48 protein-coding genes (1 of these 48 only partly in view) are annotated in these 57,465 nt (G+C 65.7%); 21 read left to right on the forward strand and 27 right to left on the reverse strand.

Annotated features, from left to right (window positions below):
* Positions 1-440 precede the first annotated feature (440 nt).
* From J3U95_RS12160 to J3U95_RS12170, 3 genes are read right to left on the reverse strand one after another with little or no spacing between them, the layout of a single operon-like run.
* Complete coding sequence (locus tag J3U95_RS12160) at positions 441-1,058, reverse strand: FMN-dependent NADH-azoreductase (RefSeq protein ID WP_208278864.1); 618 nt, start codon at positions 1,056-1,058, stop codon at positions 441-443.
* Between the two features lie 26 nt (positions 1,059-1,084).
* Positions 1,085-2,143 carry a hypothetical protein gene (locus tag J3U95_RS12165; protein WP_208278865.1) on the reverse strand — a complete coding sequence of 353 codons (1,059 nt, stop codon included), beginning with the start codon at positions 2,141-2,143 and terminating at the stop codon, positions 1,085-1,087.
* Between the two features lie 11 nt (positions 2,144-2,154).
* Positions 2,155-3,363, reverse strand: a complete 1,209-nt coding sequence (locus J3U95_RS12170) for an NAD(P)/FAD-dependent oxidoreductase (RefSeq protein ID WP_208278866.1) — start codon at positions 3,361-3,363, stop codon at positions 2,155-2,157.
* A gap of 96 nt (positions 3,364-3,459) precedes the next feature.
* Here J3U95_RS12170 and pdxR point away from each other — a divergent pair, with 96 nt between their 5' ends.
* The gene (pdxR, locus tag J3U95_RS12175) at positions 3,460-4,986 is read left to right on the forward strand and encodes a MocR-like pyridoxine biosynthesis transcription factor PdxR (RefSeq protein ID WP_208278867.1); all 1,527 of its coding nucleotides are present in this window, start codon (positions 3,460-3,462) and stop codon (positions 4,984-4,986) included.
* Here pdxR and J3U95_RS12180 read toward each other — a convergent pair.
* From J3U95_RS12180 to J3U95_RS12200, 5 genes are all read right to left on the reverse strand, one after another.
* Positions 4,983-6,446 (reverse strand): glutamate synthase subunit beta, encoded by a 1,464-nt coding sequence (locus tag J3U95_RS12180; RefSeq protein ID WP_208278868.1) that lies wholly within the window; start codon positions 6,444-6,446, stop codon positions 4,983-4,985. The genes pdxR and J3U95_RS12180 overlap by 4 nt on opposite strands.
* Positions 6,447-6,470: 24 nt before the next feature.
* Positions 6,471-11,186 (reverse strand): glutamate synthase-related protein, encoded by a 4,716-nt coding sequence (locus J3U95_RS12185; protein WP_208278869.1) that lies wholly within the window; start codon positions 11,184-11,186, stop codon positions 6,471-6,473.
* Positions 11,187-11,437: 251 nt separating this feature from the next.
* Positions 11,438-12,148 carry a transposase gene (locus J3U95_RS12190; RefSeq protein WP_208278870.1) on the reverse strand — a complete coding sequence of 237 codons (711 nt, stop codon included), beginning with the start codon at positions 12,146-12,148 and terminating at the stop codon, positions 11,438-11,440.
* 212 nt (positions 12,149-12,360) lie between these two features.
* Positions 12,361-13,041: a response regulator transcription factor gene (locus tag J3U95_RS12195; RefSeq protein WP_109345824.1), complete on the reverse strand. Its 681-nt coding sequence runs from the start codon at positions 13,039-13,041 to the stop codon at positions 12,361-12,363.
* A 113-nt stretch (positions 13,042-13,154) separates the two neighbouring features.
* Entirely contained in the window at positions 13,155-14,246 is a 1,092-nt protein-coding gene (locus J3U95_RS12200) for a sensor histidine kinase (RefSeq protein WP_229519808.1), read from the reverse strand.
* A gap of 199 nt (positions 14,247-14,445) precedes the next feature.
* Between J3U95_RS12200 and J3U95_RS12205 the strand changes: the two genes are divergently transcribed.
* Positions 14,446-14,694: a DUF3297 family protein gene (locus J3U95_RS12205; protein ID WP_208278871.1), complete on the forward strand. Its 249-nt coding sequence runs from the start codon at positions 14,446-14,448 to the stop codon at positions 14,692-14,694.
* A 45-nt stretch (positions 14,695-14,739) separates the two neighbouring features.
* Here the strand turns inward: J3U95_RS12205 and J3U95_RS12210 are convergent, their stop codons facing one another.
* Positions 14,740-15,486, reverse strand: a complete 747-nt coding sequence (locus J3U95_RS12210) for a sulfite exporter TauE/SafE family protein (protein WP_208278872.1) — start codon at positions 15,484-15,486, stop codon at positions 14,740-14,742.
* 76 nt (positions 15,487-15,562) lie between these two features.
* Between J3U95_RS12210 and J3U95_RS12215 the strand changes: the two genes are divergently transcribed.
* Positions 15,563-16,477, forward strand: a complete 915-nt coding sequence (locus J3U95_RS12215; RefSeq protein ID WP_229519809.1) for a LysR substrate-binding domain-containing protein — start codon at positions 15,563-15,565, stop codon at positions 16,475-16,477.
* Here J3U95_RS12215 and J3U95_RS12220 read toward each other — a convergent pair.
* On the reverse strand, positions 16,474-19,587 hold the full coding sequence (locus J3U95_RS12220) for a DEAD/DEAH box helicase (protein ID WP_208278873.1): 3,114 nt from the start codon (positions 19,585-19,587) through the stop codon (positions 16,474-16,476). The two genes, J3U95_RS12215 and J3U95_RS12220, sit on opposite strands and share 4 nt — an antisense overlap.
* Before the next feature lie 233 nt (positions 19,588-19,820).
* Between J3U95_RS12220 and J3U95_RS12225 the strand changes: the two genes are divergently transcribed.
* Positions 19,821-22,175 carry a Tex family protein gene (locus J3U95_RS12225; protein ID WP_208278874.1) on the forward strand — a complete coding sequence of 785 codons (2,355 nt, stop codon included), beginning with the start codon at positions 19,821-19,823 and terminating at the stop codon, positions 22,173-22,175.
* 4 nt (positions 22,176-22,179) lie between these two features.
* Positions 22,180-22,641, forward strand: a complete 462-nt coding sequence (locus J3U95_RS12230) for a GNAT family N-acetyltransferase (protein WP_208278875.1) — start codon at positions 22,180-22,182, stop codon at positions 22,639-22,641.
* Here the strand turns inward: J3U95_RS12230 and J3U95_RS12235 are convergent.
* Both J3U95_RS12235 and J3U95_RS12240 read right to left on the reverse strand, forming a co-directional pair.
* Positions 22,622-22,909 (reverse strand): hypothetical protein, encoded by a 288-nt coding sequence (locus J3U95_RS12235; protein WP_109345819.1) that lies wholly within the window; start codon positions 22,907-22,909, stop codon positions 22,622-22,624. The two genes, J3U95_RS12230 and J3U95_RS12235, sit on opposite strands and share 20 nt — an antisense overlap.
* 61 nt (positions 22,910-22,970) lie before the next feature.
* A complete protein-coding gene (locus J3U95_RS12240) occupies positions 22,971-23,282 on the reverse strand; it encodes a hypothetical protein (protein WP_208278876.1) in 312 nt (103 codons plus the stop codon).
* Between the two features lie 131 nt (positions 23,283-23,413).
* Here J3U95_RS12240 and grxD point away from each other — a divergent pair, with 131 nt between their 5' ends.
* Together grxD and J3U95_RS12250 are read left to right on the forward strand one after the other, a co-directional pair.
* Positions 23,414-23,728, forward strand: coding sequence for a Grx4 family monothiol glutaredoxin (gene grxD, locus J3U95_RS12245; protein ID WP_109345817.1), 315 nt, complete (start codon positions 23,414-23,416; stop codon positions 23,726-23,728).
* Positions 23,729-23,732: 4 nt separating this feature from the next.
* Positions 23,733-24,341: a UbiX family flavin prenyltransferase gene (locus J3U95_RS12250; protein WP_208278877.1), complete on the forward strand. Its 609-nt coding sequence runs from the start codon at positions 23,733-23,735 to the stop codon at positions 24,339-24,341.
* Positions 24,342-24,372: 31 nt separating this feature from the next.
* Here the strand turns inward: J3U95_RS12250 and J3U95_RS12255 are convergent, their stop codons facing one another.
* The 3 genes from J3U95_RS12255 to J3U95_RS12265 form a co-directional block, all read right to left on the reverse strand.
* Positions 24,373-24,546, reverse strand: a complete 174-nt coding sequence (locus J3U95_RS12255; protein ID WP_170976722.1) for a hypothetical protein — start codon at positions 24,544-24,546, stop codon at positions 24,373-24,375.
* A gap of 127 nt (positions 24,547-24,673) precedes the next feature.
* On the reverse strand, positions 24,674-25,093 hold the full coding sequence (locus J3U95_RS12260; protein WP_040775023.1) for a hypothetical protein: 420 nt from the start codon (positions 25,091-25,093) through the stop codon (positions 24,674-24,676).
* Positions 25,094-25,369: 276 nt separating this feature from the next.
* Complete coding sequence (locus tag J3U95_RS12265; RefSeq protein WP_208278878.1) at positions 25,370-26,422, reverse strand: MBL fold metallo-hydrolase; 1,053 nt, start codon at positions 26,420-26,422, stop codon at positions 25,370-25,372.
* Between the two features lie 136 nt (positions 26,423-26,558).
* On the opposite strand from J3U95_RS12265, the gene J3U95_RS12270 reads away from it, so the two are divergent.
* From J3U95_RS12270 to J3U95_RS12295, 6 genes are all read left to right on the forward strand, one after another.
* Positions 26,559-26,963, forward strand: a complete 405-nt coding sequence (locus tag J3U95_RS12270) for a MerR family transcriptional regulator (protein WP_109345814.1) — start codon at positions 26,559-26,561, stop codon at positions 26,961-26,963.
* Positions 26,964-27,887: 924 nt separating this feature from the next.
* Positions 27,888-29,072, forward strand: coding sequence for an isovaleryl-CoA dehydrogenase (locus tag J3U95_RS12275; RefSeq protein ID WP_208278879.1), 1,185 nt, complete (start codon positions 27,888-27,890; stop codon positions 29,070-29,072).
* Positions 29,073-29,157: 85 nt separating this feature from the next.
* The gene (locus J3U95_RS12280) at positions 29,158-30,357 is read left to right on the forward strand and encodes an acetyl-CoA C-acyltransferase (RefSeq protein WP_208278880.1); all 1,200 of its coding nucleotides are present in this window, start codon (positions 29,158-29,160) and stop codon (positions 30,355-30,357) included.
* A gap of 89 nt (positions 30,358-30,446) precedes the next feature.
* Complete coding sequence (locus tag J3U95_RS12285; protein ID WP_208278881.1) at positions 30,447-31,115, forward strand: SDR family oxidoreductase; 669 nt, start codon at positions 30,447-30,449, stop codon at positions 31,113-31,115.
* Between the two features lie 34 nt (positions 31,116-31,149).
* Positions 31,150-32,277, forward strand: coding sequence for an acyl-CoA dehydrogenase family protein (locus J3U95_RS12290; RefSeq protein WP_208278882.1), 1,128 nt, complete (start codon positions 31,150-31,152; stop codon positions 32,275-32,277).
* A 10-nt stretch (positions 32,278-32,287) separates the two neighbouring features.
* Positions 32,288-32,836, forward strand: coding sequence for a GNAT family N-acetyltransferase (locus tag J3U95_RS12295; protein ID WP_229519810.1), 549 nt, complete (start codon positions 32,288-32,290; stop codon positions 32,834-32,836).
* Here J3U95_RS12295 and J3U95_RS12300 read toward each other — a convergent pair.
* From J3U95_RS12300 to J3U95_RS12310, 3 genes are all read right to left on the reverse strand, one after another.
* Positions 32,829-33,881: a S66 peptidase family protein gene (locus J3U95_RS12300; protein ID WP_208278884.1), complete on the reverse strand. Its 1,053-nt coding sequence runs from the start codon at positions 33,879-33,881 to the stop codon at positions 32,829-32,831. The genes J3U95_RS12295 and J3U95_RS12300 overlap by 8 nt on opposite strands.
* 83 nt (positions 33,882-33,964) lie before the next feature.
* A complete protein-coding gene (locus J3U95_RS12305) occupies positions 33,965-36,814 on the reverse strand; it encodes a TonB-dependent receptor domain-containing protein (protein ID WP_208278885.1) in 2,850 nt (949 codons plus the stop codon).
* Positions 36,815-37,031: 217 nt separating this feature from the next.
* Complete coding sequence (locus tag J3U95_RS12310) at positions 37,032-38,771, reverse strand: ABC transporter substrate-binding protein (RefSeq protein ID WP_208278886.1); 1,740 nt, start codon at positions 38,769-38,771, stop codon at positions 37,032-37,034.
* A 164-nt stretch (positions 38,772-38,935) separates the two neighbouring features.
* Here J3U95_RS12310 and J3U95_RS12315 point away from each other — a divergent pair, with 164 nt between their 5' ends.
* The 3 genes from J3U95_RS12315 to J3U95_RS12325 all read left to right on the forward strand — a co-directional run bounded on the left by J3U95_RS12315 (position 38,936) and on the right by J3U95_RS12325 (position 42,965).
* The gene (locus J3U95_RS12315; protein WP_208278887.1) at positions 38,936-40,174 is read left to right on the forward strand and encodes a spore maturation protein; all 1,239 of its coding nucleotides are present in this window, start codon (positions 38,936-38,938) and stop codon (positions 40,172-40,174) included.
* Positions 40,175-40,182: 8 nt separating this feature from the next.
* Entirely contained in the window at positions 40,183-41,652 is a 1,470-nt protein-coding gene (gene dacB, locus J3U95_RS12320; RefSeq protein ID WP_208278888.1) for a D-alanyl-D-alanine carboxypeptidase/D-alanyl-D-alanine endopeptidase, read from the forward strand.
* A gap of 179 nt (positions 41,653-41,831) precedes the next feature.
* Entirely contained in the window at positions 41,832-42,965 is a 1,134-nt protein-coding gene (locus J3U95_RS12325) for a GGDEF domain-containing protein (protein WP_208278889.1), read from the forward strand.
* 3 nt (positions 42,966-42,968) lie between these two features.
* On the opposite strand, the gene J3U95_RS12330 is transcribed toward J3U95_RS12325, so the two are convergent.
* The 9 genes from J3U95_RS12330 to J3U95_RS12370 form a co-directional block, all read right to left on the reverse strand.
* Positions 42,969-43,580, reverse strand: coding sequence for a M15 family metallopeptidase (locus J3U95_RS12330; protein ID WP_208278890.1), 612 nt, complete (start codon positions 43,578-43,580; stop codon positions 42,969-42,971).
* A complete protein-coding gene (locus tag J3U95_RS12335; RefSeq protein ID WP_208278891.1) occupies positions 43,581-44,480 on the reverse strand; it encodes a LysR family transcriptional regulator in 900 nt (299 codons plus the stop codon).
* Between the two features lie 87 nt (positions 44,481-44,567).
* Positions 44,568-45,587, reverse strand: a complete 1,020-nt coding sequence (locus tag J3U95_RS12340) for an N-acetylmuramoyl-L-alanine amidase (RefSeq protein ID WP_208278892.1) — start codon at positions 45,585-45,587, stop codon at positions 44,568-44,570.
* A gap of 28 nt (positions 45,588-45,615) precedes the next feature.
* Positions 45,616-46,533: an N-acetylglucosamine kinase gene (locus J3U95_RS12345; RefSeq protein ID WP_208278893.1), complete on the reverse strand. Its 918-nt coding sequence runs from the start codon at positions 46,531-46,533 to the stop codon at positions 45,616-45,618.
* An 18-nt stretch (positions 46,534-46,551) separates the two neighbouring features.
* The gene (locus J3U95_RS12350; RefSeq protein WP_229519811.1) at positions 46,552-48,141 is read right to left on the reverse strand and encodes a glycoside hydrolase family 10-like protein; all 1,590 of its coding nucleotides are present in this window, start codon (positions 48,139-48,141) and stop codon (positions 46,552-46,554) included.
* Between the two features lie 33 nt (positions 48,142-48,174).
* Positions 48,175-49,317: an acyltransferase family protein gene (locus J3U95_RS12355; RefSeq protein WP_208278895.1), complete on the reverse strand. Its 1,143-nt coding sequence runs from the start codon at positions 49,315-49,317 to the stop codon at positions 48,175-48,177.
* 6 nt (positions 49,318-49,323) lie between these two features.
* Positions 49,324-50,589, reverse strand: a complete 1,266-nt coding sequence (locus tag J3U95_RS12360) for an MFS transporter (RefSeq protein ID WP_208278896.1) — start codon at positions 50,587-50,589, stop codon at positions 49,324-49,326.
* A gap of 44 nt (positions 50,590-50,633) precedes the next feature.
* Positions 50,634-51,512, reverse strand: a complete 879-nt coding sequence (murQ, locus tag J3U95_RS12365) for an N-acetylmuramic acid 6-phosphate etherase (protein WP_208278897.1) — start codon at positions 51,510-51,512, stop codon at positions 50,634-50,636.
* A 95-nt stretch (positions 51,513-51,607) separates the two neighbouring features.
* Entirely contained in the window at positions 51,608-52,348 is a 741-nt protein-coding gene (locus tag J3U95_RS12370) for a GntR family transcriptional regulator (RefSeq protein WP_123069294.1), read from the reverse strand.
* A 124-nt stretch (positions 52,349-52,472) separates the two neighbouring features.
* On the opposite strand from J3U95_RS12370, the gene J3U95_RS12375 reads away from it, so the two are divergent.
* The 5 genes from J3U95_RS12375 to J3U95_RS12395 all read left to right on the forward strand — a co-directional run.
* On the forward strand, positions 52,473-53,771 hold the full coding sequence (locus J3U95_RS12375) for a serine hydrolase domain-containing protein (RefSeq protein ID WP_208278898.1): 1,299 nt from the start codon (positions 52,473-52,475) through the stop codon (positions 53,769-53,771).
* Positions 53,772-53,887: 116 nt separating this feature from the next.
* A complete protein-coding gene (locus J3U95_RS12380; protein ID WP_208278899.1) occupies positions 53,888-55,123 on the forward strand; it encodes a D-amino acid dehydrogenase in 1,236 nt (411 codons plus the stop codon).
* Positions 55,124-55,207: 84 nt separating this feature from the next.
* Positions 55,208-55,669: a YchJ family protein gene (locus J3U95_RS12385; RefSeq protein WP_208278900.1), complete on the forward strand. Its 462-nt coding sequence runs from the start codon at positions 55,208-55,210 to the stop codon at positions 55,667-55,669.
* 35 nt (positions 55,670-55,704) lie between these two features.
* Complete coding sequence (locus J3U95_RS12390) at positions 55,705-57,312, forward strand: carboxyl transferase domain-containing protein (protein ID WP_208278901.1); 1,608 nt, start codon at positions 55,705-55,707, stop codon at positions 57,310-57,312.
* A gap of 12 nt (positions 57,313-57,324) precedes the next feature.
* A protein-coding gene (locus J3U95_RS12395; RefSeq protein ID WP_208278902.1) for an enoyl-CoA hydratase/isomerase family protein crosses the window boundary here: on the forward strand, positions 57,325-57,465 show its 5' end (the start). The gene runs 648 nt beyond the window's last position; 141 of the gene's 789 nt are visible here — the first part of the coding sequence; its start codon is at positions 57,325-57,327; its stop codon lies beyond the right edge, outside the window.

Below are 57,465 nucleotides of genomic sequence, written 5' to 3' on the forward strand. Positions count from 1 at the left end.
CGTGCCGCCATCCTCAATCGCTTCACGCGCTTGGGCACGCCCACGACCGTAGCGGTGACCATGCCGTAAATCCGTCTGGGGTTTGGGGTACTACGCGCTCAATTGATTTATGCAACAAAGCCGCTTGAGGGACCCGATTTTACCCCCAGGCGGCGACGTACTATTACAACACTAATAACTAATGAGTCAGCTAATTCCGCTCATAAGCCATTGTTTTTGTTAAGATATGTATGTTTCACAATATTGGCATTCTTGAATTGTATCAATAAGCTGCATCCAAAAAACGCCCGAAGGGGCTGGTTTAAGCCCCTCCTAATTACTGGCCCGGTAAGCCACGCTTTTTGCGCCGCACCATAATCTGGGGCCGATGTGACGAAATAGCAAGTGACAGAATATGCAATACTCTGTCGCCATTTTGTCAACGCAAGCTACAACCCGGATCAGCCGCCGAAATGGCGCGCCACCTCGGCCCAGGCGCGCGCGCGTCCCTCGGCGGCCCGCTCCGCGCCCAGCGCCAGCCCTTCGGCCGAAAACACCGTCACGTCCTTCAGGCCGATCATGGCCAGGATGGCGCGCAGGTAGGGTTCGAGGAAGTCCGGCTGGCGCGCCCGCTCGCCGGTGCGGATGCCCCCGCTGGCCAGCGCCAGGTACACCGGGCGGTCGGACAGGTTGCCGACCTTCCCTTCCGGCGTCGGGCGCATGGTGCGGTTGATGCGCACCACGTGGTCGATCCAGGATTTCAGGGTCGAGGGCACGGTGAGGTTGTGCATCGGGGTGCCGATGACGACGATGTCGGCGCGCACCAGTTCCTCGATCAGGCCGTCGGAGCGCAGCTGGGCGCCGTCGACGCCCGGCTCGTTGGCGGCGCTCGACAGGGCCAGCGCATAGCCGGCGTCGATGTGGGGCAGCGCCGGTTCCTCGTCCACGCCCGCCAGTTCGCGCACCGTGACCGAGGCGCCGGGATGGCGCGCCAGCAGCCGTTCGACGACGTGGTTGGACAGTGCGCGGCTGGCGGCTTGCGGGCCGCGCGGGCTGGCGCTGATGTGCAGGATGTTCATGTGTGCTCCGGGTCAGGATAAAAACGTCAGGCGAAGGACAGGCGCAGGCCGCACATCGCGAGGATGATGGTGGTGGCCAGCAGCGCGGCGAACACGGTGCCGCCCACGAGCACGCGGTCGGCGCTGGCGCGCGGCGCATGGTGCGCCAGCATCACGATGCGCAGGCCGCAGAAGGCATGCGCCACCACGAAGAATACCGCGCCCAGGTAATAGGGCAGCAGGCGGATGCTCCAGGGATCGAGCAGCATGCCGACCGGGGCGCCGACAGCAAAACCCCAGTCGGTGTCGATCCCGAAGTGCACGCGCGCCAGGTACAGCACCGCGTTGACGTGGCTGATCACGGCCCACACCAGGAACACGCCGCCGGCCACCTGGAAGGTGCGCGCCGCATCCATCGGCCGCGCGCTCCAGCGCCAGGCCAGGCGCGCGCCGGTGACGATCATGAAGGCGAACACGCCGATCAGGAGCGGCTCGATCACGGGCGAGCGGTACACGACGCGCAACACCTTCATCACCGCCATGTGGGCATCCGGCCCCGCCAGGCCCACCAGGTGGTTACTGAAGTGGAAGGCCAGGAACAGGATCGCCAGCACGGCGCCGACGCCATGGGCCTTGCGCCAGTTGCCGATCGCGCCCTGGACCGCCTGGCGCCGCGGGGTGCGGCCGGCGGTCGCGATGCGCAGCGCCAGCGCGGCCCACAGCGCCAGCATGAAGCCGATGTCCCAGCCGGGATGGCCGAGCAGCAGCGCGCCGACGCCCACGAAGGTGAACAGCGGCGGCACGGCCACCGCCAGCAGCGCCGTGCGGCGCGCCGCCAGCTCGGCTGCGCTGGGTTCGAGGATGCGGCCGAGGCGCAGCGCGGCGCCGAAGGCGATCGCCGGCATCGCCAGCGCCGCCGCCAGGGCCAGGCCGGCGCCGATCCAGGCGCCTGGGCCGTCGCCGCGCTCGACCTCCCTGGCCGCGGCATGGTACAAGGCCAGCAGCCAGGGATAGATGGCGGCCGCCAGCGGCGCCGCGAACCAGTGCGCCTGCAAGGCGGTCGACGTCGGAATTGCGCCGCGCCGGGTCAGGTCGATGCCGTTCATGCCTCTCCCCTTCACGGAACGATGACGTGGTCGGGACGCGCCAGGGCGAAGGCGGCGTCGCGGTCCGGGGCCGGCGGATAGATCCACTCGGTGTTGATGGCGCGCTTGAGCGCCTTGCCCTCTTCGCGCGTCAGCTTCACCTGGCGATCCCAGCCCTCGGTGTACAGCGCGCCCCAGGGGCCGAGATCCAGGCAGGTCACGTACTTCGGCTGGCTGTAGGCGTGCAGCGGCAATCCCACCAGTTCGGCCACTGCGTTGTAGCCGGCCACCCGGCCCAGGCTCAGCGCGTGCTGGCACGACATCGCTGCCACATTGCCCTCGTCGTCGGTGGCGGCGCGCGCCACGTCGCCGGTGACGTAGACGCCGTCCGCGCCCGGCGCCCGCAGGTAGGGATCGGCGTGGACGCGGCCGAAGCGGTCGACCTCTCCACCCAGCTGCTCGGCCAGCGGGTTGGCGCGCATGCCGGCGGTCCAGATCACGGTGGCGGCGGGGAAGCTGCGGCCGTCGGAGGTGACCACGCCGCCGGCGCCGATCGCGGCCACGCCGGCCGAGGTGATGGTCTCGACGCCGACTTCGCGCAGCGCTTCCTCGATCACCGGACGCGGGCCGGCGCCCAGTTCGGGGCCGACCACCGGCGCGTGTTCCAGCATCAGCACCCGCACCTTTGCGTCCTGGCCCAGGATGGCGCGCAGGCGCTCCGGCATCTCGGTGGCGGTCTCGATGCCGGTGAAGCCGGCGCCGACCACCACCACCGTGTCGCGCGCCTCGCTTTGCGGCCTCGCGGCCAGGCCCTGCAGGTGCCGTTCCAGCCTTTCGGCCTGTTGCAGCTGGTCGACGTTGAAGGCATACTCGGCCAGGCCCGGCACGTTCGGCGTGACGACCTGGCTGCCGGTGGCCAGCACGAAGCGGTCGTACGGCAGCGTGGCCTCGGTCCCGTCGTTCAGCGCCACCGTGACCTGGCGCTCCCCGGCATCGATCTTTTCGATGCGGCCGGCCACGTGGCGCACGCCGACGGCGGTGAACAGCGGGCCCAGCTCGGGCGCCATATTGTCGAGGGTGGCCTCGTACAGGCGCGGACGCATGTGCAGCGCTGCGACTGGCGAGACCACGGTAATCGCGAGTTCGTCGGACTTGCCGGCCACGAAGGCGGCGCGGGCGGCGGCGATGGCGGCCCACAGGCCGGCGAAGCCGCTGCCGGCGATGATGACGTTCTGGATCATGATGTCTCCTGGTTGGGTTGTCGATGGATGGATTGTCGCGGTAGACTGGACTGATGTATTGAGCCAGTCTTCTTTCAAACGATTGATCCACTTCCCATGACAGAGGCTTCTTCGACACGATCGAGCCGCCGCGCGCTGGCGCTCGGCGCGCCGGCGCCCGGCGAGACGCTGCAGCGCTGGCTCTACCGCAGCCTGCGCCAGGCCATCCTCGATGGCCGTCTTGCGGAAGGCGCCCTGCTGCCAGGCACGCGCGCGCTGGCGCGGCAATACACGATGGCGCGCGGCACCGTGCAGCTGGCCTACGACCAGTTGCTGTCCGAGGGCTATCTGCAGGCGCAGCGCGGCAGCGGCACCCGGGTCAGCCGGGTGCTGCCGGACGCCAGCCTGCAGGCCGGGCCGGCCCCGGCGCGGGAACAGGATGCGGCGGCGCCGGGCGTGCAGCCGGACGGCCCCTGGCTGCGCAACGTCGGCGACCAGGTCCCCGCCTTCCCGCTGCGTCCCGGCAGCGGCCTGCCGCCCGCCTTCCACCCGCACCGCTGCGACGTGCGCGGCTTCCCCATCGACCTGTGGCGGCGCCTGCACGGGCGCCACCTGCGCGCGTCGAAACTGGCGATCCTGTCCGAGAACGAAGCGGCCGGCCTGGCGCCGCTGCGCGCCGCGATCGCGCGCCACCTGGACCTGGCGCGCGGGGTGGCGGTCTCGCCCGACCAGATCGTGATCCTGGGCAGCGTGCAGCAGGCGCTCGACATCTGCCTGCGGCTGCTGGTCGCGCCAGGCGAGGCGGTGTGGATGGAAGACCCCGGCTATCCCGGCGCGCGCCAGGCCATGCAGGCCCACGGCGCGCGGGTGGTCGACGTCGCGCTCGACGAGGACGGCATGCGGGTGCACGAGGCATTGGCGCAAGCGCCGGACGCGCGCCTGGCCTATCTGACGCCGGCGCGCCAGGCCCCAATGGGCATGGCGCTGTCGCCGGAACGCCGGCTGGCGCTGCTGCACTGGGCGCGTGAACGCGGCGCCATCGTGTTCGAGGACGACTACGACAGCGAATACCGCTTCGCCGCCAAACCGGTGCCGGCGCTGCGCAGCATGGAAGGGGCGGAATCGCACGTGGTCCTGGCCGGCACCTTCAGCAAGCTGCTGTTCCCGGCGATCCGGCTGGCCTTCGTCGCCCTGCCCTGGCAGCTGGTCGACCCGTTCATCCGCGCCGCCTCGCTGGCCGCGCGCAATGCCAACGCCCTGTCGCAGGCGGTGCTGGCCGACTTCATCGACGACGGCCACTTCGACCGCCACGTGCGGCGCATGCGGCGCGTGTATGCCGGCCGCGCCTCAGCTTTCGAGGAAGCGGCGCAGCGCCATTGGAAGGGCTTGATCGAGGTGCCGCCGGTGACGGCGGGGCTGGATGTGGCGACGCGGCTGTTGGCGCACGAAGAACGCGAGGCCTGGCAGCGCCTGAACGCGGCCGGCCTCACGGCATTTCCACTGGAGCGCTATTGCGCGCAGGCGCGGCTGGCGCCGTCGCTGGTGATGGGCTTCGCCGCCTTCGACGAGGCACAGATCGATGCGGGAGCGAAGGCAGTGGCGGCCGCCTTGCGCGACCGCCACCAGGTCTCATTGCGTGATTAGCGCGGCAGGCTCGAGACGCCCATCAGGAACTCGTCGACCGAACGCGCGCACTGGCGGCCTTCGCGGATTGCCCACACCACCAGCGACTGGCCGCGGCGCATGTCGCCGGCCGCGAACAGCTTCGGATTCGAGGTCTGGTAGGCGTTGTCGCCCTCGGTGGCGGCGCGCACATTGCCGCGCGGGTCCTTCTGCACGCCGAAGGCGTCCAGCACCTGCTGCACCGGCGAGACGAAGCCCATCGCCAGGAACACCAGGTCGGCCTTGAGTTCGAATTCGCTGTCCGGCACTTCCGTCATCTTGCCGTCCTTCCATTCGACGCGGCAGGCGATCAGCTTCTCGACCTTGCCGCCCTTGCCTTCCAGGCGCTTGGTCGCCACCGCCCAGTCGCGCTCGCAGCCTTCCTCGTGCGAGGACGAGGTGCGCAGGCGGGTCGGCCAGTAAGGCCAGACCAGCGGCTTGTTTTCCTGTTCCGGCGGCTGCGGCATCAGTTCGAACTGGGTCACGGAAAGCGCGCCGTGGCGGTTCGAGGTGCCGACGCAGTCCGAACCCGTATCGCCGCCGCCGATCACCACCACGTGCTTGCCGGTGGCCTTGATCTGGTCCTTCAGCTTGTCGCCGGCATTGACCCGGTTCTGCTGCGGCAGGAAGTCCATCGCGAAGTGCACGCCCTTCAGCTGGCGGCCAGGCACCGGCAGGTCGCGTGGCTGCTCGGCGCCGCCAGCCAGGATCACGGCGTCGAAGTCCTTTTCCAGGTCTTCCGGGAAGATCGTGTCGCGCGCCATATTGCTGACCGTGGCCGGGAAGTCCTTGCCGATCAGGACACCGGTGCGGAAGGTCACGCCTTCCGCCTGCATCTGCTCCACGCGACGGTCGATCAGGTCCTTCTCCATCTTGAAGTCGGGGATCCCGTAGCGCAGCAGGCCGCCGATGCGGTCGCTCTTCTCGAACACCGTCACGTCGTGGCCGGCGCGCGCCAGCTGCTGGGCCGCGGCCAGGCCGGCAGGACCCGAGCCGACGATGGCAACCTTCTTGCCGGTCTTGACGCTCGGCGGCTGCGGCACCACCCAGCCGTGTTCCCAGCCGGTGTCGATGATCTTGCGCTCGATCGACTTGATGCCGACCGGGTCGTTGTTGATGCCCAGGGTACAGGCCGATTCGCACGGCGCCGGGCAGATGCGGCCGGTGAACTCGGGGAAGTTATTGGTGGAGTGGAGATTGTCCAGCGCATGGCGGTAGTTGCCATGGAAGACCAGGTCGTTCCAGTCCGGGATCATATTGTTGACCGGGCAGCCCGTATTGCAGAAGGGGATGCCGCAATCCATGCAGCGCGCGCCCTGGACCTTGGCCTGGCCATCGGTCAGGGTGACGACGAATTCCTTGTAGTTCTTGAGACGGACGGGCGGGTCGAGGTATTCCTCTTCCTGCCGTGCGAATTCCATGAAACCGGTGATTTTGCCCACAATGTTTTCCTTTGCTTACGGCGCTTAAGCGGCCAGTTCGATCTTGTCGTTCGCTTCTTCCATGCTCGAGTTGTGCATCTCCTCGAGGGCGCGCTTGTAGTCGGTCGGGAACACCTTGACGAACTTGCCGCGGCTATTGGCCCAGTCATCCAGCAGATTGCGCGCGCGCGTGCTGCCGGTGTGCTTGAAGTGACGCTCGATCAGGCGGCGCAGGATGATCTCGTCGCATTCGCGCTCGCCATTGCGGGTCTGGCTGTGCCAGGCCGCCGGGTCGCACTGCTCCTTCGCCGACAGCACCGGTTCCAGGTTGACCATCGTGGTGTTGCAGCGGCCCGCGAACTCGCCTTTCGGATCGTAGACGAAAGCCACGCCGCCCGACATGCCGGCCGCGAAATTACGGCCGGTCTCGCCCAGCACGACGACGGTGCCGCCGGTCATGTATTCGCAACCGTGGTCGCCGCAGCCCTCGACCACCGCGACGGCGCCCGAGTTACGCACCGCGAAGCGTTCGCCGGCCACGCCGTTGAAGAAGGCTTCGCCCGAGATCGCGCCATACATCACGGTATTGCCGACGATGATGTTGTCTACCGCCCAGCCGCGGAACTCGGTGTTCGGGCGCACGATGATGCGGCCGCCCGACAGGCCCTTGCCGACGTAGTCGTTGCCTTCGCCGACCAGGTCGATCGTGATGCCGCCGGCCAGGAAGGCCGCCGCCGACTGGCCCGCCGTGCCCTGCAGCTGGATGTGGATGGTGTCGTCCGGCAGGCCGGCGTGGCCGTAGCGCTTGGCGACTTCGCCCGACAGCATGGCGCCGACGGTGCGGTTCAGGTTCTTCACCGGCGAGATGAACGAGACGCGCTCGCCCTTTTCCAGCGCGGCTTTCGCTTGCGCGATCAGCTTGTGGTCCAGCGCCTTGTCGAGGCCGTGGTCTTGCTCGCTCGTGTGGTAGAGCGCGGTGCGACAGTCGACCTGCGGCTGGTAGAAGATGTTCGAGAAGTCCAGGCCCTGCGCCTTCCAGTGCCCGATCGCCTTCGATTTATCCAGCAGGTCGGCGCGGCCGATCAACTCGTCGTAGCTGCGGATGCCCAGCTGGGCCATGATCTGGCGCGCTTCCTCGGCGACGAAGAAGAAGTAGTTCACCACGTGCTCGGGTTTACCCTGGAACTTGGCGCGCAACACCGGATCCTGCGTGGCCACGCCCACCGGGCAGGTATTCAGGTGGCATTTGCGCATCATGATGCAGCCTTCGACCACCAGCGGCGCGGTGGCGAAGCCCACTTCGTCGGCGCCCAGCATGGCGGCGATGACGACGTCGCGGCCGGTGCGCATCTGGCCATCCGCTTGCACGCGGATGCGGCTGCGCAGGCCGTTGAGCACCAAGGTCTGCTGGGTCTCGGCCAGGCCCAGCTCCCATGGCGTGCCGGCGTGCTTGACCGAGGACAGCGGCGAGGCGCCGGTGCCGCCGTCATGGCCGGCCACGACCACGTGGTCGGCCTTGGCCTTCGAGACGCCGGCGGCGACGGTGCCGATGCCGACTTCCGACACCAGCTTGACCGAGATCGAGGCGCGCGGATTGGCGTTCTTGAGGTCGTGGATCAGCTGGGCCAGGTCTTCGATCGAATAGATGTCGTGGTGCGGCGGCGGCGAGATCAGGCCGACACCCGGCACCGAGAAGCGCAGGCTGGCGATGTATTCCGAGACTTTATGGCCCGGCAGCTGGCCGCCCTCGCCCGGCTTGGCGCCCTGCGCCATCTTGATCTGGATTTGATCGGCCGCGTTCAGGTATTCGGCCGTGACGCCGAAGCGGCCCGAGGCCACCTGCTTGATCTTCGAGCGCAGCGAGTCGCCTTCTTCCAGCGGGATGTCGACCATCACGCGGTCCTTGCCCAGGACCGAAGACAGGCTCTCGCCCTTCTTGATGGCGATGCCCTTGAATTCGTTCAGGTAGCGCGATGGATCCTCGCCGCCTTCGCCGGTATTGCTCTTGCCGCCGATGCGGTTCATCGCGATCGCCAGGGTGGCGTGGGCTTCGGTGCTGATCGAGCCGAGCGACATCGCGCCGGTGGCGAAGCGCTTGACGATCTCTTTCGCCGGTTCGACTTCCTCGATCGGGATCGCCTTGTCGCGGTCGATGCGGAATTCGAACAGGCCGCGCAGGGTCAGGTGACGGCGCGTCTGGTCGTTGATCAGCTGGGCGTACTCTTTATAGGTCGAGAAGTTGTTGGCGCGGGTCGAGTGCTGCAGCTTGGCGATCGCGTCCGGCGTCCACAGGTGGTCTTCGCCGCGCACGCGGAAGGCGTATTCGCCGCCGACGTCCAGGCTGTTCGCCAGCACCGGGTCGTTGCCGAAGGCCAGGGCGTGCAGGCGCAGCGCTTCCTCGGCCACTTCGAACAGGCCGATGCCTTCCACGTTCGACGAGGTGCCCTTGAAGTACTTGTCGACCAGCGACTTGTTGAGGCCCACGGCCTCGAAGATCTGGGCGCCGCAGTAGGACATATAAGTGGAGATGCCCATCTTCGACATCACCTTGAGCAGACCCTTGCCGATCGCCTTGATGTAGTTGTAGCTCGCGGTCTCCGCCGACATCTCGTGCGGCAGGCCGTGGGCCAGTTCGGCCAGCGTTTCCAGCGCCAGGTAAGGGTGGACGGCTTCGGCGCCGTAGCCCGCCAGCAGGGCGAAGTGGTGGGTCTCGCGCGCCGAGCCGGTCTCGATCACCAGGCCCGTCGAGGCGCGCAGGCCCTTCGCCACCAGGTGCTGGTGGACGCTGGAGGTGGCCAGCAGCGCGGGGATGGCGACCAGGTCGGGCGACAGGCGGCGATCCGAGACGATCAGGATGTTGTGGCCCGACTTGACGGCGTCGACCGCTTCGGCGCACAGCGAGGCGAGCGAGGCTTCGATGCCTTCCTTGCCCCATGCGACCGGATAGCAGATGTTCAGCTCATAGGCCTTGAACTTGCTGCCGGTGTGCTGGCCGATGGCGCGCAGGCGCGCCATGTCGTCGAAGCCGAGGATCGGCTGCGACACTTCGAGGCGCATCGGCGGGTTGACGTTGTTGGTGTCGAGGATGTTCGGCTTGGGGCCGATGAAGGACACCAGCGACATCACCATGCTTTCGCGGATCGGGTCGATCGGCGGGTTGGTCACCTGGGCGAACAGCTGCTTGAAGTAGTTGTACAGCGGTTTCAGTTTATTGGAGGTGACGGCCAGCGGCGAATCGTTGCCCATCGAGCCGGTGGCTTCCTCGCCCAGCACGGCCATCGGCGCCATCAGGAATTTCAGGTCTTCTTGCGTGTAGCCGAAGGCTTGCTGGCGGTCGAGCAGGGTCAGGGGCTGCTTCTCGCCCTGCGCGTCTTTCGCGCGCGCCGCCATCAGCTGCGATTCCGAGAGCTTGATCTCATTGAGCTTGATGCGCACCGACTTGATCCAGGCTTTATACGGCTTGGCGTTGGCGAAGCTGTCCTTGAGCTCCTTGTCGTCGATGATGCGGCCGGCCTCGAGGTCGATCAGGAACATTTTGCCCGGCTGGAGGCGCCACTTCTTGACGATGCGCGATTCGGGGATCGGCAGCACGCCCGATTCGGAGGCCATCACGACCAGGTCGTCCTCGGTGATGACGTAGCGCGCCGGACGCAGGCCATTGCGGTCCAGGGTGCCGCCGATGTGGCGGCCGTCGGTGAAGGCCATGGCGGCCGGGCCGTCCCATGGTTCCATCATCGCCGCGTGGTATTCGTAGAAGGCGCGGCGGTTGTCGTCCATCGCGGTGTGGTTTTCCCAGGCTTCCGGGATCATCATCATCATCGCCTGAGCCACAGGATAGCCGGCCATCACCAGCAACTCGAGCGCATTGTCGAAGCAGGCGGTGTCGGACTGGCCTTCGTAAATCAGCGGGAACAGCTTGTTCAGGTCTTCGCCCAGCACGGCCGACTTGAGCATGCCTTCGCGCGCGCGGGTCCAGTTGAAGTTGCCCTTGACGGTATTGATCTCGCCGTTGTGGGCGATCATGCGGTAAGGGTGGGCCAGCGGCCACTCGGGGAAGGTATTGGTCGAGAAGCGCTGGTGGACCAGGGACAGGGCCGAGATGCAGCGCGGATCCTGCAGGTCCTTGTAGTAGACGCCGACCTGGTCGGCCAGCAGCAGGCCTTTATAGACGATGGTGCGCGCCGACATCGACGGCACGAAGAATTCCTTGCCGTGCAGGAGTTTCAGGGCCTGGATCGCGTGGCCGGACGACTTGCGGATGACGTAGAGCTTACGTTCGAGCGCATCGGTGACCATGATGTCCGGGCCGCGGCCGATGAAGATCTGGCGGATCACGGGTTCCTTGGCGCGGACGAAAGGCGACATCGGCATGGTCTCGTCGACCGGCACGTTGCGCCAGCCCAGCACGACCTGGCCTTCGATGCGCACGGCGCGTTCGATTTCCTGTTCGCAGGCGATGCGCGAGGCGTGCTCTTTCGGCAGGAACACCATACCGACGCCGTATTCGCCGGGCGGCGGCAGTTCGACGCCCTGCTTGGCCATCTCGTCGCGGAAGTACTGGTCCGGGATCTGGATCAGGATGCCGGCCCCGTCGCCCATCAGCGCATCGGCGCCGACGGCGCCCCGGTGGTCGAGGTTCTTCAGGATCTGCAGACCCTGTTCAATAATCGAGTGACTCTTGTTGCCCTTGATATGGGCGATGAAACCGACGCCGCAGGCATCGTGTTCATTGGCGGGATCATACAAACCTTGGGCAATCATGAGGCATTCTCCACAACTTTTCGGGGGTCGAACGCCGAGAATAGTGCACTGCAAAATGCGCCGTCAACCAGAATAATTAGGGTCAGAGTCGAATTGTTTGACAACTTCTTGTCTTGGCGATTAATTGGGGACAGAGTAAATCGAAGCTGTTCGATATCAGTTGACTCGATGCTAAGTCATTGATGTAGCGGAGGTTTTTGACAAAAAAAACGGCACGAATAACCGTGCCGTTGTGTCAGGAATTATGCGCTTCAGGCTGCTGAAAGCGGCGGTAGTGGAGGATTGAAGGGACGTCCGCGCTTCGCCGGCAAGATCTGGCGTTGCGTTTTTTGCTCGAGTTCGGTCTTGAAGCTGAGCGAGCCGAGGGGCTGGTTCTTGAGGATCGCGATCGTGATGAAATCGACCTCTTCGGTGCTGAGGCCTTGCCGGACCATGTCGATATAGGCCGCCTCGCGCTGGAACGGCGTGTTGCCCAGTGCCCAGAACAGCGGATGATCGGCGACCAGGGTATCGGTGCGGATGCCGGCATGGTGGGCGTAGCTGGACCAGGGATAGTCCTCCGGCGCCACCGAGAGCTGCGCGCGCACCGGATTGAGCTCGATATAGCGGCTGCAGGTCATGAAATAGCGGTCCGAATCGATCAGCGAGGTGCGGAAGCGCCCTTCGAACAGGCCGCCGCTGCGCTCGTACTTGTGATTGAACCAGGGAACGTAGAGCCGGCCCACCTTCTGCATCATCAGCGCCAGGCTGTTGGCATTGCTGGGCGTGGCCAGCAGGTGCAGGTGGTTCGGCATCAGGACATAGGAATGAATTGCCACGTCGTAGAACTTGGCGCCTTCCTTGAGCCACACCAGGAAGCGCTGGTAGTCGGCCTCCTCGCGAAAGATCACCTGGCGGTTATTGCCGCGCTGGATGACGTGATGCGGTTGCTCGGGAACGATGAGTCGGGGTTGGCGTGCCATGGCGTCTGCTCAAATGTTGAGCACGCGATTCTACAATAGAAATCGACTCTGTCCCTAATTAATCGCAAGCTGCGGCAAAAATGTGCTGACTCTGTCCCCATTTATTGTAGACACAAGCCAGCAGCAATCGAAGCCGGACAATTTTGGGTAAAACTGAGTAAAAACGGCAAGGTTGCCAAAGAAATTGGCCAATAATTCGACTCTGACCCTAATTAGGAGAGGGTGAAGCCGGCGGAGAGGCTGTAGCCTTCGCCGTAGGCGCTGCGCAGGGGGAGGTCCTGGCCGAGGCCGGAGCGGGCTTTCTTGCGCAGGCGGTAGACCAGCATGTCGACCCGGCGGCTGGCGTCCGGGTCTTCGCCGCCCATGCCGGCCACGATCACGTGGCGTGGCACCGGACGGGTGTTGATCGTCAACAGGTGCAGGAAATTGCACTCTTTTTCGGTCAGGTCGATCACCTTGCCCATCAGCTCGAGCTGGCGCGCGCTCACGCGCAGGGTCCACTTGCTCGGGGTCGGGGCCGGATCGGGCGGACGCACGCGGCGGTCCAGGGCTTCGATGTGGGCCGCCAGTTCGGGGAACTTGATCGGCTTGGTCAAATAATGGTCGGCTCCCAGGCGCAGGCCCAGGATGCGGTGGTCGAACGCCACCCGGCCCGTCAGCACCAGCAGGCCGATCTCGGGATACAGCTGGCGCATGCGCGGAATCACGTTGAAACCGTCCTCGTCCGGCAAACCAAGGTCGAGCACGACCACCGCGGCCGGGGTGCGCGTCAGCGCCGCCCACATTTCGCTGGCGGTCCTGGCGATCGTCACTTCATGGTCGAGCTCCTTCAGGAACTCGGCCATGTCGTCGGCGTATTCGCCATTGTCTTCAACAATCAGTATCTGGGTCATGCCTTGGCCATAGTGTTCTTTAACCCGACAATGATACCAATGGTAGCGTTATCCTTGCCGGGTTGCGGTCCGATTATCGTTGCTGAGCCTGTATGAAGCAAGGAGTTGTTCCTCTATAAGGCCAAAGCAGGCATCCACAGGCGGAATTCGGCGCCCGCGCCTTCCTCTCCCGGCGCCAGGCTCAGCACACCGCCATGCACCTCGACGATCGAACGCGCCATGTACAGACCGAGGCCGCTGCCAGCCAGGCCGGCGGCGTTGCGGCCGCGGTAGCCCTTGTCGAAGACCCGCGCCACGTCTTCCGGCGGCACGCCGGCGCCGCCGTCGATCACCGCCAGCTCGACCCCGCCGCCGCTGCGCCGCGCACGCAGGATCACGGGCGCCGACGGCGGCGAAAACGCCAGCGCATTGTCGATCAGGACCTTCAGCGCCAGCCGCAGGCCTTCCGGCTCCCCGCGCAGGGTCAGCGGCAGTTCCTCCAGCCGCAGCGCGGCTTCGCGGCCGGCCGCGCGGATCTGGGTGGCGCCGCTCTCGACCAGGTCGCGCACCGTGATCGTGTTCGGCTGGCGCGCGCGGCCGAGCGCGGCCATGCGGTCCGGCGACAGGTATTCGTCGAGCATCGCGATCAGGCGGTCGACCGCGGCGCCGATCTTGCGATAGCGCGTGCGCGTGGGCTCGTCGGCGTGGCTCGAGGTCGCCTCCAGGCGCTGGATGGCGCCGTCGATGGTGGCCAGCGGGGTGCGGAATTCGTGGTTGAGCATGCTGGCAAAGCGCTTCTGCTCGCTTTGATGGGCGCGCCGCGCCGACAGGTCACGCAGCAGGCCGACCAGGGTCGGGGCAGGATCGGCCTGCACCGTGGCCAGTCCTTCCAGCGCCAGCGGCCGGCCTTCTGCGTCGAACAGGTCGAATTCGCGCTGGCTGCGCGCGCCGGATTCGCCGCCGGCCGCCTCGCGCAGCCAGGCCGCGAGCGGCGCCAGGGGCGAAACGCCGTCGCCGTCGAGCGCACGCTGCAGCGCCTCGCGGTCGAAGCCGCTCAGCGCGCCGAAGGCGGGGCTGAGATACACGAGGCGGCGCACCGGCAGCGCGATGGCGAAGGCCACGTCGCCGCCCAGTTCGGCGATCACGCGGAGCTGCCGCGCCGGCAAGGCCTCGTCGTCTTGGCTACCCAACACGGAGGATTGGACGGCGGTATCGGGGCTGGACATGATCGGGATCTTTCTTAACCAACTAGCGAGTATTCGAGGTTTACCACGAAGTATATAGCTGTGGGACAATATTTGTGAACTATATCGCCAAGATCATTTCATGATCTGCTCGGATAGATATTGAACACCAGGCGCCAGCTTAAGCGGAATATAAACAAATGCGCCACGCAGATGGGAGTTGAGGGATAATTCGCGCACCATGAACGATACCGCAACCCTCCCCCCGCTTCCAGACCGGCTGTCGATCGACCCGAGCAGCCCTTTCCACAACCGTGACGTGTTCCAGCGCGAGATCGGCATTCGCTTCAACGACAAGGATCGTTACGACGTCGAAGAGTATTGCCTCAGCGAAGGCTGGATCAAGGTCGCCGCCGGCAAGACCCTCGACCGCAAGGGCAAGCCGATGCTCATCAAACTCAAGGGCAAGGTCGAAGCCTTCTATAAATGATCCAAGGGCCGCATGCGGCCCTTTTTTCATCCACCACGCCAGCGCTCAGGCGAGCGAGCGCGACGCCAGCTCCAGCCCCAATCCGATCAGGAACGCCAGGAAGCACTGCCTGAAGCGTCTGGCGCTGATGCGCGCCCGGATCGCCTGTCCAAGCCACATTCCCAGCAGCGCCGGCGCGATGGCCAGCGCCGACAGGCCCAGTTGCTCCAGTTCGAAGGCGCCGTGCGTCGCCAGGCCGATCGCCAGCGCCACGGTCGATACCGTGAACGACAGCCCGAGCGCCTGCACCAGTTCATCCTTGTCCAGCCGCAGCGCCTGCAGATAGGGTACGGCCGGCACCACGAACACGCCGGTGGCGCCGGTGACCAGCCCCGTCGCCACGCCCACCACCGGTCCCAGCCACGATTCATGACGCCGCGGCAGCGCCAGGTTCGGCGCCGCCAGCGCATAAGCGGCGTACAGGATCAGGGTCAGGCCCAGCGCCAGGCTCGCCGTCTGCGGATCGACCCGCGCCAGCAGCACTACGCCGCCGGCCGTGCCGACCACGGTCCCGAGCAGCATCGGCCACAGGCGCGCCATCAGCCGCAGGGCAGCCGGCCCCGCCGTCATCTGCAGCACATTCGTGACGAAGGAAGGCAGCACCAGCAGCGCCGCGGCGGCGGCCGGCGCCATGGCGGTGCCCAGCAAGCCCATGGCCACCGTGGGCAGGCCCATGCCGGTGACGCCCTTGACCAGGCCCGCGGCCAGGAAAGTCCCGGCCAGGATGGCCAGCAGTGAAGTAGATTCGTCCATGGCGCGTATTGAACCAGCGCGCCAGGCCCGGCACAATGCGGTTTTCACGTTGATGCCTTCGGCCGTTCCGAAGGCAATGAATGTACGCAAAGAAGGGCATCCCATGCGCCTCGACCTGGCCGACCTGCAGCTATTCCTGTGCATCCTCGACGCCGGCAGCATCTCGGCCGGCGCCGCGCGCGCCAACCTGGCGCTGGCCTCCGCCAGCGAGCGGCTGCGCAGCATCGAGCTCGATGCCGGCGTGGCGCTGTTCGAACGCCGTCCGCGCGGCGTGGTCGCCACCCAGGCCGGCGAGGCGCTGGCCCACCACGCGCGCCTGATCCTGCGCCAGCAGGCGCTGCTCAAGGGCGAGCTGCGCGACTTCGCGCAGGGCGCCCAGGGCACGCTGCACCTGCATGCCAATACCGCCGCGCTGGCGGAATTTTTGCCGCGCCGGCTGGCGCCCTGGCTGGCCGAACGTCCGCGCCTGCACGTCGCACTGAAGGAGCGCACCAGCGCCGACATCGTGCGCGCGATCGCGGGCGGGCTGGTCGAGGCGGGCGTGGTGTCGGATGCGGTCGAGGCGCCGGGCCTGCACCTGCAGCCGATCGAGCGCGACCACCTGGTGCTGATCATGGCGCCGGAACACCGGCTGGCGGCAGCGAACGCGCTGCGCCTGGCGGACGTGCTGCACGAAGCCTTCGTCGGCCTGACGCATGGCAGCGCCTTGCAAGACTATATCGATGCGCAGGCGCTGGACGCCGGACGCGCGCTGGCGCTGCGCATCCGGATGACGACGTTCACGGGATTATGCGAGATGGTGGGGCATGGGGTGGGCATCGGAATCGTGCCGCAGAACGTGGCCACTCGCAACCGGCGCCGCCATGGCCTGCGCACGATCGCGCTGGACGAGCCGTGGGCGCGACGCCAGCTATGCCTGTGCTGGAAGGACTGGGACAGCCTGGCCGCGCCGATGCGCAGCCTTCTGTCCCATCTGGGCGCAACGAATTAATCGTCCAGCGGCGCGAAGATCGCCTGCAGGTCTTCCTGCGTCAGCGCCATCTTTTGCGATTCGCCTTCGGACAGGATCGACTGCGCCAGCTCCGACTTCTTCTGCTGCAGCAGCTGGATTTTTTCTTCCAGCGTCCCTTTTGCGATCAGTTTATAGACGAACACCGGCTTGTCCTGCCCGATGCGCCAGGCGCGGTCGGTCGCCTGATTTTCGGCCGCCGGGTTCCACCACGGGTCGTAGTGGATCACGGTGTCGGCCGCGGTCAGGTTCAGGCCCACGCCACCGGCCTTCAGGCTGATCAGGAAGATCGGCACCGCGCCCTGCTGGAAGGCCGCCACCTGGGCCGAGCGGTCGCGCGTCTCGCCGGTCAGGATCGCGTACGGGATGTTGCGCGCGTCGAGTTCTTCCTCGATCAGGCCGAGCATGCTGGTGAACTGCGAGAACACGAGGATCTTGCGGCCCTCGCCCAGCAGGTCTTCGACCATCTGCATCAGGTCGGTCAGCTTGGCGGACACCGCCGCCGTGTTCTTCTTCGACGGCATCGCCTTCACCAGGCGCGGATCGCAGCAGACCTGGCGCAACTTGAGCAGCGCCTCGAGGATGACGATCTGGCTGCGCGCCACGCCCTTGCGGTCGATCTCGTCGCGCACCTTCTTGTCCATTGCCAGGCGCACGGTCTCGTACAGGTCGCGCTGCGGGCCGGCCAGCTCGATGCGGCGCACCATCTCGGTTTTTTCCGGCAGCTCCTTGGCCACGTGGTCTTTCGTACGGCGCAGCAGGAAGGGACGGATGCGGCGATTGAGAAGGGTGCGGCGCACCGGGTCATCCTGCCGTTCGATCGGATGGCGGAACTGCGTGTTGAAGGTCTTCTCGTCGCCCAGCAGGCCCGGGAGCAGGAAGTGGAACTGCGACCACAATTCGCCCAGGTGGTTCTCGAGCGGGGTGCCCGACAGGCACAAGCGATGGCGGGCGTCGAGCGAGCCGGCCGTCTGCGCCGCCTTGGAGCGGGTGTTCTTGATGTAATGCGATTCGTCCAGGATCACCAGGTGATAGTGGTGCTTGCGCAGTTCTTCTTCGTCGCGCGGCAGCAGCGCATAGGTGGTCAGGACGATGTCGGCGCCGTCGATCTGGTCGAACAAGTCCATGCGCTCCTTGCCCTGCAGGAGCAGCACCTTGAGGCTCGGCGCGAAGCGCGCGGCTTCGTCGAACCAGTTGGCCATCAGGCTGGTCGGGGCGATCACCAGGGCGGGGCTGGTAAGGCGGCCGGCTTCCTTCTCGGTGAGGATGTGGGCCAGCGTCTGCACCGTCTTGCCGAGACCCATGTCGTCGGCCAGGATGCCGCCCAGGTCGTACTCGCGCAGGAACTGCATCCACGACAGGCCGTCGAGCTGGTAATCACGAAGGGTCGCTTGCAGGCCCTTGGGCGCGTCGACCTTCTTGACCGCGCCGAACTGGCTCAGCTTGCGGCCGGTCTCGCGCAGGCGCTCGCCGCCGGTCCAGCGCAGCTCGACGCCGCGCGCCAACTCTTCGAGGCGCGCCGCGTCGAGCGTGGACAGGCGCAGCTTGCCCTTGATCTTGTCGTTGAAGTACAGCTCGCCCAGGGTGGCGAGGATCGGCTTGAGACGGCCCCACGGCAGCGCCACCCGCACGCCGTCAGGCAGGACGGCCAGCATCTGGTCCGCCTCTTGATGGGCGGCCAGCACGTTTGGATCGAATTCGAGCGGCGCGCTGCGGATCAACTGCACCAGCACCGGCAGCAGCGGCACACGCTTCTTCGCCACCACGATGCCCAGCTCCAGTTCGAACCAGGCATTGCCTGCCTCGGCCGGTTCGTCGATGTCGGCGTACCAGTCTTCGACCGGCACGACGTCATACCGGTACTTGTTCGATTTCTGCAGGTGCCAGCCGGCGTCGGACAGCGCGTCGACGTCGTTCTCGGCAAAGCGCAGCCAGTGCGCCTGGCTTTCGAGCTGCAGCGCGCCGGCCATGGCGTTGAACGGGGCGGTGGCCGGCTTGCGGAAGCCGATCTCGCCCAGCTTGTCGAGGGCGTCGCTCTCGGCCTTCGGGTCGCGTTCGATGATTTCGGTGAGGTCGCCGATCTGGCGCACCACGCGCTGCGACGGGTCGAACGAGACGCGCTGGCCGTCGTAGTCGAAGGCCAGCACGGCGAAGTCCTGCCAGCGCGTGACGTTGCCGTCGGCGAGCTGCACGGCATCGAGCAGCAGGTGCGGTATTGGTTTTACATCGTTGCGCAGGCGCTGGGTCAGCGGCTGCGGCAGTGGCATCAGCCCCTGCAGGCCGTGGGCCAGCAGCAGCTGCGAGACGCGTTTTTTATCGGTGCCGGTCAGGGCCGGGGCTTGCGCCACCAGGGCCTGCAGTTCGGCCAGCGAGATGTCGATGCCGCCGCGATTGAGTTCGAGCGGCCCGCACGACAGGTTGTCGATGTACCACGGCGGATCGGTCGGCAGCATGTAGTCGATCTGGTCGGCCGCGCTGTGGGTGGCGGCGCCACCGACCGGCTCCACCGACCATCCGAGCTTGGACACGCGGCCTTCGTCGCGCCACGCCAGGCTGGCCAGGCGGGTCGGGCCGCCCTGCAATGGATACACAAGGCCGCTCGACATGTCGGACCACGAGTTCGCCCACAGCAGCTTGCCCTGATCGAGCAGCATCTGCAGCAGGATCGCGCCCACCTTGCCCTTGGGTTCGGTGGCGCTGGTGCCCTGGGCCGACCCGCTGCGCATGGCGATGAAGAAGCGCACGAGGTCGACGTCGTCGCCTTCGAGATAGCTAGGAGGCGCCGACAGCAGCGAGAACACTTCGCTGACCGGGCTGGCCGCGGCCACGTCGCCGTTCGGACGCAGGCGCGCCTTGCACAGGCACAGCGCGACGTGGCGGCCACCGCTGGTGGGCGCCATGACGTAGACGAATTTGTACTGCGCGGCCTTGGGGTCGACGACTTCATCGGTCAGCTTCGGCTGGGGGTGGGCCGCGGCCTCGACCCGTTGCAGCCAGCTCACCACCGGCGCCGGAAGGGCCGGGGAACGTGCCGGAGCGCGGACCGGAGGTGCGTCGCTGGCTTTCTCGCGAAGATAATCGACTGTGGTCATTGGGTCTCGTGGCTTCGTATCAAAAAAGGCAATAAACGGCATTATCTCGCATACGAACACTTCCGTTTTGTTCGGAATCGCACGTAGCGGACAAATCTCATCCGTGCGCACTGCGCACGCTTTCTCGTCAACCGGTTGTTCTCTCATGTCCGCGACACGCTGTCAAGACTGGCGCATCGTCGATGAGGGCGTATCATTGGCCGCTTGATCTTTGATACAACGATTCACGATCCATGCTGCCCTCCATCGAACAACGCCTCGCCCAAGAACTCGCCGCCCGCCCGGCCCAGGTGGCCGCCGCCATCGCCTTGCTCGACGAAGGCGCCACCGTGCCCTTCATCGCCCGCTACCGCAAGGAAGCCACGGGCGGTCTCGACGACACCCAGCTGCGCCTGCTCGAAGAACGCCTGCGCTACCTGCGCGAGCTCGAGGATCGGCGCGCCGCGATCGTCGCGTCGATCACGGAACAGAACAAGATGACGCCCGAGCTGATGCAGGCCATCGCCATGGCGGAAGATAAAACCCGCCTCGAAGACCTGTACCTGCCCTACAAGCAGAAGCGCCGCACCAAGGCCCAGATCGCGATCGAGGCCGGCCTGGCGCCGCTGGCGGAGACCCTGCTGGCCGACCCGACCCTGAACCCGGAAGACGTCGCGAGCGGCTACCTGCGCGAGGCGTTCACCAATGCCGACGGCGGCGCCAACCCCGGCGTGGCGGACACCAAGGCGGCCCTCGACGGCGCACGCCAGATCCTGATGGAGCGTTTTGCGGAAGACGCCGAACTGCTGCAATCGCTGCGCGAATACGTGCAGGAGCACGGCGTGGTCGAATCGAAGGTCGTCGCCGGCAAGGAAGACGAGGGCGAGAAGTTCGCCGACTACTTCGACTACAACGAGCCATTGAGCGCCGTGCCGTCGCACCGCGCGCTGGCCCTGCTGCGCGGCCGCCGCGAGGGCGTGCTGGACGTGAGCCTGCGCCTGGATTCGGAACCCGAGAAGCCGAAGTGGGACGCGCCGCTGAACCCGTGCGAGGGCCGCATCGCGGCGCGCTTCGGCATCAAGGCGCAGGGACGCCCGGCCGACAAGTGGCTGCAGGACACCGCACGCTGGACCTGGCGCGTGAAAAGCTTCATGCACCTGGACACCGAGTTGATGGGCGCGCTGCGCGACAAGGCGGAGCTGGATGCGATCGGCGTCTTCGCGCGCAACCTGAAAGCCCTGCTGCTGGCGGCGCCGGCCGGCCAGCGCGCCACCATGGGCCTCGATCCGGGCCTGCGCACCGGCGTGAAAGTGGCCGTGGTCGATGCCACCGGCAAGGTGGTCGATACCGCCACCGTCTATCCGCACCAGCCGCGCAACGACTGGCATGGCGCGCTGCACACGCTGGGCCAGCTGGCGGCCAAGCACAAGGTGTCGCTGATCTCGATCGGCAATGGCACCGGCTCGCGCGAGACCGACAAGCTGGCGCAAGACCTGATCAAGCAGAACCAGGAACTCAAGCTGACCAAGATCGTCGTCTCGGAAGCAGGCGCCTCGGTGTATTCGGCCTCGGAATTCGCCTCGCGCGAACTGCCCGACATGGACGTGTCGCTGCGCGGCGCGGTCTCGATCGCGCGCCGCCTGCAGGATCCGCTGGCCGAACTGGTCAAGATCGATCCGAAATCGATCGGCGTCGGCCAGTACCAGCACGACGTCTCGCAGACCCAGCTCGCGCGCTCGCTCGACGCGGTGGTCGAGGATTGCGTGAACGCCGTGGGCGTGGACGTGAACACCGCCTCGGCGCCGCTGCTGGCGCGGGTGTCGGGCCTGTCGAACACGGTGGCCCAGGGCATCGTGGCCTACCGCGACGCCAACGGCGCCTTCGCCTCGCGCGCGGCGCTGAAGAAGGTTCCCCGTTTGGGCGACAAGACCTTCGAGCAGGCGGCGGGTTTCCTGCGCATCGTGAACGGCGCCAATCCGCTGGACGCGTCGGCGGTGCACCCGGAATCGTATCCGGTGGTCGAGAAGATCCTGGCCGACGTGAAACGCGACATGAAGGCGGTGATCGGCGACGCCGGGCTGCTCAAGGGCCTCAATCCTTCGAAGTACGCCGACGATAAATTCGGCGTGCCGACCGTCAGCGACATCCTGAAGGAGCTGGAAAAGCCGGGCCGCGACCCGCGTCCGGAATTCACCACCGCCACCTTCAAGGAAGGCGTGGAAGAAATCTCGGACCTGCGTCCGGACATGATCCTGGAAGGCGTCGTGACCAACGTCGCGGCCTTCGGCGCCTTCGTGGACATCGGCGTGCACCAGGATGGGCTGGTGCACATCTCGGCGCTGTCGAACACCTTCGTGAAGGATCCGCACACGGTGGTCAAGGCCGGCCAGGTGGTCAAGGTCAAGGTGCTCGAAGTGGACCCCAAGCGCAAGCGCATCGCGCTGACCATGCGCCTGGCGGACAGCGCGCCGCAGGCAGGTTCGCGGCCGGAACAGCGCGGCGATCGTATCGATGCCAAACGCGTGGCCCAGCATCAGCGCCAGGAACGTTCGGCGCCGCCGTCCAACAACGCGATGGCAGACGCCTTCGCCAAGCTGCGCGGAAAATAAGCAGATGCTGCGGCTGGCCAGCGTCGATCCGGACAGCCTTGACGCACGGCGGCTGGTCGCGGAACTCGATGCGGCGCTGGCCGCGATCACGGGCGACAGCGGCGCCTCGTCGTTCGACCCGCAGGATTGCCGCGGGGCCGGCGCGGTGTTCGTGATTGCCTATGACACGCAAGGCGCCGCGGTCGGCTGCGGCGCGCTGCGTCCGCTCGAACGAGAGGTAGGTGAAATCAAGCGGATGTATGCGCGTCCCGGCAGCGGGGCCGGCGCGGCTATCCTGGACGAGTTGGAACGGCATGCCGCTGGCTGCGGATACCGCCGGATATCGCTGTCGACGCGGCGCGTGAACGTGCGCGCGGTCGACTTCTATGCACGGCACGGTTATCTGGAAGTGCCGCCTTACGGCCGCTACGTCGGCCGCGCCGTGTCGATCTGCCTGGGAAAAACGTTTATCCGCTGTGCTTCATGAACATGCCGATCAGGTAGACCGTCAGGCAGCCGAAGCCGATCAGCAGCATGCGCGCCTGCGGGATGGCCGGCAGGCCGGTCTTCTTGATGTGCACGGCGTCGCGCACCAGCAGCGCGGCGTACACCAGGGCCGCCACCCCGGACAGGATGTCGCCCACGCTGGAGCGCGTGATGCCGCCATAGATGTTCAGCAGGCCGGGAATGCCCAGCAGGGCGGCGATCACGAAGTTCATGTTCGGCGATGGTACGCGCGGGCGGGGTTGCTGCATCTTTACTCCAATAATCGAATGACAAACCGGACGATCATACCGCAATGCCGGCTGCATACCGTCACATTCCGGGCAGTCTCAGGGTCAAGCCCTGGCTCATGATCTTCACCAGGAAGCTGCCGACGAAGGCGCCGAAGCAGATGTAGCCGATCAGGGTGACGCGCGGCGACTCCAGCAGCGCCGTGCGGCCGGCCCGACGCTGCAATGCGCACCAGGCCAGGTACAGCGCCATCATCAGCGGGCCGAGCGCGAAGAAGATACCGGCGAACCAGCCACGCGAGAGAGCGCTGGCGATATCGAACAAGGCTGGCAGCCCGAGCACGGCCGCGAATACCCACATGGCCACTGGGGGCAAGGTAGCAAACGTCTTCATCGTGTTTCTTGATAATCTTGAACTGGTCGATGATACCGCAGACCATCGGCGGTCGACGCCCATGCTTCGCACATCGATTTCTTATAGAATGTCGCCATCTACTTATTCCTTTTCTTTAAAGGCAGAATCAAATGAGCGACGTGCAAACCTGGATCAAAGAAACCGTGACCTCCACCCCGGTCGTGCTGTTCATGAAGGGCACCGCCCAGTTCCCGCAGTGCGGCTTCTCGGGCCGCGCCATCCAGATCCTGAAAGCCTGCGGCGTTGACAACGTTGCCACCGTCAATGTGCTGGACGACGCCGAAGTGCGTCAGGGCATCAAGGACTACTCGAACTGGCCGACCATTCCACAGCTGTACGTGAAAGGCGAGTTCATCGGCGGCACCGACATCATGAACGAGATGTACGAATCCGGCGAACTGCAGACCCTGCTGAAAAACGACTGATCGGATGGCTGATCGCCCGCGCGGCGGCGACCGCCGCCGGATCATCGTCGCCATCACCGGCGCGACCGGCGCGGTCTATGGCGTGCAGCTGCTGCGGCGGCTGCATGCCACCCCGGGCGTCGAGACCCACCTGGTCGTTTCCGACGCCGCCTCCCTCACCCTGCACCAGGAGCTCGGCCTGCAGCGACGCGACGTCGAGGCACTGGCCCACGTCGTCCACCGCAACCGCGACATCGGCGCCTCGATCGCCAGCGGCTCGTACCAAGCCGACGGCATGGTGATCGCCCCCTGTTCGATGAAAACGCTGGCAGCGGTCGCCCATGGCTTTTCTGATAACCTTGTGACACGCGCGGCCGACGTGATCCTGAAGGAACGCCGGCGCCTGATCCTGATGGTGCGCGAAACGCCCTTCAACCTGGCCCACTTGCGCAATATGACGGCCGTGACCGAAATGGGCGGCATCATCTTCCCTCCCCTGCCAAGCTTCTATCACCGGCCGGCCACGATTGCGGACATGGTCGAGCACACGGTGGACCGTGTCGTGGATTTATTAGGGATAGAGAATGCCCAGGCCGCCCGCTGGGGTGGCATGAAGGGCGAACAAGACGCCTGAACGCGCGCCAGCGTCCTGCCGGCGCACGCGTTCAGCGTTTGTCGTCGTACTGCTTATCTTCGGACTTCTTCAACTCGCGCGCCTCTTCAAGCATTCGTCGCCGGGCATTGCGTTCTCGCATGACCTCGGCATGACGCGCTGCCGTCATGGGCGGCGCCGTCATCAAATCCTTGAGCTGGGCGGTATTGGCGTAGTTGTTTCGCATGCGTCAGCTGCTCCTGGGTGGACCTGGGGCGGTGGCGGACATGCTGCCACCTGAACAGATTATGACCCAGCTGCGGCCGTTTGTGCGGCCCGGCATGACGAAAAGTGCAAGCCCCTGCGGAGCAGGCTTACTTCGCTTCCGCTTTCTGGTGGTTCATGCGCACCAACATGCGGATGAACTCGCGCGCCAGCTGGCGGTGGTGTTCATCCAGGCGCTGCAGGTCGGCGATCAGCTTGACGTCGGCCGATTCGAAGCGGGCGCCACCACCGTTGGCGGCGTCAAGGCTGGCGGCCTGCTCGGCGCCGCCAAAGCGCAGCCAGTCGGCCGGCACGCCCAGCCACTGGGCGATCATGCGCAGCTTTTCCTGGGTAGGAATGGCTTCGCCTACCAGCCATTTGCGGGCCGCGTGGACCGTGATCGGACGGCCTTCGAAGCGGATATTAAATTCTCGGGCGAGGCGGGTGGGGCTGTCGGGCGAGTAGTGTGCGTTCTTCAGGGCCTGCTGCAGTCGCTCACTGAAGCTCTCCCGTTCATTCGTTGAATTCATCGTGATACTGGGTTGTTGAGACTGGACGGGCGGCTTCCTCTCCCTTGTGGATGAGAAGCCAAGGGTCCAAATCATACAACTAAAATGTAACAATGATGTGGTTTTTTAAGAGTTTTTACGCTCGGTGCAACTAATACCCAACAGCAATACAGAAAAGTAGGATTCTTACAAAATATTCTATTATTCGAAATGAATAAGTGTACGCACCATTACTTAGACAGGATGACTGGAATGCATGTACCAAAAAAATTGTATCCAATGGTTACAATTCAGCTGTTAGATTTGTTGAAATCTCACCACGCCGTCGTTAGCAATTTCTCTGCGTAAACGGCCGTCGCGCCAGAGCTTGTGCAGATGGGCCAACGCCTCGCCCAACGCAAAGCTGAGCTGGTGCGCGTCGAGCGGCCGCCGGAACATGATCGGCACGATATCGGTCGCCGAGCGTGGCGTGACGCAGGCCTCGATCACCTCGGCCAGGCGCGCCACGTGGTGCTCGCGCAGCTGGGCGATGCGGGTATGCAGGCCGCGGAAGGGCTTGCCGTGCGACGGCAGCACCAGCACGTCGTCGGGCAGGTCGGCGAACTTCGACAGCGAATCGAGGTAGAGCTGGAGCGGATTGCCCTCGGGCTCGACCGCAAATACCGAGATATTGGTCGAGATCCGCGGCAACACCATATCGCCTGAAACCAGCACGTTCAGCGCCGCGCAGTAGAGCGAGGCGTGTTCCGGCGAGTGGCCGAAGCCGGTGATCACACGCCATGCCTGGCCGCCGATCGTGACGAGCTGGCCATCCTGCAGCCGGGTATAGGCTTCCGGTACCGACGTCACCAGCGACGGATAGTAATTGCGGCGGCTGCGCATCTGGTCCAGCATCGCCGCATCGACCAGGCCGTGGCGCTCGAAATGGGGAATGGCCGACGGCCCGTCCACGCCGGGCAGCGCCGCCGCCATCATGCGCATGAAGCCGAACTCGCCGGTGGTGGTCCAGAACGGCGCCCCGAAACGAGCACATAGCCAGCCGGACAGGCCGACGTGGTCGGGATGGCAATGCGTCGCGATCACGCGCACCAGTGCTTGGCGGTCCAGCCCTTGCTCCAGGACCTGTTCCCAGGCGGCGCGGGTGGCGTCGGTGCCGGCGCCGGTATCGACCAGGCTCCAGCCGCGCCGCTCCTCGAGTTCGTCGTCCAGCAGCCACACATTGATATGGTCCAGCGCGAACGGCAAGGGCATGCGCGCCCAGCGCAGGCCCGGCATGACCTCGGGCACGGCGCCAAGAGCGGGGATGGTGTCGCCAAATGGATAATCCAGCTGGGCTTCGAGGGCATTCATGGCAATCTTTCGTTTTCCGGGTCGATGGACCGCGCTACAATGTGGCGAAACTGACAGTTAACGTAAACGGCAATCACAGTATCAGTTTTCGATTCTAAGCGATACCCGCGAACGTTTCCCAACCGCCTCGAAACCCATGCCCACTACTTATACCATCGCCGAACTGGCTCGCGAATTCGACATCACCGCAAGGGCGATCCGTTTTTATGAAGACCAGGGCCTGCTCAGCCCCAAGCGCGAGGGCGTGGGCGGACGCAACCGCGTGTACACCCCGCGCGACCGTACCCGCCTGAAGCTGACCCTGCGCGGCAAGCGCCTCGGCCTGACCTTGTCCGAAATTAAAAGCATCGTCGACATGTATGAGTCGCCGCGGGACACCGTGGCCCAGATCAACCGCTTCCTGGGCGTGCTGGCCCAGCAGCGCCTGACCCTGGAGCAGCAGCGCGCCGATATCGAGATGGCGCTGGAAGAAATCTCGGCCCACGAGGAAGAATGCCGTCGCCTGCTGAGCGAGGACGAGACGGCGCGCGACATGGCGTGAAGTTCTCCTTGCCATGCCGGTGGCAAGGCCTGCAGCAATGAAGGCATTCAATCCGCAATGGCGATGGGCGCCGTGCGGATTGAATGCATGCCGGGATCAGGTCCTGATTCCGGGGAGCGAAACGATATCGCGGACTAGATATTGAAACATCCTCCCGTCCATCCGGAATTGGTCTTCCGGAACTCGGCGAGCGCCGTCCGGCATTGACCTAATGTCGCATATTTCCCGACACTCTTGAGATTCTGATTATTGCTCTGCCAAACCTTTAATTCGTAATGTGCCGTATTGGCGAACGCAAAGGTGGCACTCGTTGACAGCAGTATTATAAGCAATAGCGTTTTCATGGTTTTGTCTCCAGCTATGATTGGCAGCCATCAGAACTTCATGTGCGACAGAATTTCCTCGACCTCCTTCCCGTTATCTCCTCTTGTTCGATCCCGAACTGGGGCATGGTCCGGGCCATGTTTCGCCCTGTCGAGCGCATTGGATGCGATTAGTCCGGTAGTAAATCCAGCAACGACAAGCAATTTGAATATTGCCAGGGAAAATCTTTATTTTTCACCGCTGGCGATAACATGCAAATGCGTTTTTTGAGGATAACAACAAAGGTAACTTAATGGCTACCTTATGGTGCAAATACAACATTTAGCATATATCAATCACCTCTATAGTTTTTATGCTTCGTAAGGATCGTAGAACCACTATTCCCTTCCCTATCCAATAATTGGATATTTATGCTTGATGAGGTACCTTTATTGTCATTCTCATCAGCATGACGTCCGTTCCGGTGCGGCTGGCGTGTCGCCGGGTGAAGAGGCCGTCGTAGCCGATCTCACTTTACGTTTACGTTAACGTAACAGGCGAGTATGATATTCGTTCACTGGCTGCCCACTCTGCCCAACCACCGTTCACCGTGAGGACGACATGCTGCATCTCCCAGGCTTGACCTTTGACCATGGCGAAGACATCGCCGCGCTGCGCGAAGCAGTCCAACAATTCGCGGCAAGCGAAATCGCCCCGCGCGCGTTTGAAATCGACCGCAGCGACCAGTTCCCGATGGACTTGTGGAAGAAGATGGGCGAACTGGGCCTGCTGGGCATCACCGTCGGCGAGGAATATGGCGGCGCCAATATGGGTTATCTGGCCCACATCGTGGCCATGGAAGAAATCTCGCGCGCCTCGGCCTCGGTCGGCCTGTCCTACGGCGCCCACTCGAACCTGTGCGTCAACCAGATCAAGCGCAACGGCAATGAGGAACAGAAGCGCAAATACCTGCCCAAGCTGATTTCGGGCGAGCACGTCGGCGCGCTGGCGATGTCCGAGCCGAACGCCGGCTCCGACGTGGTCAGCATGAAGCTGCGCGCCGACCTCAAGGGCGACCACTACGTGCTGAACGGCAGCAAGATGTGGATCACCAACGGTCCGGACGCCGACACCCTGGTGGTGTATGCCAAGACCGACCTCGAGGCAGGCCCGCGTGGCATGACCGCCTTCCTGATCGAAAAAGATTTCAAGGGTTTTTCGGTCGCGCAAAAACTGGACAAGCTGGGCATGCGCGGCTCGCACACCGGCGAGCTGGTGTTCCAGGATTGCGAAGTGCCTGTGGAAAACGTGCTGGGTGGCGTCGGCAAGGGCGTCAACGTCCTGATGTCGGGCCTCGATTTCGAACGCACCGTACTGTCCGGTGGCCCGCTGGGCATCATGTCGGCCTGCATGGACGTCGTGGTTCCCTACATCCACGACCGCAAGCAGTTCGGCCAGGCGATCGGTGAGTTCCAGCTGATGCAGGGCAAGATCGCCGACATGTATTCGACCATGATGGCTTGCCGCGCCTATGTGTATGCCGTGGGCCAGGCCTGCGACCGCGCCACCGCGCCAGAGCAGGTGCGCGCCCTGCGCAAGGACGCCGCCGGCGCCATCCTGTACAGCGCCGAAAAGGCCACCTGGATGGCGGGCGAAGCGATCCAGACCCTGGGCGGCAACGGCTACATCAATGAATATCCGGTTGGCCGCCTGTGGCGCGACGCCAAGCTGTACGAGATCGGCGCCGGCACCAGCGAAATCCGCCGCATGCTGATCGGCCGCGAGCTTTTTGGTGAAACGATGTAAAACTTGGGTTCCCGCCTGCGCGGGAAGTCATTGCTGCCAGTGGCAGCAGTGACGATTCACAGCTACCTATTTCGGAGACTCTACAATGAATGATCCAGTCGTCATCGTCGGCGCAGCGCGCACCCCGATGGGCGCCTTCCAGGGCGATTTTTCTTCCAAGACCGCGAGCGACCTCGGCGCGGTGGCGATCAAGGCGGCCGTCGAGCGCGCCGGTGTCGCCCCTGACGCGGTCGAGCACGTCTACTTCGGCAACTGCCTGATGGCCGGCCAGGGCCAGGCTCCGGCGCGCCAGGCGCTGATCAAGGCCGGCCTGCCGCTGTCGACCGGCGCCGTCACGCTGTCCAAGATGTGCGGTTCGGCGATGCAGGCCGCCATCTTCGCCCACGACCAGCTGGTGGCCGGCAGCGCCGACATCGTGGTCGCCGGCGGCATGGAGTCGATGACCAATGCGCCCTACCTGATCCCGAAGGCGCGCGGCGGCTACCGCATCGGCCACGCGCCGATGTTCGACCACATGATGCTCGACGGCCTCGAAGACGCCTACTCGCGCAACGAGAAGACCGGCGAAGGCCGCTCGATGGGCACCTTCGCCGAAGAGTGCGTGGCGACGTACCAGTTCACGCGCGAGGAGCAGGACGCGTTCGCGATCGCCTCGGTCAAGCGTGCGCAAGCCGCCAGCACTGAGGGTGGCTTCGATTGGGAAATCGCGCCGGTCACCGTCACCAGCCGCGCGGGAGACACCGTGATCGACAAGGACGAAGGCCCGCTCAAGGCCAAGGTCGACAAGATCCCGTCGCTCAAGCCGGCGTTCAAGAAGGACGGCACCGTCACTGCCGCCTCGTCGTCGTCGATCAACGACGGCGCCGCCGCGCTGGTGATGATGCGCGAATCGAAGGCGAAGGAGCTCGGCTTGACCCCGATCGCGCGCGTGCTGGGCCACGCTACTCACGCGCAAGAACCGAACCTGTTCACCACCGCCCCGATCGGCGCGATGCAGAAGCTCTTCAAGAAGACCGGCTGGACGGCCGGCGACGTCGACCTGTTCGAGATCAACGAAGCCTTCGCCGCGGTGCCGATGGCCGCCATGCGCGACCTCGACATCCCGCACGGCAAGGTCAACGTCCACGGCGGCGCCTGCGCGCTGGGCCACCCGATCGGCGCTTCCGGCGCGCGCATCATCGTCACCCTGCTCGGCGCGCTCAAGCGCAGCGGCGGCAAGCGCGGCGTGGCCTCGCTGTGCATCGGCGGCGGCGAAGCCACCGCGATGGCGATCGAGCTGGTGTAATCCTTCGACCGGTGCGCCGCAGTGCTGAACACCCATGATGAACGAACCATGCGAACATTGAGGATTCAACCGTTCACAGGGAGTTCATCATGCCAACCGCACTGATCATCGGCGCCTCGCGCGGCATCGGCCACGAGATGGTCCGCCAATACCGGCTTGAGGGCTGGCGCGTCATCGCCACCGCGCGCAAGCAGGAAGACTGCGAGGAACTGGTCCACCTCGGCGCCGAGGCCCACCAGCTCGACGTCACCGTGGCCGATTCGATCGCGGCGCTGGCCTGGCGCCTCGACGATGAACAAGTCGACGCGGCCTGGCTGGTGGCCGGCGTCTATGGCCCGACCCACGGCAGCTTCCCGACCGGTCCCGAATTCGACACCGTCATGCACACCAATGTGTTATCAAGCATGCGCCTGATCCCGATCATCGGGCCGCTGCTGGCCGACACGCGCGGCAAGCTGGCGGTCATCTCCTCGCGCATGGGATCGATCGGCGAACGCTCCGACACCCAGGGCACGCTGTACCGCGCCAGCAAGGCGGCGCTCAACTCCGTGCTGAAGGACGCGTCGATCACCTATGGCGCGCAAGGCGTCACCTGCGTCGCCTTCCATCCGGGCTGGGTCCAGACCGATATGGGCGGCTCCAGCGCCAGCCTCACGCCGGAGCACAGCGTTCGCGATATGCGCGCCACCCTGGCACGTGTCAACGCCAGCGCCAACGGCAGCTTCCTGAACCACGACGGCGCCGCCATCGCCTGGTAGGCCATCCCCACACATAAAAAACACACGAGACACCATGATCCTGAGCGAAGAACACCAGATGATCCGCGACGCCCTGCGCAGCTTTGCGCAGGAGCGCCTGGCCCCCAACGCCGCGCGCTGGGACCGCGAACACCATTTCCCGAAAGAGGAACTGAAGGAACTGGCGGCCCTGGGCGCCTTCGGCGTGGCGGTGCCGGAGCAGTATGGCGGCGCGGGCCTGGACTACGTGTCGCTGGCGCTGGTGCTCGAAGAGATCGCGGCCGGCGACGGCGGCACCTCGACCATCATCTCGGTCAACAACTGCCCCGTGTGCAGCATCGCCATGATGTACGCGAACGAAGAGCAGAAGCAGCGCTGGCTGCGTCCTCTCGCGCAAGGAGAACTGCTGGGCGCCTTCGCCCTGACCGAGCCGCACACCGGCAGCGATGCGGCGGCGCTGCGCACCACCGCCACGCGTGAAGGCGACAGCTACGTCATCAACGGCACCAAGCAGTTCATCACCAGCGGCAAGCATGGCGACGTGGCCATCGTCATGGCCGTCACCGACAAGGCGGCCGGCAAGAAGGGCATCAGCGCCTTCTGGGTGCCGACAGATACGCCCGGCTACATCGTGGCCGGCATCGAGCACAAGATGGGCCAGCACTCGTCGGACACGGCGCAGATCGTGTTCGACAACTGCCGTATCCCGGCGGCCAACCTGATCGGCGAGGAAGGCATGGGTTACAAGATCGCCCTGTCCGGGCTGGAGGGCGGCCGCATCGGCATCGCCTCGCAATCGGTCGGCATGGCGCGCGCGGCCTACGAGGCGGCGCTCGACTATGCGAAGGAGCGCGAGAGCTTTGGTAAACCAATCTTCGAGCACCAGGCGGTGCAGTTCCGCCTGGCCGAGATGGCGATGAAGATCGAGGCCGCGCGCCAGCTGATCCTGCACGCCGCCGCGATGAAGGATGCGGGCCTGCCCTGCCTGAAGGAAGCGGCGATGGCCAAGCTGTTCGCTTCCGAGATGGCCGAGAACGTCGTGTCGAGCGCGATGCAGGTGTTCGGCGGCTATGGCTACGTGGCCGACTTCCCGGTCGAGCGCATCTACCGCGACGTACGCGTGTGCCAGATCTATGAAGGCACGAGCGATATCCAGAAGCTCCTGATCGCGCGCGCGCTGTGATGGCGCAGTGATGGAACCTGTCCTGCACATCGTGGCGCTCGAGCCGGAACGGCTGGCGCAGCTGTTCCTCTACCTCGACGACCATCTGCAGGACAATGGCCGCGCCGGCACGCCGTTGTTCCAGCCGCAGTCGCGTGAACTATCCCGTTTTCCACCAGAGAAGGCCGCCGCCTTCGCCGGCGGTCTCGATACGCCTTTCGGCCAGCCGGGCTGGCGCCGGGTCTGGATCGCGCTCGATGGCGCCGGCAATATCGCTGGCCACGTCGACCTGCGCGCGCGGCCCGAGCCGGCGGCCACCCACCGCACCCTGCTCGGCATGGGCGTGCACCGCGATGCGCGGCGCCTGGGGCTGGGCATGGCCCTGGTGGAGAGCGCACTGGCCTGGGCCGGCGCCACGCCGCCGCTCGAATGGGTCGACCTCGACGTGCTGTCGGTGAACCTGGCCGCGCGCCGGCTGTACGAGCGCGCCGGCTTCGTCGTCACGGGCGAAGTGCCGGACCTGTACCGCATCGATGGCGAATCGCACGGCTCGGTCACGATGAGCCGGCGCGTCAGGTAACGGCGGACTCCAGCAGCGTGATCGTCTGCGCCCTGGTATCGATCCGCGCCCGGATCCCCATCGGCAGGGTGAACTGGTTGCGGATATGCCCGATCGAATAGCCCGACACCGCCGGGATGGTCAAGGGATGCAGGTGCAGGCCCAGCGTGCGCTCCAGCGTCAATGAAATGTCTTCATGCTCCGGCCCGCAGTTCTCGCAAATGCCGACCACCAGCGCCGCCGCATTCCTGAAGCCGCCCGCCAGGTCGAGCTGGGTCATCCAGCGGTCGATCCGGTACGGCGCTTCGTTCACCTCTTCCAGAAACAGGATGCTGTCCCTGATGTCGGCCGCATACGGCGTGCCCGCCAGCGCCGCCACCAGCGACAGGTTGCCGCCAATGAGCGGGCCGGTTGCCACGCCGTGGGTGAAGGTGTGGACGCCGAAGTGCGGCTCGCTCGCGGCGCGCTGCGCGTTCTCCTGCGACATCGGGATCGTGTAGCTGGCCTGCGGCTCGGTCAGCACTGCCATCATATGTTCGGTCGAGTATGGCGTCATCGTCGACGAGGCCACCGGGCCGTGGAAGGTCACCAGGCCGGTCTGCTTGAGGATCGCGAGATGCAGCGCCGTGATGTCGGAATAGCCGACCAGGACCTTGGGGTTGCGGCGAATGAGGTCGTAGTCGAGGCTCGAGACCAGCGAGATGCAGCCCGAGCCGCCGCGGATCGGCCAGATCGCCTTTACTTCCGGATCAAGAAACATCGCATGCAGGTCGGCAAGGCGTTGCTGGACCGAGCCGGCATAGTTGCCGAACACCTCGCGCAGATAGGCGCCGGTCTTGACCTTGAAACCCAGCGCTTCGATATTGCGCACCGCCTTCTCGATGGCGCGGTCGGTGGTGTAGCCGCCGGGCGCGATCAGGCCGACGACGTCGCCGCGCTTCAGGCGCGGCGGTTTGATGAGTTTTTTCATTGGACGTGGGGACGGCGTACGCGCTGCGGCAACGCCAGGCAAGGCAAGGGACAAGGCGGCGGCGATGGCGCCGAAGCTGCGACGGCTGATCTTCATGCGTGAGGCAAGACTCCAGATGAAAAAAGGCCCGCGCCGGGAGGCCGAAAACCTCCATGGCGCGGGCCCTCAGTGTAGAGCAATCAGAAGAACTTGTAGTTCGCCATCAAGGTGAACGAGCGGCCACGCGGATCGGCGACGCGCGGTTCCCAGCTGCTGCCGGCGCCGGTGTTGCTGTCGTAGGTGATCGCGAACGGCGGATCTTCATCGAACATGTTCTTGACGCCCGCGGTCAGGGTCAGGTTCTGGAAGCCCGTGTAGTTCACCGACAGGTTGAAGATCGAGTAGTCGTCGACCTTGCGCTCGTAGTTTGATGGCGTCACACGGCCGCTGGCCACGCCCGGCAGCACCTGGTCGTCATAGCCCGACCGGTAGATGTTCTGCAGCATGCCACTCCAGTTGCCGTACTTGTAGGTCGCATAGGCGCTGTGCTTCCACTTCAGGCCCAGGTCGCCGGTGAACAGGAAGCGGCCCACTTCGCTCTCGCCGAATTCGGCGTTCCTGGTGGCGCGCGACTTCTTCTCCAGCAGGCGCGAGCCGTCCAGGCCCACGCTCCACACGGCGCCGGTGCTGAACTTGCCGTTCAGGCGGGCGCCGACTTCGACGCCGCGCGTGATGCGTTCGCCGGCATTGATCCAGCGCTGGTCGACCGCCACCAGGGTACCGGCCGAATCACGGAAGAACTGGTCCTGGAACAGGTTGTAGTTCTCGACCATGGTCGCCAGGTTGAACGAGTCGATCGTGTCGTACTTGCGGATTTCCCACAGGTCGGCGTTGGCCGAGAAGTAGCTGGTCGGCTCGAATACCACGCCCAGGCTGCCCTGCTTTGCCGTTTCCGGCCCCAGCGTATCCTTGCCGCCGGTCAGCGTGATCGGATTGACGGCATCGCAGCCCGGCACGGTCGAATCGACGCGCCCGATCGGGCAGGTAGCCGGGTCGGCCAGGTCCTTGCCGGCATACGGCGACTCGGTCACGCCGTTGAACAGCTGGTTGAACGACGGCGCGCGGAAGCTTTCGTTGTACGAGCCGCGGAACATCAGCTGCGGGATCGGCTGGTAGCGGAACGACACCTTCGGATTGGTGGTAGCGCCAAAGCCCGTGTAATCGTCGCGGCGGATGGCGAAGGTCAGTTCCAGCGCCTGGGTCACCGGCACCAGCACCTCGGCGTAGATCGCCTTGATGTCGCGCTTGACCTTGTCCAGCGCGTTGACGTCGTCGAACGGCGCGTTCAGGATCGCCGGGCGCTCATTGGCGGCGCGGCGGTCGCCGTTGAACTTGTATTCCTCGCGGCGCAGGTCGGTCCCCAGCGCGGCCAGCACCGGGCCGGCCGGCAGGTTGAACAGCTCGCCCGAGATCGCGGCATCGAACTGCGTCATCGTCACTTTGCCGCCATACATCACCACGCCGGCGGCCGAGGTGGCGCGGATCGCGTCGATCGCTTCCTGGCTCTGGGTCTGGCCCGGCAGCAGGAAGGGATTCACGATGCCCGAACCCAGCACGTCGGCCAGGGCGCGGGTGTAGTTGTAACCGGTGCCCAGCGTCGATTCCGATTCGCTGAAGGCGCGCGACAGGCCGACGCGGTAGTCGTAGCGCTTGCCAAACAGGGTCAATGGACCGTCGGCGCCGACCAGCACGCGGCCGGCCTTGGTCTCGGTCTCGATCTCGCGGTTGCCGCACTCCATGCAGCGCCAGCGATAGGCGATCGGCAGGCCGTAGTTGGCCGAGATGCTCGGGAAGACCTTGACCAGCGCGTTATAGACGTCGTCGTAGGCGGCGCCGGTGCTCGGATAGAACGAGGTCGGGCCGAAGGTCGAGGCGGACGGCGAGATCTGGTTCGGCGAGAAGCGCTTGGCCACTTCGACGCGCGAGCCCACGCCTTCGGCGAAGAACTCGTGCTCGCCCATGCGGAAGGTGGCGCGCGCCAGCGCGTTGGAATTCTTGACCGGCTGCTGCAGCACGGCGGCGCGGCCGGTATCCCAGGCGCAGCCATAGGCCGAGCCGGGCGAATTCCACAGCTTTTCGTCGTAGGCGCCCATGCCGTCGATGCTGTCGCAGCCCGGGCCGCCCGGCAGGTCGAGCAGGCTGATGCCGTTGTAGGCCACGCTGCCGCCTGGCAGGGTGGGCCCGGTGCCGGTGCGCGACAGCAGGGATGGGCCCAGCGTCGTGGCGAAAATATTGCCGCTCGGCGTGCCGCGCGTATCGACCGACACGCCGCGGTTCGGCTGGAAGGTGTTCACGAAATCGCGCTGGTCGCCGCGCAGCGCCTTGTTCTCGCTGTGGGCGGCCGTCACCAGCACGTTCCAGCCCTGGGTATCCAGATCGCCCCAGCCGCCGGTGATGGTGGCGCGGCCGATCTCGCCGCCGCTCTCTTCGGCGACATCGGTGAAGGCCTGGACTTCCAGGCCATTGTAGTTCTTGCGCAGGATGAAGTTGATCACGCCGCCGATCGCGTCGGTACCGTACACGGCCGAAGCGCCGTCCTTCAGCACTTCGACGCGCTCGACCGCCGCCATCGGGATCGAGTTCAGGTCGACCGCGGAACCCTTCATGCCGTGGGTCGCGACGCGGCGGCCGTTGAGCAGCACGAGGGTCGAATCGGAGCCCTGGCCGCGCAGGTTGGCGCTCGATGCGCCGTTGTTGCCGCGCTGGGCGCCCGAGGTGACGTCGGCGTTCGACGCCAGGTTGTCGGAACCGTTGCCGTTCACGTTCAGGGTCGCGATCAGCTGCTCGGCCGTCACGATACCCTGGTCTTCCAGCTGTTTGCGCGAAATGATTTCAACCGGCAGCGCACCTTCCTTCGCGATGCGCTTGATGCTCGAGCCGGTGATTTCCACCCGCTGCATCGATGCTTCGCTTTGCGCCTGCGCTTGTACCACGATCGGGGCGGCCACGCCCATGAGGGCCATCAACTGTGCCAGTTTTTTCAATTTCACCGTGTTTCTCCTAACGTTTCCCTTGGCGGTCTTGGGCCAGATTGGTGCACTGCATCGCACACCCCTGGCCTGCTCTGTTCGTAATGGCTAGTTCGCTCTTAGCATTACGTTATGTTCTGAATTCAGAGTACGCCCACAAATTTCGCAGGTGCCAATGAATTAACCGGAGGGCAGTATAACCAGCAGGAATATTTAATTTAGGAAAAACTCACGAAATCTAACGTGTAGCTCTGGCGGAGCGTGCTCTTTGCGCAACATCGACATCGAGGTAACGCCAGGTCGTGAATTCGACAGGATGCCGTTTGTAGTTTTTCAGCCACGGATGGCGCAGGTCGCCGGACAGCACATGGGTCAATGGCACCCATGGGTTATAGGCGTGCAGCAGCTGGTTCATCTCGATATACAGCCTGTTGCGCTCCGCACCATCGGTGAGCAGGCGCGCACGTTCGTAGCGCACGTTGTACTCCGGCAGGTTGAAACGGGAGTAGTTGGCGCGGCCCGCATTCGGGCCGTACAGCAGCTGGTAAAAATTGTCGCCGTCGGGGAAGTCGGCGATCCAGTTACTCTCGAACATCTGCACCGTGCCCAGCCGCGAAGCCTTGATGATCTCGGTCTTCTTGTCCGACTTGAACACGACGCGCAGGCCGATCGCGTTCAGGCATTTTCTCCACAACTCGTCGCGCAGGCGGCCGCCGACGGTGGCTTCGCTGTGCATCGTGAGCGTTAGCGGCTTGCCGCCAGGCGCGCGCCTGAAGCCATCGGCATCGCGCTTGTCGTAGCCATGGCGGTCCAGCAGCGCATTGGCCAGCGCCGGGTTGTAGGGCACCGGGCTGCGGTAATCCGGGTCGTAGCCGAGCACGTTCGGCGGCAGCGGCGACTCGGCCTTGATCGCGAAGCCCTTCTTGAGTAGCGCGATGTCTTGGGCGCTGTTGTACGACATCGAGATCGCGCGCCGCAGCGCCACCCTGTCCTTGCCGTAGCCGCCGACCACCGGGTCGTCCATATTCATCCACATGTAATAGGTCTGCAGCACCGGGAAGCGCGACAACACGATGCCGCGCGCCGCCAGCTCCGGTTTCAGTTCGCCGTCCTGCACCACCATCTCGGTCATCGATTCGGGAATCTGTTCCAGGTAATCGTATTCGCCATTCAGGAAGCCCAGCATGCGGCCCTGGAATTCCTCGGCGATCTTCACGTCGATCCGGTCCACCAGCGGCAGGCGCTTGCCCTCCAGGGCAGCGGCAATCGCCCGGTCTTCCGGGTCGCTGCCTGGCGTGGCGCTGAACACGGCCGTCGAATACGGATTGGCCAGCAGGACGATGCGGTCGCTGCGCTTCCACTCGCCGATCATGAAGGGACCGGTACCGACCGGATGGTTGCCGGCCTGGCCCGGATAGGCCTCGATCACCTCGCGCGCCACCACGCCGGTGGCCGGGGTCGCGAGATAGAACAGGAAGTTGTTGTCGGGCGCGGCCAGGCGGATGCGCAGGGTGTAGCGGTCGACCGCCTCCACCCGAGTGCCTTCGACCATATACGACCAGGGCGACCTGAGCGATGGATCGCGCAGGCGACCGAGGCTGTAGGCATAGTCGGCAGCGGTGACTTCGCGTTTCACGCCCTTGAAGGCCGGGTCGGGCGTGAAATAGATGCCGGGGCGGATGCGGAAGGTATAGGTCAGGCCGTCGGCGCTCACTTGCGGCATTGAAGTCGCCGTGTTCGGCCGCAGCTTCGCCGGCCGCGCCAGGTAGTCGTAGCGCAGCAGCGGATCGAACAGGTTTTCCAGCAGCGACAGGGTGGCGTTGTCGGACGCCGCCGCCGGGTCGAGCCCCGTTTCGCTGGTGGACAGGAACATGCGCAGCACTTTTTGCTCCGACTGCGCCGGCGCCTGGGCCTGCGCTGCCTGCGCACCGAGGCAGGACAAGGTTAACACGAGGGCGGCGGCATAGCGGAATGTCATGACAAGCAGGTCCTGTTGGGCGTTGCGTATCATAGGCCGCCGCCCATCCCGAGGCAACGCTCATAACTTTTGCACATGGTGCGGCTGCATTCTTTCATCCACGCGGCTTGCCCTCAGCCCCTGTCCACTGCACAATCGTGCGATACCCAGCAGCGACTCATTACATGGCACTCAATTACATCTGGACAGGCTTCTTCCTCGTCGGCTTCCTCGCAGCGATGTTCCAATGGCTGTTCCTCGGCGACACAGAGATTTTCAAGCGCATCATCGACGGCACCTTCGACTCGGCCAAGATGGCCGTGATGGACATCGCCCTGCCGCTCGCCGGGGTGATGACCTTCTGGCTCGGGATCATGAACGTCGGCGAAAAGGCCGGCGCCATCAACCTGTTCGCGCGCGTGATCGCGCCCTTCTTCTCGCGCATCTTCCCCGGCGTGCCGAAGGACCATCCGGCCAACGGCCACATGGTGATGAACTTCTCGGCCAATATGCTGGGCCTCGACAACGCCGCCACGCCCTTCGGCCTGAAGGCGATGGAGAGCCTGCAGTCGATCAATCCGAAGAAGGACGAGGCCAGCGACGCCCAGCTGATGTTCCTGGTGATCCAGACCTCCGGCCTGACCATCATCCCGCTGGCCGTCATGGCCCAGCGCGCGGTGCTGGGCGCGGCCAATCCGGCCGACATCTTCATCCCGACCCTGATCGCGACCTATACCGCGACCATCTTCAGCATCATCGCGGTGGGCATCCGCCAGCGCATCAATATGTTCGATCCGGTGGTGTTCGCCTGGATCGGCGGCACCGCCGCGCTGATCGCATCGATGGTGTTCAGTTTCACCTGGTTCCTCGATAAATCGCAGATCCAGCTGGTGTCGACCGTGGTCGCCAACCTGGTGCTGTTCTCGGTCATCGCCGCCTTCATGACCGGGGCTGTGATGAAAAAGGTGAACGTGTTCGAAGCCTTCATCGAAGGCGCCAAGGGGGGCGTCGAGACCGCGATCAAGATCATCCCCTACCTGGTCGGCATGATCGTCGCGATCAGCGTGGTGCGCAATTCCGGCATCCTGGGCCTGATCGTGAACGGCTTCGCCTGGGTATTCGCCTCGCTCGGCCTGCAGACCGATTTCGTCGGCGCGCTGCCGACCGCGCTCATGAAGTCGCTGTCGGGCAGCGGCGCGCGCGCCATGATGATCGATGCGATCAACACCTATGGCGTCGACTCCTTCGTCGGCCGCCTGGCCAGCATCCTGCAGGGCGCCTCGGACACGACCTTCTACATCATCGCCCTGTATTTCGGCTCGGTCGGCATCCGCAAGACCCGCTATGCGGTCAGCTATGGCCTACTGGCCGACCTGATCGGCATCATCGCGGCCATCTTCGTCGCCTATCTCTTCTTCGGTTAAGGAACAGCATGCTCAAACGCTCCGCCCTCGCGCTCGCCCTCTGCACCTGCATCTCGTTCGCCCACGCCCAGCTGCCGCCAGCGGTGACCCAGGCGCTGCAGCAGAACGGCATCGGGCAGAACGAGATCGGGGTGCTGGTGCTGCGCGGCGACGCCGCCGTGCTGGAACACCGGGCCGGCCTGCCGATGCAGCCGGCATCGACCATGAAGCTGGTGACGACGCTGGTCGGCCTGGAACGCCTGGGGCCGGCCTTTCGCGGCCGCACCGAGCTGCGCACCACGGGCCAGGTCGAGGACGGCGTACTGCGCGGCAGCCTGTACCTGAAGGGCGGCGCCGATGCCGATCTCTCGGGCGAGCACATCGCCGACATGCTGCGCGCGCTGCGCTACGACGGCATCGAGCGCATCGAGGGCGACCTGGTGCTGGACCGCGGCCTGTTCCAGCCGGCGCGCACGGACCTCGGCCTGCCCCCCTTCGACGAGTCGCCGGAAGCGTATTACAACGTGATCCCCGACGCCCTGCTGGTCAACAAGAACATGCTGCAGCTCGACATGCGTTCCACCGCCTCGCGCCTGCAGCTGCGCATGCATCCGGAGCTCGAGCGGGTTTCGGTGACGTCCGAGATGACCCTGGTCGACGCCGACTGCGCCCAATGGGAAGCCGGCTGGAAGCTGCCCGAGGCGCGGCGCCAGGCCGATGGCCGCATCAAGGTGGTCTTGCGCGGCACTTTTCCGAAGAACTGCAACCGCAGCTACGGCGTCAACGTGCTCGACCGCGACGATTATGTCGGCCGCCTGGTGCGTGAGATTTGGAGCGACCAGGGAGGCGTGCTGAGCGGCCGCACCATCACCGGCGCCACGCCCCTCGACGCGCGCCTGCTCGCGGCCCATGTGTCGCGCCAGCTGCCGGAACTGGTCCGCGACACCAACAAGCCATCCGACAACGCGCTGGCGCGTACCCTGTTCCTGAGCCTGGGCAGCCTGCAGGCCGACCCGGTGGCGGGCAGCCTGGCGCTGCCGCAGGCCGAGGAATCGACCTTCGCCCGCGCCGACGCCGCCGTACGCGGCTGGCTGCGCGAAAAGCAGATCGACGACACCGGCTTCGTGATCGACAACGGCTCCGGCCTGTCGCGCATCGAGCGCATCAGCGCGCAGCAGATGGCCCAGCTGCTGCAGGCCGGGCTGCGCAGCCCCTGGGCCCCGGAATTCCAGTCCAGCATCCCGATCGGCGCGGTCGACGGCACCATGCGCCGCCGCCTGCAGGACAGCCCCGCCGCCGGGCGCGCGCGCTTGAAAACGGGCTCCCTGCGCAACGTCACGGCGCTGGCCGGCTACGTGCCGGATGCGAACGGCACCCCTTGCGTGTTCGTGGCGATGATCAATAGCGAGCAAAGCGGCAACGGCCGCGGACGCGCCGTGCTCGACACGCTGGTGGATTGGGTGGCGCGCTCGGGCGCGCCGGTTTCCGCCACGCCCTGAACCGGGAATGCCCAGGTAAACATTGCTATCGAAACAAGGTTACTGACGAATTACTATAATTCGTTAGTTTTCGATAGCAAAAGCTGACACAATAGCGGGCTGGCGCGTGTCTCGCGCCACCGGTTTCCGCCTCCGCAGGACGCGTTGCCGACCGTCAAGTTTGGCCGTCCTGATCATTCATGAAATTCCATCCCCTGACCGGAGAATTCGCGCGCGCCGCGGACGAGACCGAATTCCTCAATAGCCAGTTATCGCGCACACGCTCGCTGTTGGGCTTCACGCTGCTGTTCTGCGTCATCTTCTTCCAGCTGTTCTTCCTGACCGATATCGCGGCGCTGGGGCTGGACGCCGCGCTTCGTGAAACCCTCCCTGCGCGGCTGGGCGTGGCGCTCATTGGCGGCACCGGCGCCTGGCTCGCCTACCGGCGTCCGCTGTCGGTACGCGGCACGCGGCTGGCCGCGTCGAGCGCCGAAATCCTGTCGCTGGGCTGCTTCATGGTGGTCGCGCTGGCCCGTCCGAACGAGGTGCACTGGCATGCGCTGTCGATGGTGGTGATCCAGGTCGTGATCTACCTGTACATCCCGAACCGGCTGGCCTATGCCACCGCGATCGTGAGCGGCGGCGTGATCGTCTTCCTGGCGCTGGTGCACTACCTGCTGCCGCCGCGGCCGGTGGCCGACCTGCTCACGATGGGCATGCTGCTGGCGATGATCAATACCTTCGGCATCCTGGCGGCGCGCCGCTTCAACCGGGTGGCGCGCGAGGAATTCAGGCTGCAGACGCAACTGAAACGGCTCGCCGAGCGCGACCAGCTCACCGGCTGCTACAACCGCCATTACCTGAACGACCACCTGCTGGGCGCCGAGCTGGCGCGGGCGCGGCGCTTCGGCCATGCGGTCTCGGTCGTGCTGTGCGATATCGATCACTTCAAGCACATCAACGACACCTTCGGCCACCACCAGGGCGACCACGTGATCCAGAACTTCGCCACCCTGCTGCAGGGGATGACACGCCAGGGCGTCGATGCGGTGGTGCGCTACGGCGGCGAGGAATTCCTGCTGATCCTGCCCGTGACCGGACTGGCGGGAGCGGCCGCCCTGGCCGAACGCCTGCGCGAAGCCTTCGCCGCCAGCACCTTCACGGTCGACGGCGAACCGGTGCCGACCAGCGCCAGCTTCGGCGTCGCCGCCTTCGATTTTTCGAGCAAGGATTTGCGCGTCACCCTGCCCGACCTGATCGTGGCGGCCGACAAGCAGCTGTATGCGGCCAAGCGCAACGGCCGCAACCGGGTCGAGTCGGCCGAGCTGGCTTAAGCCTTACAGCACCCGGCGGAAGGTCGCGCGCACCAGCTCGCGGTCGCCGCAATCGAAGTGCCACCACTCGGTCTTGATGCCGAAGAAGCCGGCCTGCAGCATCGCCGCGCGCAGCAGGCGGCGGTTGGCCAGCTGATGCTCGCTCAGTTGCCCGGCCAGCACAAATCCTTCTTCCAGCGCGGGATGCGACAGCTCCGTCATGTCGTCGAAGCCGGTGCCCATGTCCAGCTCGCGGCCATCGGCATCGAGCAGCGTGATGTCGAGCGCCATGCCATAGGAGTGGATGGAGCCGCGCGCCGGGTTGGCCAGATACAGGCGCAGGTCGGTGCCCTCGAGCGCATCCCACAACTGCTGCTGCACGCGCTGCGGACGCAGGGCGTCCAGCACCAGCGGCCGCAGGCCGGGAGCATGCACCGCCAGCCAGGCCACCGCGCGTTCCAGCGCGGCCGCCGCCTCGACGTGCAGCCAGGCGCAATCATAGGGTGAATACAGGTCGCGCCCGACGAAGTTGTTGGGCGTGGCATAGCGCAGGTCGACGTCGATGCCGGCGATGCTGTCCAGGTGGCGGAAATCCGGGCTGCTGGCGATGTCCTCGCTGGCGAGGGTAAGGTTCATTTACTTATTTTCAAGACAGGCGCGTGCGGTCGCGCCGATGCAGTTGGCCAGCTCGCGCGCCCCGTGCGACAGGGGCGAATGGCTGGCAGTGAGCAGGTACAGGTGCACCGGGATCGATGGCGACCACTGGCGGCACTGCACCTTGCTTGGCGCCGCCGAAGCGGCGGTGAACGGGTCGAGGATGGCGGTGCCGGCGCCGGCCTCCACCAGCGAGCGCGCGATCTGGTAGGTCTGCACCACGGTGCGGAACACCGGCTGCACATCTTGCGCCTCGCAGGCGGCGACGACCATCTCGCCCAGCGGATCGCGGTCGGCCAGGCCGATCAGTTCGCCGCTCAGGTCTTCGGCCGAGATCGGCTTCTTGCATTCGTCGTCGGTCCAGGTGCCGGCGGGCGCCACCACCGTCAGCAGGCCGTGGGCGATCGGTTCGGCCACGATGCCGGGATGGCGCGGATCCTGCAGCGACAGAGCGACGTCGGCTTCGCCCAGGCGCAGCGCATTGACGATCTCGCTCGTGTGATGCGTTGCAAGTTCACAACGGGTATCGGGGAAATCGCGGCGCCATGCCGTCATCCCGGCCGGCAGCACGCTGACCGCGATGGTGGGCGTCGACACCAGGCGCACGGTCTCGACCGCGCGGCCCTTGAGGCTGGCTGCCAGGCGGCGGATGCCCTGCAGGTCGCGGTTCAGTTTCTCGGTTTCGGCGAACAGGCGGTGCGCTTCCGGCTTCGGATACAGCTTGCCGCGCACGCGCTCGAACAGCGGCATGCCCAGCTGCAGCTCGGCGTGCTGCAGCACCTTGGTCACCGCCGGCTGGGAAATATGCAGCACCTGGGCGGCGCCGCTGATGGTGCCGACTTGCATGATGGCGTGGAACACCTCGATATGACGCAGACGCATTGCTTCACCCTTCAGTAGAAAACCCACCCCGCATACGCACGGGGTGGATGGGCGAAGGATACAGCGAAAATTGCTGTACGGCGATGGTCACGGCGTGTTCACTGGCGGCGTGGCGGGCACGGGCGCAGGCACCGGGGCGGTCGGCGGCACGTTCTCCAGCGCGCCCGGCAACGGTTCGGCGGTCGGGGCCGGCGCCGATGGCGGCACCAGCGTTGGCGCTGGAGTCGGTGCAGGCGCCGCAGGCTGAGCCGGCGGAAGCGGCTGGCCGGGCACGGCCTGCCAAGGCTGCGGAAGCGCCGGGATCACCGGCATCGGCGGCGGAGGGGTGCCGGCCGGCGTGGTCAGCACCTCGAGCAGCGCCGCCGTCTCGGCGTCCGGATTGCCGGAAATGTCCAGCGGGCGGTATTTCATCTGGAACGCCGCCAGCGTGGTGCGGGTCGGTTCGTCGTACACGCCGCTCTGCACGATGCCGAAGCCGTGGGTGGCCAGCTTGCGCTGGAACCAGCCGACGTCCGGCAGCAGGGCGTCGAAGGCCGGGCGCACGGCCGCCACGCGGGTGGCGTCCGGCCACAGCACCAGGCCCTCTTGCGCCAGGCGCTGCCATGGGAATTGCGGCCCCGGATCCTGCTTCCTCAGCGGCGCGATGTCGCTGTGGCCCAGCACGTTCTCGGGAGCGATGCCGTGGCGCTGGACGATGTCCTTCACCAGCGGAATCAGGGCGTCCACCTGCGATTGCGGGAACGGCGCATAGACGCGGCCGGTCGGCGTGTCCTTCCAGCCGGCGTTGACGATCTCGATGCCGATCGAGCTGTTGTTCAGCTGGGTGAAGTTCTTCCAGCTCGAGTTGCCGGCATGCCAGGCGGCGCGGTTCTCGTCGACCAGGCGATAGATCTTCGGCGTCGCCTCGTCGGTCAGCAGGTAATGCGAGCTGACCTCTTTCTCGGTCAGGATCTTGATCGAGCTCGGCGTGTTGGCGACCGTGTAATGCAGCACCAGGAAACGCGCCCGGCTCGACTGGCCCTTGGCGGTATAGGTGGTGTCATAGCTCGGGACGGTGGAGCAGCCCGCCAGTACGGTCAGGGCAAGCAAGGCGGCGATCGATTTCATATTGTTCTCCTTGGTGGTTTCTTGTTGTTCAACCCAACGCCAGGCGCGCGGCCGCGTGGTGGGCGCGCGAGCCGGTCCGCGTGAAGGCGATATCCGACGGCAGCGCCGCGCGCATGGTGTCGGCGATCAGCGGATGCAGTTCGGCGGCGCGCCCGGACAAGGCCACTGGGCGGACGCCGAAGCGCGAGGTCAGGGCCGATGCCAGGCGCGCCAGCTCGCGGCCGGCATCGACCAGGATGGCGCGCGCCGCTGGATCCTGTTCCGCGCTGGCGGCGACGGCCAGCGCCAGCTTGCCGACCGTCCCGCGTTCGCTTTGATAGATGAACTGGCGCGACTGGGCCCAGTCCGATCCGCCGACGTGTTCGAACACGGCATGCGCCATCGGCGACTCCCGCCAGCAGCCGGGACGCTCGTCTTCATTGCGCCAGATATGGCGCAGCGCTTCGCGCGCGATCCAGAAGCCGCCTCCGCCATCGTCCAGCACCACGCCCCGGCCGCCGGCGCGGTGGAACACGTCGTGCTCGTCGATGAAGGCCCCGATCGAGCCGGTGCCGGCATAGACCAGGTAACCCTCGCCCGGCGCGAAGCTGGCGCGGTAGGCGATCTCGATGTCGTTGCAGAGCATGACCGCGCCAGGCGCCACGCCCAGCAAGGCGGCAAGCCAGCCCTGCAGCAATTCGCCGTCGCCGCCGAAGCCGGTCAGGCCGGCCTGTACCCGCACCGGATGCGCATGCTGCAATACCTCCGCCGCCAGCCGTTCGAAGGTGGCGCGCACGGCGTCGCGGCCGTGGGGCGTGGCCATCTGCAGGGCGGAGAGACCGTCGACCGTGCCCTCGGCCAGGATCGCGCCGCCGGGCGCGGCAAGCGCCCAGCGGGTCTGGGTGCCGCCGGCGTCGATGCCCAGGCCGGGGCCTGCTACGCGCAGATTGTCTTGATCAGTCGGCATACCGTGATGCTACCCGCATTATGGTTTCGACCACACACGCACGCGCTCGCCCTCGTTGCCGAGGCGGTCGACCGCGCTCACCACCACGATCTCGGCCGGGCCGAGGCGTTCGTCGTCGGAAATAGTCCAGGTCGCGCGCGCCGCCGGCGCCACGGCGAAGCGCCATTCATTGCCGTGACGGGCCCAGATCGCATACAGGGCATTGCCCTTGCCCGCCGTCAGGCTCAGGTCGACCGACCTGGCGCCGCGGACGGCCTTGATCGTGGGCGTGCCGGGACGCGTGCTGCCCAGCCACGGCGTGGCCGGCACCAGCGCCTGGCCGGTGTAGCGGCTTGCGCGCAGCTGATCGCTGATGCCCTTGCGGTTCTGCGTCAGGGCCACCATGCTGAAGTGGATGTGGCCGGTGGCCTGCGGACGCGATCGGGTCACGCTCACCTGCTGCAACACTTCGTCCGGCTCGTAGTCGCGGGTCGGCGCGCCGATGCGGCTGGTGAACAGGCCAGGCCAGATATGGCGGCCCAGCGGGTTCTGGCCGATCCAGTAGTCGAGCAGCACGTCATAGGCTTGGCCCGGCGCCTTGATCGGCCAGTACAGCTGCGGCACGAAATAGTCGAGCCAGCCCTCCTGCAGCCACAGTTCGGCGTCGGCATACAGCTTGTCGTACTGCGAGAAGCCGACGATGCCTGGCGGACGGCGGTCGGGCCGGCCCAGGCCGAAGGGGCTGATGCCGAAGCGCACCCAGCTCTTTTCGGCATGGATGCCCTTGTACATGGCCTCGATCAGGCGGTTGACGTTGTCGCGGCGCCAGTCGGCGCGCGCCAATGTGCCGCCGCTTTTCAGGTAGCGCTGCCAGGCCGGATCGTCGGGGAAGTCCAGCTCGGCCTTGGCCGTGCGGCCGTCCAGCGCGGCGGCATTGCCGGCCACGGCCGGCGTGGCCTCGATCGGATAGGGATAGAAGTAGTCGTCGATGTGCACGCCGTCGATGTCGTAGCGGCGCACGACGTCGAGGATCACGTCCATGGTCTGCTTGGCGGCGGCCGGCTCGCCCGGGTCCATCCACATGAACTTGCCGTAACGCTTGACGATGTCCGGATTGGTGTTGGTGATGTGGTTCGGCGCCGACTGCGAGCGCGCCGCGTCCATGCGCGCGCGATAGGGGTTGAACCAGGCGTGCAGCTCGAGACCGCGCGCATGCGCCTGGTCGATCCAGAATTTGAGGGGATCGTAGGCCGGCATCGGCGCCTTGCCTTGCGCGCCGCTCAGGTATTCGGTCCATGGCTCGAGCTTCGACGGATAGATCGCATCGGCCGAAGGACGCACCTGCAGCACGATCGCATTCAGGTTCAGCGACTTGGCGCGGTCGAGGATGGCGATGGCTTCCTTCTGCTGCACGGCGGACGACAGGCCTGGCTTGCTGGGCCAATCGATATTGGCGACGGTCGAGACCCAGGCGGCGCGCAGCTCGCGCGGCGCGGCGGGCGGATCGTCGCCGCCGCTGGTTTCGGCAACCGGTACACCGCGGGTGAGCGGCTTGGTGCCGCAGCCGGTCAACAGGCCGCCGAGGGCGAAGGCGCTGGCCAGGCCGAGCGTGAAAGCGCGTTTGTTCATTTTGGGAAGCAAAGTGGCTCCTTTGTGTTCTGTTCAGACTTTGACGAACCAGCGCTTGCGCCACATGCACCAGGCAATGGCAAACATGCAGGCGTTGAAAGCGATGGCGTACAGTAATGAGGTGTTGCGTGGGTCCAGCGGCAGCGCGGCGAACGGCGCGTACAGGAGTCGGCCGAGCGCGAGCTGGCTGCCGTCCGGCTGGGTGAGTTTGATAAAGCCGAGCATCTTGGCGATCAGGCCGGATAAAGCGAAGATGAACAACGCGTTCATGCCGTAGATGACGAAGGGCGTGCCCAGGCGCTGCATGCGCTCGCGCAGCGCCGTCGACGGCGCCGCGTCCAGCAGCCAGTAGCTGGCGCCGAAGGCCAGCAGCGCCCAGCCGCTCATCAACAGGCAGAACGAGGGCGTCCACAGGCTTTTATTGATCGGCATGAGGACCGCGTCGAGCGTGGAACCCAGCGCCAGGCAGGCCAGGCCCGCCAGCATCAGCCATACGACCTGCTCGACCCGCGGAAGTGTCGAGAGCAGCAGCCGGCCGGCCAGCACGCCGAACAGCAGGCTGCACACTGCCGGGAGCGTGGACACCAGGCCTTCAGGATCCCAGGTCTTCGCTTGCGCCCACAGGTGACCGTCCATCAGCGCGCGGTCGACCCAGGCGCCGAAGTCCTGGCCCGGTTCCAGTACGCCGGCGCCGATGCCGGGGACCGGCACCAGCAGCATCAGGACGCTGTACAGCGCCAGCAGTAGGAAGATGGCAAGCGCCTGGCCGCGCCAGCGCAGGTAGACCACCAGCGGCGCCGCCACCAGCGTGCACAGGGCGATGCGCTGCAGCACGCCGGGAATGCGCACGCTGCCCCAGTCGAAGCGCGGGATCAGGTTGAGCAGGAAGCCGATCAGGAAGATCAACGCGGCACGCCTGGCCAGCTTGACGAGCAGCTGCGGCTTGTCCGCGCCGGCGGCGGCCAGGCGGCCCAGCGACAGCGCCATCGCGACACCGCCGATGAACAGAAAGAAGGGGAAGATCGTGTCGGTGAACGTCCACCCATGCCAGGCCGCATGCGCGAGCTGCGCATGCAGGTGGCCCCAGTCGCCCGGATTATTCACGAGCACCATCGCGGCGATGGTGAAGCCGCGGAAGGCGTCGAGCGATGTCAGGCGCACCGGTGCGTCGATCATGGCCCGTTATTTTTTCCCGAATTCGGGATCGATCTTGACCAGCGCCGCCACGATGAACGCGGGGATCGTCGCCAGGCAGGTCCAGATGAAGAAATGCTTGTAGCCCAGGTATTCCTGCAGGTCGCCGCTCCACATGCCCGGCACCATCATCCCCAGCGCCATCAGGCCGGTGCAGATCGCATAGTGCGCGGTTTTATTGGGACCGTCGGCCACCATGATCATGTACATCATCATGGCGGTGAAACCGAAGCCATAGCCGAACTGCTCGAGCGCCAGGAAGGCGGACACCGTCACCAGGTCGGTCGGCTGGGTCTGCGACAGGTAGACGAACACCAGGTCTGGCAGGTGGATCGCGAACACCATCAGCCACAGGCAGCGCTTGAGCCCCAGGCGCGAAATCAGCCAGCCGCCAGCCAGGCCGCCCAGGGTCAGGGCGATGATGCCGACCGTGCCGTAGGCGATGCCGTATTCGGCGGTGGTCAGCCCCAGGCCGCCTTCGCTGACCGGGTCCTTCAGGAACGGCGCCACGAGTTTCAGCAGCTGGGCCTCGCCCAGGCGGAAGGTCAATATGAACGCGACGATCATCCAGATGTCGCGCTTTTTAAAGAAGGCGGCGAAGGTGCCGAAGAAGTCGCGCAGCGGATTATTGGTGGTCGGGGCGGGACGGTCGTCCTCTGGCACCGGCAACACGAACTGGTGCCAGGCAAACGCGGTGAAGAAGATCGCGGCCAGCACGTAGAACACGATCGCCCAGGCTTGCCTGACGTCGCCCAGGCTCACGGCCAGGTAGCCGGCGAGGACCACCAGCGGACCTTGTCCGACCAGGGTCGCCAGGCGATAGAAGGTGCTGCGCACGCCGACGAAGGCGGCCTGCTGCTGCTGGCGCAGGCCCAGCATGTAGAAACCGTCGGCCGAGATGTCGTGGGTGGCCGAGCTGAACGCCATGATCCACATGACGGCCAGGCTGACGGCGAAGAAGGCCGGCGTGTGCAAGACGGTGCCGACCGCGATCAGCGAAGCCCCGACCACGACCTGCAGCAGCACGGTCCAGCGGCGCTTGGTGCCGAACATGTCGACGATGGGCGACCACAGCGGCTTGACCACCCATGGCAGGTACAGCAGGCTGGTATAGAAGGCGATGTCGGAATTCGAGATCCCCATGTCCTTGTACATGATGACGGTCAGGTTCATCACCACGACATAGGGGATGGCCTGGGCGAAGTACAGGGATGGCACCCACAGCCACGGGCGGTTCGCTTGCGGTTTCTGCATGTCTCTTTCTTGTGCCTAGAAGGCCAGGGGCTGCGGAAACGCGCTTACGCGAGCGCCTGGCGCACGCTGCCGCGCGCCGCTTCCAGCAGCGCTTGCGCCTGCTCGACACTGGTTTGTTTGGACAAGGCCACGATGGCGGTCTTGACGTGGAATCCGCATTGCTCCAGCACCGCCCGCGCGGCCTCCTCGTCGGCGCCGGTGGCGAAGCTGGTGAGGCGGATTGCACGCCGTACCAGTTTGGCATTGGTAGCCTTCAAGTCTACCATCAGGTTGCCGTAGACCTTGTTCAAACGCACCATCAGTGCGCTGGAAAAGGTGTTCAGCGCGATCTTTTGCGAGGTGCCGGCCTTCAGGCGCGTGCTGCCCGAGACCACTTCGGGGCCGGTGTCGAGCGTGACGCCGATTTCGGCTTCCTGCGTGACCGGCGCGTCCGGGTTGTTGGCGAAGCCGATCGTCAGCGCGCCGACCGCGCGCGCGGCCTGGATCGCGCCCAGCACGTACGGCGTACCGCCCGATGCGGCGATCGCCAGCACCACGTCGTCCGGCCCCACGTTCACGCCCTGCAGGTCGGCAGCGCCCTGGGCGAAATCGTCTTCCGCCCCTTCGACCGCGACGAACATCGCGTCGCTCCCGCCGGCCAGCAGCGCCACCGCGCGTCCATGTGGCCAGGAAAAGGTCGGGTACAGCTCGACACTGTCGAGCACGCCCAGGCGGCCCGAGGTGCCGGCGCCGACATAGATCAGGCGTCCGCCCGCTTCCATGCGCGGCAGCGCGGCGGTGACGGCGGCGGCGATGCGCGGCGCGGCCTTGCGCACCGCCTCGACGGCCTGGAACTGGTCGTCGACGAAGACGTTCACCAGTTCGGTGGTCGGGTACTGGTCGAGGGCGGCGTGCGCCTGGGAAGGGGTTTCGGTATTGAGCATCGCCGTGTCTCGAAAATGGTTTTTTGATGAAACCAGTGTAATACCAATTCGGCAAGCCATCCCATGAAAGGATCGGCCGCCGCCATGCCGCGAGGTTATGCGGGCCTGCGCAGCTCAGCCACGAAGTCGTAATGGTCGCTGCGGCAATAGGAATGGGTCAGCTCCACCGGCTCGCCCGATTCCAGGTAGCCGATGCGGGTGATGAACAGTACCGCGCGGCCTTCCGGCACGTCCAGGCGCGCCGCCAGTTCGGCGTCGGCGTTCATGGCGCGGATGTGCTGCAGCGCGCGCACCGGCATGTGGCCGCTCTTGCCCAGGTGGGCGTAGAGCGACGCGGCCACGCCGTCGGGACGCGGCAGCACCGTGGCCGGGATCACGCTGATCTCGTAGGCCATCACGACGTCGTCGGCCAGGCGCAGGCGTTCCAGGCGCGCCACCCGCGCGCCGGGCGAGAGGCCCAGCGAGAGCTGCTCGTCGGCGTCGGCCAGTACCACTTCGCGCCGCAGCCACTCGGAACGCGGGGTATAGCCGCGCTGCTGCAGCTGTTCCGAAAAACTCGACAGGTTCGACAGCGGCTGCTCGATGCGCGGGGCGATATAGTTGCCCGAGCCGCGGCGGCGCACCACGAGACCCTGCTCGACCAGCTGGTCGATCGCCTTGCGCGCGGTGACGCGCGAGACGTCGAGCTGTTCGGACAGCATGCGTTCGGAAGGCAGCGCCTGGTCGGCCTGGTAGCGGCCGTCGCGCACGTCCTGCGCCAGCTTGCGCGCCAGCTGCATGTAGAGGGGAGAATTGTCGTCCAGGTTGACCTGGAATCCGGGACCGGGGGTGTTCATACCGTGGAAGCATACCACTTGAGACCAATACAAAAGAGTTATGACTTGCCTACGGCTATTCATTAGGCAAGGGTTTCGGGCTTTCCGTATGCTGATCCGGCAAACACGATAAAAAGGGAATGAAATGAATCACGGCAGGCGATCCCTGCTCGGCATGGTCATGCTGGGCGCGATGGAACCGCTGTTCGCGGCGATGCCCGTGGGCGCCGGCGGTGTGGCGTCTTCGCTCGACGCCGAGCTGGCCGCCGTCGTCGACGACCCTGCATTTCCCCTCGCCAGCCTGTCGGTGGTGGCCCTGCGCGCCGGTCGGCCGGTCTATGAAGGCGCGTTCGGACGCCGCACCATCGGCAACGGCGCCGTGCCCGACCGCCCGGCCACGCCCGACACCTTGTACCGCATCGCCTCGATCTCGAAACTGGTCACCACGCTCGGCCTGATGCGCCTGCTGGAAGACGGCAAGGTCGATCTCGATGCCGACGTCTCCGCCTACCTCGGTTTCAATTTGCGCAATCCGCATTTCGCCAGCCAGGCGATCACCCTGCGCCACCTGCTGCTGCATACCTCTTCGCTGCGCGACGACGGCGGCTACTTCTGGCCGGCCACGACGGCATTGAAGGACGTGCAGCCGGCCTGGTCGCAGCTCGCCGGCCCCGACGGCGCCTATTACAGCTATTGCAACCTGGGCTTCGGCCTGATCGGCACGATCATGGAGCGCGTGACGGGCGAACGCTTCGACCGCCTGATGACGCGCCTGCTGCTGCAACCGCTCGGCCTGCAGGCCGGCTACAACCCGTCCGAGCTGCCGAAGGCGGCGCAGGACCGGCTGGCGACCATCTACCGCAAGCGCGCCGTGGACAGCGAAACCTGGCAATCCAACGGCCCCTGGGTCGCGCAGGTGGACGCCCCCGGCATCCAGCCGCCCCCTGGCCTGGCCGGCTACGTGCCGGGCACGAACGCCACGCCGTTCAGCCCGACCGGCGGCCTGCGCATCTCGGCGCGCGATCTGGGCATCCTCATGCGCATGCTGATGGCGGGCGGCGTCCATGATGGCAAGCGCCTGCTGCAGGCGGCGACGGTCGAGCGGATGTTCGCCCGCCACTGGAGTTACGACGGCGTCGGCGGCAACGGCAACCCGCTGGGCAGCATCCTCAGCCCGCGCGGCCTGGGCAACGCCCATTATCCCGACCGTCCCGGGATGTGGCTGACGCCCGGCTTCGACGCGGTGGGCCACCTGGGCGATGCCTATGGCCTGCGCTCGATCTTCGCCATGGACCGCGCCAGTGGCAACGGCATCGTGGTGCTGGCCGGCGGCAGCGCGCGCGACCCAAGCGACCAACCCGGCCGCGACTCGTCGCTGGCGCGCTACGAAGAGCGCGTGCTGGCGAGCGTCTACCGGCGCGCCATCCTCGGCCAATCTGCCTGAACGGCCCAGCAAATGTGTACATATATGCCGGTTATGACTTCGCTCCCACGATTCATTGGCGGCCTGTCCGTACAGCCTCTAAGCTCCTTTCCCCTATTTGAACAAACGAGTCTGGCATGCAGCACATCATCGTGATCGGCGGCGGCGTCGTCGGCCTGGCGTCGGCCTGGTGGCTGGTGGAAGCCGGCTATGGCGTCACCCTGCTGGAGCGCGCGCCGGAAGTCGGCAGCGGCGCCAGCTACGGCAATGGCGGCCAGCTCAGCTACCGCTACGTCTCGCCGCTGGCCGACGAGGGCATACCGCTCAAGGCCGTCAAATGGCTGTTCCAGGCCGACGGCCCGCTGCGCTTCAAGCCCGAGGCCGACCTGCGCCAGTACCGCTGGCTGGCCAGCTTCCTGGCCCACTGCCGCGCCGACGTCAACCGCCGCACCACGGCCAAGCTGCTCGAGCTGGGAGAATGCTCGCGCCGCGCCATGCAGCAGCTGGAGCTGGTGGTGCCGCCCGAATCCTTCCACTGGCGCGACGCCGGCAAGCTGGTGGTCTACCGCTCGCGCGAGGTGTTCGAGGCGGCCGCGTCGAAACCTGGCGCCGGCCAGATCTGGACGCCCGAGGAATGCGGCGCGCGCGAACCGGCGCTGGCGGCCAGCCAGCATCTGCTGGCCGGCGGCATCTACAACGCCGGCGAGGCGGTGGCCGACTGCCACGCCTTCTGTCTGGCCCTGGCCGAACGCCTGCGAGAACATCCGCGCTTTCGCGGCTTCGTCCATGGCGAGGCGACCGGACTGTATGCCGAGCGTGCGCGCATCCGCGGCGTCGAGACGGCCGGCGGCCTGCTCACGGCCGACGCCTACGTGCTGGCGGCCGGGATCCAGAGCCGCGACCTGGCCGAATCGATCGGCATCGACCTGCCGCTGTATCCGCTCAAGGGCTACAGCCTCTCCGCCCCGATCCGCCAGGACGACGTGGCGCCCGAGATCAGCGTCACCGACTTCGAACGCAAGGTGCTGTATGCGCGCATCGGCGACCGGCTGCGGGTGGCGGCCATGGTCGACATGGTGGGCGAAGACCTGCGCCACGATCCGAAGCGGGTCGAGGGCCTGACGCGCCAGGTGCGCGAAACCATGCCGCGCGCGGCGGATTATTCGCAGGTCTCGGTGTGGGCGGGCTTGCGGCCGGCGACGCCGAGCAGCGCGCCGATCATCGGGGCGACCCGCTACGACAATCTGTGGCTGAACGTCGGGCACGGGCCGTTGGGGTTCACCTTTGCCTGCGGGACGGCGGCGGTATTGGCTGACCTGGTGCAGGGGAAGGCGCCGCCGTTTGGGTTGGATGGGTTGACGCTACGTCAATAAAGCCAGATTGCCTTTTCACTAATGGGGCGAACCGTCATGCGCCCCGCATGACCGGCGTGAGAGAAATCGCGGATAATTGCCGCCATGTCCACCCGTCCCACCTCTCCCTGCCCCTGCGGCGGCCCCGCGCTCGAGCAATGCTGCGGCCCTTACCTGGCCGGCGCGGCCCTGCCGCCGACCGCCGAAACCCTGATGCGCTCGCGGTACACCGCGTTTACGCTCAAGGACGAGCCGTATCTGGTTGCCACCTGGCATCCCAGCACCCGCCCGCAGGAAGCGATCATCGACGAGTCCGAGCCCATGCGCTGGCTCGGACTCGAGATAAAAACTGCTTTACGTTTACGTCAACGTAAAGCAGAATTGCCGGACGATCCAGAGCAAGACCCGAACCGTATTAACGAGGATAGCGTCGAATTCGTCGCCCGCTTCAAGGTCGGCGGCCGTGCGCACCGCCTGCACGAAGTCAGCCGCTTCGTGCGCGAGCCCGGCCCGGATGGCGCGCTTCGCTGGTTCTATCTGGACGGCAGTTTCCCTGACAAGAAGTGACCGCCGGGAGAGGCGGACGAACAAGAGGACGGCACATGCCCCAGATCGAGAGCAAACTGAACCCGCGCGGCGAGGACTTCAAGACCAATGCCGCGGCGATGCAGGCGGTGGTGGACGACTTGCGCGCGCGCGTTGCGCAACTGGCCCAGGGCGGCGGTGAAGCCGCCTGCGCCAAGCATATTGCGCGCGGCAAGCTGCTGCCGCGCGAGCGCGTCGAACATCTGCTCGACCCGGGCACGCCCTTCCTTGAATTCTCCCAGCTGGCCGCCTACGAGATGTATGACGGCGCCGCGCCTAGCGCCGGCATCATCACCGGCATCGGCCGCGTATCGGGCCAGGAGTGCGTGATCGTCTGTAATGATGCCACCGTCAAGGGCGGCACTTATTACCCGATGACGGTGAAAAAACACCTGCGCGCGCAGGAGATCGCCGAGCAGAATAACCTGCCCTGCATCTACCTGGTCGACTCGGGCGGCGCCAACCTGCCGAACCAGGACGACGTCTTCCCCGACCGCGACCACTTCGGCCGCATCTTCTACAACCAGGCCAACCTGTCGGCCAAGGGCATCCCGCAGATCGCGGTCGTCATGGGTTCGTGCACCGCGGGTGGCGCCTACGTGCCGGCGATGAGCGACGAGTCGATCATCGTCAAGGAACAGGGCACGATCTTCCTCGGCGGCCCGCCGTTGGTGAAAGCCGCGACTGGCGAAGTGGTCAGCGCCGAAGACCTGGGCGGCGGCGACGTTCACACCCGCCTGTCGGGCGTGGCCGACCACCTGGCCCAGAACGATCCGCACGCGTTGGCGCTGGCGCGCACCATCGTCTCGAACCTGAACCGCGTCAAACCGGTGCAGGGCGCGCTGCGCGACAGCGTCGAGCCGAAATACGCCCCTGAAGAACTGTATGGCGTGATCCCGGTCGACACCCGCAAGCCCTTCGACGTGCGCGAAGTGATCGCGCGTGTGGTCGACGGGAGCGAGTTCGACGAGTTCAAGGCCCGCTACGGCACGACGCTGGTATGCGGCTTCGCCCATATCTACGGCATGAAGGTCGGCATCATCGCCAACAACGGCATCCTGTTCTCCGAGTCCGCCCTGAAAGGCGCCCACTTCATCGAGCTGTGCTGCCAGCGCAAGATCCCGCTCGTCTTCCTTCAAAATATCACCGGCTTCATGGTCGGCCGCAAGTACGAAAACGAAGGCATCGCGCGCAACGGCGCCAAGATGGTCACCGCCGTCGCCACCGCCTCGGTGCCGAAGTTCACCGTCATCATCGGCGGCTCCTTCGGCGCAGGCAACTACGGCATGTGCGGCCGCGCCTTCTCGCCGCGCTTCCTGTGGATGTGGCCGAATGCGCGCATCTCGGTGATGGGCGGCGACCAGGCGGCGTCGGTGCTGGCGACCGTCAAGCGCGACGGCATCGAAGGCAAGGGTGGCCAATGGTCGCCAGAGGAAGAAGCCGCGTTCAAGCAACCGATCAAGGACCAGTACGAGCACCAGGGCCACCCTTATTACGCCAGCGCGCGCCTGTGGGACGATGGCGTGATCGATCCGCGCGACACGCGCATGGTGCTGGGCCTGGGCTTATCAAGCGCGATGAACAAGCCGATCGAGGACACCAAGTTCGGCGTGTTCCGCATGTAAGGAGAGATGAACATGGATTATCAGACCCTCACCATCGCGATCGCCGACAAGGTAGCCACCGTCACCCTCAACCGCCCCGAGTTGCGCAACGCCTTCAACGAGCACGCGATCGCCGAACTGGCGCTGGCCTTCGATGAACTGGGGCGCAACGAG

Origin of the sequence: Massilia oculi, from assembly GCF_017582745.1 — a bacterium.
GTDB lineage: Bacteria > Pseudomonadota > Gammaproteobacteria > Burkholderiales > Burkholderiaceae_D > Telluria > Telluria oculi_A.

What these genes read in the sequence shown, in the direction of transcription:
- J3U95_RS12160 (WP_208278864.1), bottom strand. Translation starts at nt 1,058, where the DNA reads ATGAACATCCTGCACATCAGCGCCAGCCCGCGCGGCCCGCAAGCCGCC.
- J3U95_RS12165 (WP_208278865.1), bottom strand. Translation starts at nt 2,143, where the DNA reads ATGAACGGCATCGACCTGACCCGGCGCGGCGCAATTCCGACGTCGACC.
- J3U95_RS12170 (WP_208278866.1), bottom strand. Translation starts at nt 3,363, where the DNA reads ATGATCCAGAACGTCATCATCGCCGGCAGCGGCTTCGCCGGCCTGTGG.
- pdxR (WP_208278867.1), top strand. Translation starts at nt 3,460, where the DNA reads ATGACAGAGGCTTCTTCGACACGATCGAGCCGCCGCGCGCTGGCGCTC.
- J3U95_RS12185 (WP_208278869.1), bottom strand. Translation starts at nt 11,186, where the DNA reads ATGATTGCCCAAGGTTTGTATGATCCCGCCAATGAACACGATGCCTGC.
- J3U95_RS12190 (WP_208278870.1), bottom strand. Translation starts at nt 12,148, where the DNA reads ATGGCACGCCAACCCCGACTCATCGTTCCCGAGCAACCGCATCACGTC.
- J3U95_RS12195 (WP_109345824.1), bottom strand. Translation starts at nt 13,041, where the DNA reads ATGACCCAGATACTGATTGTTGAAGACAATGGCGAATACGCCGACGAC.
- J3U95_RS12200 (WP_229519808.1), bottom strand. Translation starts at nt 14,246, where the DNA reads ATGTCCAGCCCCGATACCGCCGTCCAATCCTCCGTGTTGGGTAGCCAA.
- J3U95_RS12205 (WP_208278871.1), top strand. Translation starts at nt 14,446, where the DNA reads ATGAACGATACCGCAACCCTCCCCCCGCTTCCAGACCGGCTGTCGATC.
- J3U95_RS12210 (WP_208278872.1), bottom strand. Translation starts at nt 15,486, where the DNA reads ATGGACGAATCTACTTCACTGCTGGCCATCCTGGCCGGGACTTTCCTG.
- J3U95_RS12215 (WP_229519809.1), top strand. Translation starts at nt 15,563, where the DNA reads ATGAATGTACGCAAAGAAGGGCATCCCATGCGCCTCGACCTGGCCGAC.
- J3U95_RS12220 (WP_208278873.1), bottom strand. Translation starts at nt 19,587, where the DNA reads ATGACCACAGTCGATTATCTTCGCGAGAAAGCCAGCGACGCACCTCCG.
- J3U95_RS12225 (WP_208278874.1), top strand. Translation starts at nt 19,821, where the DNA reads ATGCTGCCCTCCATCGAACAACGCCTCGCCCAAGAACTCGCCGCCCGC.
- J3U95_RS12230 (WP_208278875.1), top strand. Translation starts at nt 22,180, where the DNA reads ATGCTGCGGCTGGCCAGCGTCGATCCGGACAGCCTTGACGCACGGCGG.
- J3U95_RS12235 (WP_109345819.1), bottom strand. Translation starts at nt 22,909, where the DNA reads ATGCAGCAACCCCGCCCGCGCGTACCATCGCCGAACATGAACTTCGTG.
- J3U95_RS12240 (WP_208278876.1), bottom strand. Translation starts at nt 23,282, where the DNA reads ATGAAGACGTTTGCTACCTTGCCCCCAGTGGCCATGTGGGTATTCGCG.
- grxD (WP_109345817.1), top strand. Translation starts at nt 23,414, where the DNA reads ATGAGCGACGTGCAAACCTGGATCAAAGAAACCGTGACCTCCACCCCG.
- J3U95_RS12250 (WP_208278877.1), top strand. Translation starts at nt 23,733, where the DNA reads ATGGCTGATCGCCCGCGCGGCGGCGACCGCCGCCGGATCATCGTCGCC.
- J3U95_RS12255 (WP_170976722.1), bottom strand. Translation starts at nt 24,546, where the DNA reads ATGCGAAACAACTACGCCAATACCGCCCAGCTCAAGGATTTGATGACG.
- J3U95_RS12260 (WP_040775023.1), bottom strand. Translation starts at nt 25,093, where the DNA reads ATGAATTCAACGAATGAACGGGAGAGCTTCAGTGAGCGACTGCAGCAG.
- J3U95_RS12265 (WP_208278878.1), bottom strand. Translation starts at nt 26,422, where the DNA reads ATGAATGCCCTCGAAGCCCAGCTGGATTATCCATTTGGCGACACCATC.
- J3U95_RS12270 (WP_109345814.1), top strand. Translation starts at nt 26,559, where the DNA reads ATGCCCACTACTTATACCATCGCCGAACTGGCTCGCGAATTCGACATC.
- J3U95_RS12275 (WP_208278879.1), top strand. Translation starts at nt 27,888, where the DNA reads ATGCTGCATCTCCCAGGCTTGACCTTTGACCATGGCGAAGACATCGCC.
- J3U95_RS12280 (WP_208278880.1), top strand. Translation starts at nt 29,158, where the DNA reads ATGAATGATCCAGTCGTCATCGTCGGCGCAGCGCGCACCCCGATGGGC.
- J3U95_RS12285 (WP_208278881.1), top strand. Translation starts at nt 30,447, where the DNA reads ATGCCAACCGCACTGATCATCGGCGCCTCGCGCGGCATCGGCCACGAG.
- J3U95_RS12290 (WP_208278882.1), top strand. Translation starts at nt 31,150, where the DNA reads ATGATCCTGAGCGAAGAACACCAGATGATCCGCGACGCCCTGCGCAGC.
- J3U95_RS12295 (WP_229519810.1), top strand. Translation starts at nt 32,288, where the DNA reads ATGGAACCTGTCCTGCACATCGTGGCGCTCGAGCCGGAACGGCTGGCG.
- J3U95_RS12300 (WP_208278884.1), bottom strand. Translation starts at nt 33,881, where the DNA reads ATGAAGATCAGCCGTCGCAGCTTCGGCGCCATCGCCGCCGCCTTGTCC.
- J3U95_RS12310 (WP_208278886.1), bottom strand. Translation starts at nt 38,771, where the DNA reads ATGACATTCCGCTATGCCGCCGCCCTCGTGTTAACCTTGTCCTGCCTC.
- J3U95_RS12315 (WP_208278887.1), top strand. Translation starts at nt 38,936, where the DNA reads ATGGCACTCAATTACATCTGGACAGGCTTCTTCCTCGTCGGCTTCCTC.
- dacB (WP_208278888.1), top strand. Translation starts at nt 40,183, where the DNA reads ATGCTCAAACGCTCCGCCCTCGCGCTCGCCCTCTGCACCTGCATCTCG.
- J3U95_RS12325 (WP_208278889.1), top strand. Translation starts at nt 41,832, where the DNA reads ATGAAATTCCATCCCCTGACCGGAGAATTCGCGCGCGCCGCGGACGAG.
- J3U95_RS12330 (WP_208278890.1), bottom strand. Translation starts at nt 43,580, where the DNA reads ATGAACCTTACCCTCGCCAGCGAGGACATCGCCAGCAGCCCGGATTTC.
- J3U95_RS12335 (WP_208278891.1), bottom strand. Translation starts at nt 44,480, where the DNA reads ATGCGTCTGCGTCATATCGAGGTGTTCCACGCCATCATGCAAGTCGGC.
- J3U95_RS12340 (WP_208278892.1), bottom strand. Translation starts at nt 45,587, where the DNA reads ATGAAATCGATCGCCGCCTTGCTTGCCCTGACCGTACTGGCGGGCTGC.
- J3U95_RS12345 (WP_208278893.1), bottom strand. Translation starts at nt 46,533, where the DNA reads ATGCCGACTGATCAAGACAATCTGCGCGTAGCAGGCCCCGGCCTGGGC.
- J3U95_RS12350 (WP_229519811.1), bottom strand. Translation starts at nt 48,141, where the DNA reads ATGAACAAACGCGCTTTCACGCTCGGCCTGGCCAGCGCCTTCGCCCTC.
- J3U95_RS12355 (WP_208278895.1), bottom strand. Translation starts at nt 49,317, where the DNA reads ATGATCGACGCACCGGTGCGCCTGACATCGCTCGACGCCTTCCGCGGC.
- J3U95_RS12360 (WP_208278896.1), bottom strand. Translation starts at nt 50,589, where the DNA reads ATGCAGAAACCGCAAGCGAACCGCCCGTGGCTGTGGGTGCCATCCCTG.
- murQ (WP_208278897.1), bottom strand. Translation starts at nt 51,512, where the DNA reads ATGCTCAATACCGAAACCCCTTCCCAGGCGCACGCCGCCCTCGACCAG.
- J3U95_RS12370 (WP_123069294.1), bottom strand. Translation starts at nt 52,348, where the DNA reads ATGAACACCCCCGGTCCCGGATTCCAGGTCAACCTGGACGACAATTCT.
- J3U95_RS12375 (WP_208278898.1), top strand. Translation starts at nt 52,473, where the DNA reads ATGAATCACGGCAGGCGATCCCTGCTCGGCATGGTCATGCTGGGCGCG.
- J3U95_RS12380 (WP_208278899.1), top strand. Translation starts at nt 53,888, where the DNA reads ATGCAGCACATCATCGTGATCGGCGGCGGCGTCGTCGGCCTGGCGTCG.
- J3U95_RS12385 (WP_208278900.1), top strand. Translation starts at nt 55,208, where the DNA reads ATGTCCACCCGTCCCACCTCTCCCTGCCCCTGCGGCGGCCCCGCGCTC.
- J3U95_RS12390 (WP_208278901.1), top strand. Translation starts at nt 55,705, where the DNA reads ATGCCCCAGATCGAGAGCAAACTGAACCCGCGCGGCGAGGACTTCAAG.